60 protein-coding genes (2 of these 60 only partly in view) are annotated in these 54215 nt (G+C 68.2%); 28 read left to right on the top strand and 32 right to left on the bottom strand.

Annotated elements, in window-relative coordinates; genetic code table 11:
* The 5 genes from B5X82_RS01875 to thiD form a co-directional block, all read left to right on the top strand.
* A protein-coding gene (locus B5X82_RS01875; protein ID WP_079646330.1) for a peptide MFS transporter crosses the window boundary here: on the top strand, positions 1-244 show its 3' portion. The gene continues 1538 nt to the left of window position 1, outside the view; only the last 244 of its 1782 coding nucleotides appear in the window; the start codon falls outside the window, past its left edge; it ends in the stop codon at positions 242-244.
* The gene (locus B5X82_RS01880; RefSeq protein WP_079646331.1) at positions 231-1652 is read left to right on the top strand and encodes an amidohydrolase; all 1422 of its coding nucleotides are present in this window, start codon (positions 231-233) and stop codon (positions 1650-1652) included. Before B5X82_RS01875 ends, B5X82_RS01880 begins: the two co-directional genes overlap by 14 nt.
* Positions 1649-2935 carry an amidohydrolase family protein gene (locus B5X82_RS01885; RefSeq protein ID WP_079646332.1) on the top strand — a complete coding sequence of 429 codons (1287 nt, stop codon included), beginning with the start codon at positions 1649-1651 and terminating at the stop codon, positions 2933-2935. Before B5X82_RS01880 ends, B5X82_RS01885 begins: the two co-directional genes overlap by 4 nt.
* Before the next feature lie 96 nt (positions 2936-3031).
* Positions 3032-4369, top strand: a complete 1338-nt coding sequence (gene glmM, locus B5X82_RS01890; protein WP_079646333.1) for a phosphoglucosamine mutase — start codon at positions 3032-3034, stop codon at positions 4367-4369.
* 10 nt (positions 4370-4379) lie between these two features.
* Positions 4380-5180 (top strand): bifunctional hydroxymethylpyrimidine kinase/phosphomethylpyrimidine kinase, encoded by an 801-nt coding sequence (thiD, locus tag B5X82_RS01895; protein WP_079646334.1) that lies wholly within the window; start codon positions 4380-4382, stop codon positions 5178-5180.
* 240 nt (positions 5181-5420) lie between these two features.
* On the opposite strand, the gene rplI is transcribed toward thiD, so the two are convergent.
* Genes rplI through rpsF form a run of 3 tightly spaced genes read right to left on the bottom strand, consistent with a single transcriptional unit; the run spans position 5421 to position 6709 of the window.
* The gene (gene rplI / locus B5X82_RS01900; RefSeq protein ID WP_047169781.1) at positions 5421-6029 is read right to left on the bottom strand and encodes a 50S ribosomal protein L9; all 609 of its coding nucleotides are present in this window, start codon (positions 6027-6029) and stop codon (positions 5421-5423) included.
* An 18-nt stretch (positions 6030-6047) separates the two neighbouring features.
* Positions 6048-6272: a 30S ribosomal protein S18 gene (rpsR, locus tag B5X82_RS01905; RefSeq protein ID WP_047169782.1), complete on the bottom strand. Its 225-nt coding sequence runs from the start codon at positions 6270-6272 to the stop codon at positions 6048-6050.
* Between the two features lie 17 nt (positions 6273-6289).
* Entirely contained in the window at positions 6290-6709 is a 420-nt protein-coding gene (rpsF, locus tag B5X82_RS01910; protein WP_079646335.1) for a 30S ribosomal protein S6, read from the bottom strand.
* A gap of 224 nt (positions 6710-6933) precedes the next feature.
* On the opposite strand from rpsF, the gene fabD reads away from it, so the two are divergent.
* The 5 genes from fabD (at position 6934) to mltG (ending at position 11553) form a co-directional block, all read left to right on the top strand.
* Positions 6934-7869, top strand: coding sequence for an ACP S-malonyltransferase (gene fabD, locus B5X82_RS01915; protein WP_079646336.1), 936 nt, complete (start codon positions 6934-6936; stop codon positions 7867-7869).
* 105 nt (positions 7870-7974) lie between these two features.
* On the top strand, positions 7975-8715 hold the full coding sequence (fabG, locus tag B5X82_RS01920; protein ID WP_079646337.1) for a 3-oxoacyl-[acyl-carrier-protein] reductase: 741 nt from the start codon (positions 7975-7977) through the stop codon (positions 8713-8715).
* Between the two features lie 206 nt (positions 8716-8921).
* Entirely contained in the window at positions 8922-9158 is a 237-nt protein-coding gene (locus tag B5X82_RS01925) for an acyl carrier protein (RefSeq protein WP_011950940.1), read from the top strand.
* Positions 9159-9292: 134 nt separating this feature from the next.
* Positions 9293-10558, top strand: coding sequence for a beta-ketoacyl-ACP synthase II (gene fabF, locus B5X82_RS01930; protein WP_079646338.1), 1266 nt, complete (start codon positions 9293-9295; stop codon positions 10556-10558).
* A gap of 23 nt (positions 10559-10581) precedes the next feature.
* Positions 10582-11553, top strand: a complete 972-nt coding sequence (mltG, locus tag B5X82_RS01935) for an endolytic transglycosylase MltG (RefSeq protein WP_079646339.1) — start codon at positions 10582-10584, stop codon at positions 11551-11553.
* 44 nt (positions 11554-11597) lie between these two features.
* Here the strand turns inward: mltG and B5X82_RS01940 are convergent, their stop codons facing one another.
* The 3 genes from B5X82_RS01940 to B5X82_RS01950 all read right to left on the bottom strand — a co-directional run bounded on the left by B5X82_RS01940 (position 11598) and on the right by B5X82_RS01950 (position 13082).
* A complete protein-coding gene (locus tag B5X82_RS01940) occupies positions 11598-12044 on the bottom strand; it encodes a hypothetical protein (protein ID WP_079646340.1) in 447 nt (148 codons plus the stop codon).
* 76 nt (positions 12045-12120) lie between these two features.
* A complete protein-coding gene (locus B5X82_RS01945; RefSeq protein WP_079646341.1) occupies positions 12121-12537 on the bottom strand; it encodes a hypothetical protein in 417 nt (138 codons plus the stop codon).
* A 20-nt stretch (positions 12538-12557) separates the two neighbouring features.
* Positions 12558-13082: an Lrp/AsnC family transcriptional regulator gene (locus B5X82_RS01950; protein WP_235862571.1), complete on the bottom strand. Its 525-nt coding sequence runs from the start codon at positions 13080-13082 to the stop codon at positions 12558-12560.
* An 83-nt stretch (positions 13083-13165) separates the two neighbouring features.
* Here B5X82_RS01950 and B5X82_RS01955 point away from each other — a divergent pair, with 83 nt between their 5' ends.
* Positions 13166-14065: an EamA family transporter gene (locus tag B5X82_RS01955; RefSeq protein WP_079646343.1), complete on the top strand. Its 900-nt coding sequence runs from the start codon at positions 13166-13168 to the stop codon at positions 14063-14065.
* Here the strand turns inward: B5X82_RS01955 and argC are convergent.
* The 7 genes from argC to B5X82_RS01990 form a co-directional block, all read right to left on the bottom strand.
* Complete coding sequence (gene argC / locus B5X82_RS01960) at positions 14062-15003, bottom strand: N-acetyl-gamma-glutamyl-phosphate reductase (protein ID WP_079646344.1); 942 nt, start codon at positions 15001-15003, stop codon at positions 14062-14064. The two genes, B5X82_RS01955 and argC, sit on opposite strands and share 4 nt — an antisense overlap.
* Positions 15000-15938: a C40 family peptidase gene (locus tag B5X82_RS01965; protein ID WP_079646345.1), complete on the bottom strand. Its 939-nt coding sequence runs from the start codon at positions 15936-15938 to the stop codon at positions 15000-15002. The genes argC and B5X82_RS01965 overlap by 4 nt, the downstream gene beginning before the upstream one ends.
* On the bottom strand, positions 15895-16224 hold the full coding sequence (locus B5X82_RS01970) for a MarR family transcriptional regulator (protein WP_079646346.1): 330 nt from the start codon (positions 16222-16224) through the stop codon (positions 15895-15897). Before B5X82_RS01970 ends, B5X82_RS01965 begins: the two co-directional genes overlap by 44 nt.
* A gap of 140 nt (positions 16225-16364) precedes the next feature.
* Entirely contained in the window at positions 16365-17762 is a 1398-nt protein-coding gene (locus B5X82_RS01975) for a leucyl aminopeptidase family protein (protein WP_079646347.1), read from the bottom strand.
* Positions 17763-17764: 2 nt separating this feature from the next.
* Positions 17765-18151, bottom strand: coding sequence for a PaaI family thioesterase (locus tag B5X82_RS01980; RefSeq protein WP_079646348.1), 387 nt, complete (start codon positions 18149-18151; stop codon positions 17765-17767).
* Positions 18151-18570 (bottom strand): PaaI family thioesterase, encoded by a 420-nt coding sequence (locus B5X82_RS01985; protein WP_079646349.1) that lies wholly within the window; start codon positions 18568-18570, stop codon positions 18151-18153. The genes B5X82_RS01980 and B5X82_RS01985 overlap by 1 nt, the downstream gene beginning before the upstream one ends.
* A 192-nt stretch (positions 18571-18762) precedes the next feature.
* On the bottom strand, positions 18763-20709 hold the full coding sequence (locus B5X82_RS01990) for a potassium transporter Kup (RefSeq protein ID WP_079646350.1): 1947 nt from the start codon (positions 20707-20709) through the stop codon (positions 18763-18765).
* A 204-nt stretch (positions 20710-20913) separates the two neighbouring features.
* Between B5X82_RS01990 and purC the strand changes: the two genes are divergently transcribed.
* The 3 genes from purC (at position 20914) to B5X82_RS02005 (ending at position 23569) form a co-directional block, all read left to right on the top strand.
* The gene (purC, locus tag B5X82_RS01995) at positions 20914-21690 is read left to right on the top strand and encodes a phosphoribosylaminoimidazolesuccinocarboxamide synthase (RefSeq protein ID WP_079646351.1); all 777 of its coding nucleotides are present in this window, start codon (positions 20914-20916) and stop codon (positions 21688-21690) included.
* A 167-nt stretch (positions 21691-21857) separates the two neighbouring features.
* On the top strand, positions 21858-22535 hold the full coding sequence (locus B5X82_RS02000; RefSeq protein WP_079646352.1) for an RBBP9/YdeN family alpha/beta hydrolase: 678 nt from the start codon (positions 21858-21860) through the stop codon (positions 22533-22535).
* A gap of 224 nt (positions 22536-22759) precedes the next feature.
* Positions 22760-23569 (top strand): ferredoxin--NADP reductase, encoded by an 810-nt coding sequence (locus B5X82_RS02005; protein WP_079646353.1) that lies wholly within the window; start codon positions 22760-22762, stop codon positions 23567-23569.
* Positions 23570-23784: 215 nt separating this feature from the next.
* Here B5X82_RS02005 and B5X82_RS02010 read toward each other — a convergent pair whose 3' ends face one another.
* Positions 23785-25719: a M61 family metallopeptidase gene (locus B5X82_RS02010; RefSeq protein ID WP_079646354.1), complete on the bottom strand. Its 1935-nt coding sequence runs from the start codon at positions 25717-25719 to the stop codon at positions 23785-23787.
* 57 nt (positions 25720-25776) lie between these two features.
* Positions 25777-25950, bottom strand: a complete 174-nt coding sequence (locus B5X82_RS26640) for a hypothetical protein (protein ID WP_176152441.1) — start codon at positions 25948-25950, stop codon at positions 25777-25779.
* 94 nt (positions 25951-26044) lie between these two features.
* Between B5X82_RS26640 and B5X82_RS02015 the strand changes: the two genes are divergently transcribed.
* From B5X82_RS02015 to B5X82_RS02025, 3 genes are all read left to right on the top strand, one after another.
* Entirely contained in the window at positions 26045-26929 is an 885-nt protein-coding gene (locus B5X82_RS02015; RefSeq protein ID WP_079646355.1) for a LysR substrate-binding domain-containing protein, read from the top strand.
* A 73-nt stretch (positions 26930-27002) separates the two neighbouring features.
* The gene (gene parC, locus B5X82_RS02020) at positions 27003-29255 is read left to right on the top strand and encodes a DNA topoisomerase IV subunit A (protein WP_079646356.1); all 2253 of its coding nucleotides are present in this window, start codon (positions 27003-27005) and stop codon (positions 29253-29255) included.
* 99 nt (positions 29256-29354) lie between these two features.
* Positions 29355-31115 carry a putative bifunctional diguanylate cyclase/phosphodiesterase gene (locus B5X82_RS02025; RefSeq protein ID WP_223811352.1) on the top strand — a complete coding sequence of 587 codons (1761 nt, stop codon included), beginning with the start codon at positions 29355-29357 and terminating at the stop codon, positions 31113-31115.
* Here the strand turns inward: B5X82_RS02025 and B5X82_RS02030 are convergent.
* From B5X82_RS02030 to B5X82_RS02045, 4 genes are read right to left on the bottom strand one after another with little or no spacing between them, the layout of a single operon-like run.
* Positions 31091-32296 (bottom strand): CCA tRNA nucleotidyltransferase, encoded by a 1206-nt coding sequence (locus B5X82_RS02030; RefSeq protein ID WP_079646358.1) that lies wholly within the window; start codon positions 32294-32296, stop codon positions 31091-31093. The genes B5X82_RS02025 and B5X82_RS02030 overlap by 25 nt on opposite strands.
* Positions 32293-32898 carry a CoA pyrophosphatase gene (locus B5X82_RS02035; protein ID WP_079646359.1) on the bottom strand — a complete coding sequence of 202 codons (606 nt, stop codon included), beginning with the start codon at positions 32896-32898 and terminating at the stop codon, positions 32293-32295. Before B5X82_RS02035 ends, B5X82_RS02030 begins: the two co-directional genes overlap by 4 nt.
* Positions 32895-33461, bottom strand: a complete 567-nt coding sequence (locus B5X82_RS02040) for a DUF1285 domain-containing protein (protein WP_079646360.1) — start codon at positions 33459-33461, stop codon at positions 32895-32897. Before B5X82_RS02040 ends, B5X82_RS02035 begins: the two co-directional genes overlap by 4 nt.
* Before the next feature lie 15 nt (positions 33462-33476).
* On the bottom strand, positions 33477-34004 hold the full coding sequence (locus B5X82_RS02045; protein ID WP_079646361.1) for a GNAT family N-acetyltransferase: 528 nt from the start codon (positions 34002-34004) through the stop codon (positions 33477-33479).
* Positions 34005-34111: 107 nt separating this feature from the next.
* On the opposite strand from B5X82_RS02045, the gene B5X82_RS02050 reads away from it, so the two are divergent.
* The 3 genes from B5X82_RS02050 (at position 34112) to B5X82_RS02060 (ending at position 36050) form a co-directional block, all read left to right on the top strand.
* Positions 34112-34747 (top strand): glutathione S-transferase family protein, encoded by a 636-nt coding sequence (locus B5X82_RS02050; protein ID WP_079646362.1) that lies wholly within the window; start codon positions 34112-34114, stop codon positions 34745-34747.
* Positions 34748-34869: 122 nt separating this feature from the next.
* Entirely contained in the window at positions 34870-35631 is a 762-nt protein-coding gene (locus B5X82_RS02055; RefSeq protein ID WP_079646363.1) for an SDR family oxidoreductase, read from the top strand.
* A 20-nt stretch (positions 35632-35651) separates the two neighbouring features.
* Positions 35652-36050 carry a dihydroneopterin aldolase gene (locus B5X82_RS02060; RefSeq protein WP_079646364.1) on the top strand — a complete coding sequence of 133 codons (399 nt, stop codon included), beginning with the start codon at positions 35652-35654 and terminating at the stop codon, positions 36048-36050.
* Positions 36051-36080: 30 nt separating this feature from the next.
* Here B5X82_RS02060 and B5X82_RS02065 read toward each other — a convergent pair whose 3' ends face one another.
* Positions 36081-36965: a hypothetical protein gene (locus B5X82_RS02065; protein WP_079646365.1), complete on the bottom strand. Its 885-nt coding sequence runs from the start codon at positions 36963-36965 to the stop codon at positions 36081-36083.
* 249 nt (positions 36966-37214) lie between these two features.
* Here B5X82_RS02065 and B5X82_RS02070 point away from each other — a divergent pair, with 249 nt between their 5' ends.
* From B5X82_RS02070 to B5X82_RS02085, 4 genes are all read left to right on the top strand, one after another.
* On the top strand, positions 37215-37862 hold the full coding sequence (locus B5X82_RS02070) for an energy transducer TonB (protein WP_079646366.1): 648 nt from the start codon (positions 37215-37217) through the stop codon (positions 37860-37862).
* Between the two features lie 85 nt (positions 37863-37947).
* A complete protein-coding gene (locus tag B5X82_RS02075; RefSeq protein ID WP_079646367.1) occupies positions 37948-38673 on the top strand; it encodes a MotA/TolQ/ExbB proton channel family protein in 726 nt (241 codons plus the stop codon).
* Positions 38674-38795: 122 nt separating this feature from the next.
* Positions 38796-39278: an ExbD/TolR family protein gene (locus B5X82_RS02080; protein ID WP_079646368.1), complete on the top strand. Its 483-nt coding sequence runs from the start codon at positions 38796-38798 to the stop codon at positions 39276-39278.
* A gap of 24 nt (positions 39279-39302) precedes the next feature.
* Positions 39303-39731 (top strand): ExbD/TolR family protein, encoded by a 429-nt coding sequence (locus tag B5X82_RS02085; RefSeq protein ID WP_011950972.1) that lies wholly within the window; start codon positions 39303-39305, stop codon positions 39729-39731.
* 186 nt (positions 39732-39917) lie between these two features.
* Here the strand turns inward: B5X82_RS02085 and B5X82_RS02090 are convergent, their stop codons facing one another.
* The gene (locus B5X82_RS02090) at positions 39918-40904 is read right to left on the bottom strand and encodes an adenosine kinase (protein ID WP_079646369.1); all 987 of its coding nucleotides are present in this window, start codon (positions 40902-40904) and stop codon (positions 39918-39920) included.
* A gap of 113 nt (positions 40905-41017) precedes the next feature.
* Between B5X82_RS02090 and B5X82_RS02095 the strand changes: the two genes are divergently transcribed.
* Entirely contained in the window at positions 41018-41959 is a 942-nt protein-coding gene (locus B5X82_RS02095; protein WP_079646370.1) for an XdhC family protein, read from the top strand.
* The gene (locus B5X82_RS02100; protein ID WP_235862572.1) at positions 41956-42528 is read left to right on the top strand and encodes a nucleotidyltransferase family protein; all 573 of its coding nucleotides are present in this window, start codon (positions 41956-41958) and stop codon (positions 42526-42528) included. Before B5X82_RS02095 ends, B5X82_RS02100 begins: the two co-directional genes overlap by 4 nt.
* 6 nt (positions 42529-42534) lie before the next feature.
* Here the strand turns inward: B5X82_RS02100 and B5X82_RS02105 are convergent, their stop codons facing one another.
* The 4 genes from B5X82_RS02105 to B5X82_RS02120 all read right to left on the bottom strand — a co-directional run bounded on the left by B5X82_RS02105 (position 42535) and on the right by B5X82_RS02120 (position 48617).
* Positions 42535-45030 carry an ABC transporter permease gene (locus tag B5X82_RS02105; protein ID WP_079646371.1) on the bottom strand — a complete coding sequence of 832 codons (2496 nt, stop codon included), beginning with the start codon at positions 45028-45030 and terminating at the stop codon, positions 42535-42537.
* Positions 45027-45713: an ABC transporter ATP-binding protein gene (locus B5X82_RS02110; protein ID WP_079646372.1), complete on the bottom strand. Its 687-nt coding sequence runs from the start codon at positions 45711-45713 to the stop codon at positions 45027-45029. Before B5X82_RS02110 ends, B5X82_RS02105 begins: the two co-directional genes overlap by 4 nt.
* A 237-nt stretch (positions 45714-45950) precedes the next feature.
* On the bottom strand, positions 45951-48266 hold the full coding sequence (gene clpA / locus B5X82_RS02115) for an ATP-dependent Clp protease ATP-binding subunit ClpA (protein ID WP_079646373.1): 2316 nt from the start codon (positions 48264-48266) through the stop codon (positions 45951-45953).
* A 123-nt stretch (positions 48267-48389) separates the two neighbouring features.
* Positions 48390-48617 (bottom strand): DUF1192 domain-containing protein, encoded by a 228-nt coding sequence (locus B5X82_RS02120; RefSeq protein WP_079646374.1) that lies wholly within the window; start codon positions 48615-48617, stop codon positions 48390-48392.
* A 52-nt stretch (positions 48618-48669) separates the two neighbouring features.
* Here B5X82_RS02120 and B5X82_RS02125 point away from each other — a divergent pair, with 52 nt between their 5' ends.
* Positions 48670-49665 (top strand): NAD(P)H-quinone oxidoreductase, encoded by a 996-nt coding sequence (locus B5X82_RS02125; protein WP_079646375.1) that lies wholly within the window; start codon positions 48670-48672, stop codon positions 49663-49665.
* 18 nt (positions 49666-49683) lie between these two features.
* Here B5X82_RS02125 and B5X82_RS02130 read toward each other — a convergent pair whose 3' ends face one another.
* The 6 genes from B5X82_RS02130 to B5X82_RS02155 form a co-directional block, all read right to left on the bottom strand.
* A complete protein-coding gene (locus B5X82_RS02130; protein WP_079646376.1) occupies positions 49684-50289 on the bottom strand; it encodes a DUF4142 domain-containing protein in 606 nt (201 codons plus the stop codon).
* A 25-nt stretch (positions 50290-50314) separates the two neighbouring features.
* A complete protein-coding gene (locus tag B5X82_RS02135) occupies positions 50315-51052 on the bottom strand; it encodes a DUF72 domain-containing protein (RefSeq protein ID WP_079646377.1) in 738 nt (245 codons plus the stop codon).
* Positions 51052-51246, bottom strand: a complete 195-nt coding sequence (locus B5X82_RS02140; protein ID WP_047169818.1) for a KTSC domain-containing protein — start codon at positions 51244-51246, stop codon at positions 51052-51054. The genes B5X82_RS02135 and B5X82_RS02140 overlap by 1 nt, the downstream gene beginning before the upstream one ends.
* Positions 51247-51281: 35 nt before the next feature.
* On the bottom strand, positions 51282-51713 hold the full coding sequence (locus B5X82_RS02145) for a DUF488 domain-containing protein (protein WP_079646378.1): 432 nt from the start codon (positions 51711-51713) through the stop codon (positions 51282-51284).
* Between the two features lie 11 nt (positions 51714-51724).
* A complete protein-coding gene (locus B5X82_RS02150; protein ID WP_079646379.1) occupies positions 51725-51919 on the bottom strand; it encodes a hypothetical protein in 195 nt (64 codons plus the stop codon).
* Positions 51920-52075: 156 nt separating this feature from the next.
* A complete protein-coding gene (locus B5X82_RS02155) occupies positions 52076-52831 on the bottom strand; it encodes a TSUP family transporter (protein WP_079646380.1) in 756 nt (251 codons plus the stop codon).
* A 75-nt stretch (positions 52832-52906) separates the two neighbouring features.
* On the opposite strand from B5X82_RS02155, the gene tgt reads away from it, so the two are divergent.
* Positions 52907-54049, top strand: a complete 1143-nt coding sequence (gene tgt, locus B5X82_RS02160) for a tRNA guanosine(34) transglycosylase Tgt (protein WP_079646381.1) — start codon at positions 52907-52909, stop codon at positions 54047-54049.
* A 6-nt stretch (positions 54050-54055) separates the two neighbouring features.
* Here the strand turns inward: tgt and B5X82_RS02165 are convergent, their stop codons facing one another.
* Positions 54056-54215, bottom strand: partial view of a sugar phosphate isomerase/epimerase family protein gene (locus tag B5X82_RS02165; protein WP_079646382.1) — the 3' portion only. The gene runs 680 nt beyond the window's last position; 160 of the gene's 840 nt are visible here — the last part of the coding sequence; the start codon falls outside the window, past its right edge; it ends in the stop codon at positions 54056-54058.

Raw genomic sequence — 54215 nt, forward strand, 5'->3', positions numbered from 1 at the left:
GCGCGTGGTCGGACTGATGATGGGGCTGTGGTTCCTGTCGATCAGCTGCGCCCAATATGTGGCCGGCATCGTCGCCCAGGTCGCCAGCGTCGAGACGGTCGGCGGCCAGGTCACCAACCTGAAGGTCAGCCTGGAGACCTATGCCGGCGTGTTCCAGACGATCGGCCTGGCGTCGGTCGCGATCGGCGCGATCCTCCTGGTCCTTTCGCCTGTCATCAAGAAGTGGATGCATGGTGTTCAGTAACAAGTTGAGATTTTCGATGGCGGTGGCGCTCGCGCTGACCGCCTGCACCGGTGGCGCCGCGCCCAAGTCGGCCTCGTCCGATGCACCCGCGCCCGGCAAGGGCAAGGGGTTCGACCATGATCCCTTCCCGTCGACCTACCGCGCCTATCCCGGCGTGCCGACCGCGATCGTCCACGCCACCGTCTATGACGGGGAGGGCGGCCGGATCGAGGACGGCACCGTCCTGCTCGCCGACGGCAGGGTGACGGCGGTCGGCGGTCCGGACCTCGCCGTGCCCGCCGGCGCGACCGTCGTCGACGGCACCGGCAAATGGGTGACGCCAGGCGTCATCGACGTCCACAGCCATCTCGGCGACTATCCGTCGCCGGCCGTCAAGGCGCTGTCCGACGGCAACGAGGCGACCGCGCCGGTCACCGCACAGGTTTGGGCCGAGCACAGCGTCTGGCCGCAGGATCCGGGCTTCAGCCGCGCGCTCGCCAATGGCGGGGTGACGACGCTGCAGATACTGCCCGGCTCGGCCAACCTGTTCGGCGGCCGGTCGGTGACGCTCAAGAACGTCTATGCGCGCACCGTGCAGGGGATGAAGTTCCCCGGCGCGCCCTATGGCCTGAAGATGGCGTGCGGCGAGAATCCCAAGCGCGTCTATGGCGGCAAGAACCGCGAGCCTTCGACCCGCATGGGCAATGTCGCGGTCGACCGGCAGACCTGGATGAAGGCGGCCGAGTATAAGCGCAAGTGGGACAAATATGAGGAGAAGGGCGGCGAGATCCCTGCCCGCGACGTCGCGATGGACACGCTGATGGGCGTGCTCAACGGCGAAATCCTCGTCCACAACCATTGCTACCGCGCCGACGAGATGGCCATCGTCCTCGATATGGCGAAGGAGTTCGGCTACAAGGTCACCGCCTTCCATCACGCGGTCGAGGCCTACAAGATCGCCGACCTTCTCAAGGCGAACGGCACCTGCGCCGCCGTCTGGGCCGACTGGTACGGCTTCAAGATGGAAAGCTATGACGGCATCCGGGAGAATCTGGCGATCCTCCACAATGCCGGCGCCTGCGTGATGATCCATTCGGACGACCAGAACGGCATCCAGCGCCTGAACCAGGAGGTCGCCAAGGCGCTCGCCGCCGGCCGCCGCGCGGGCTTCACGATCAGCGACGAGCAGGCCTGGACCTGGCTCGCCATCGCCCCCGCCCGCGCGCTCGGCATCGCCGACCGGACGGGCAGCCTCAAGCCCGGCAAGATGGGCGACGTCGTGCTGTGGAACGGCAATCCGCTGAGCGTCTACACCCGGCCCGAGAAGGTCTGGGTCGACGGCGCGATGCTCTACGACGCGAACAACCCGAAGCTGCGCCCGGTGAGCGACTTCGAGCTGGGCCAGCCCGGCGAGGGAGATGTGAAATGAAGCGCCTCCTCCTCGCCGCCACGGCGCTGATCGCAGCTCCCCTGTCCGCCGAGACGGTCGCCATCACCGGCGGCACCGTCGCGATCGGCGACGGATCGCAGCCGATCAAGGGCGGTACCGTCGTCATCGCCAATGGCCGGGTCGTCGCGGCCGGAGCCGGAGTCGCGGTGCCCGCCGGTGCGCGCGTCGTCGATGCGACCGGCAAGTGGGTCTCGCCCGGCATCGTCGCCGGGGTCAGCACGCTCGGCCTGATGGAAGGCTATGGCATGTCGGAGACCAACGACCTCAGTGCCGACAAGTCGCCCTTCTCGGCGGCGCTCGACATGTCGACCGCGATCAACCCGACCGGCCAGCGGATCGGGGTCGAGCGGGCGGCCGGCATCACCCGCGCCTTCGTGATCCCGTCCGCCGGCAACACGATGTTCGGCGGGCAGGGGGCGGTGATCGACCTCGGCGCCGACATGGACCCGGTGACGCGCCCGCGCGCCTTCCAATATGTCGAACTGGGGGAGGACGGAATGGGCCCGGCGGGCGGCAGCCGTCCGGCGGCCTATGCGCTGCTCAAGGTCGCTCTCGGCGCGGCGGCCAACCCCGCCTCGGCCGACTTCGCCAGCAAGGACGCGCTGATCACCCGCCAGGATGCCGAGGCGCTCGCCCCTGTGGTGCGCGGCACCCAGCCGCTGCTCGTCCATGTCGAGCGGGCGGCCGACATCCGCTCGGTCCTCGCGCTCAAGAAGCAGTATCCGGCCATCAAGCTGGTGCTGGTCGGCGCGACCGAGGGCTGGATGGTGGCCGGAGAGATCGCCGCGGCCGGCGTTCCCGTGATCGCGGCGGCGCTGCTCGACCTGCCGGAGAAGTTCGAGTCGATCGCGGCGACCCAATCCAATGTCGGCCGGCTGGCGAAGGCTGGCGTCACCGTCGCCATCTCCAATGCCGACATCTCCGAAGGGCCCTATGAGTCCTATCTCGCCCAATATGCCGGGAACCTGGTCGCGCTGACGAAGATCCCCGGCGCGCAGGGGCTCGACTGGGGCGCGGCCTTTGCGACGATCACCTCGAAGCCGGCGGCGGCGATCGGGATGGACGGGGAGATCGGGTCGCTCCGCCCCGGCCGCCGCGCCGACGTCGTGGTGTGGGACGGCGATCCGCTCGAGCTCTCCTCGGCGCCGACCGCGATCTTCATCGATGGCGTCGCCCAGCCGACGACCAGCCGCCAGACCCGGCTGCGCGACCGCTATCTCGACCCGGTCGAGAAGGGCCTGCCCAAGGCCTACGAGCGATAACTCCCTCTCCCAACCCTCTCCCCGGCGGGGAGAGGGCTTGAGGCATACGGCAAATCGGCGCATTGAGCGGTCGAATTCCGATGGGGGACCGCGTGTATGGGGCGTAGATATTTCGGGACCGACGGTATCCGGGGCCGGACCAACGAAAGCCCCATGACCGCCGAGATCGCGATGAAGGTCGGCCAGGCGGCGGGCGCGCATTTCGTGCGAGGCGAGCATCGCCACCGGGTGGTGATCGGCAAGGACACCCGCCTGTCGGGCTATATGATGGAATCGGCGCTGGTCGCGGGCTTCACCAGCGTCGGCATGGACTGCGTCCTGCTCGGGCCGATGCCGACCCCGGCGGTGGCGATGCTGACCCGTTCGATGCGTGCCGACCTCGGCGTGATGATCTCCGCCAGCCACAACATGTTCGCCGACAACGGCATCAAGCTGTTCGGTCCCGACGGCTACAAGCTGTCCGACGATGACGAGACCGCGATCGAGGCGCGCCTCGAAAAGCCGGTCAAGCTCGCCGCCTCGGCCGATATCGGCCGTGCCCACCGGGTCGAGTCCGCGCGCGGGCGCTATGTCCACGCGGTCAAGTCGAGCTTTCCCGAGCATCTCCGCCTCGACGGACTGCGCGTCGTGATCGATTGCGCGCACGGCGCCGCCTATGAGGTCGCGCCGCTGGCCTTGTGGGAGCTGGGTGCGGAACTGATCTCGATCGGGGTCAATCCCAACGGCGTCAACATCAATGACCAGTGCGGATCGACCGACACCCGCGCGCTGCAGGACAAAGTGCGCGAGACCCGCGCCGACATCGGCATCGCGCTCGACGGCGACGCCGACCGGCTGATCATCGTCGACAATGAGGGGCGGGTCGTCGACGGCGACCAGCTGATGGCGCTGGTCGCGGCCGGGGCTCATCGCCGCGGCGAACTGCGAGGCGGCGGCATCGTCGCGACGGTGATGTCGAACCTCGGCCTCGAACGCTTCCTGGCGGGGCAGGGGCTGTCGCTCCACCGCACCAAGGTCGGCGACCGCTATGTCGTGGAGGCGATGCGCGCCGAGGGTTTCAACATCGGCGGCGAGCAATCGGGTCATATCGTCATGACCGACCATGCGACGACCGGCGACGGGCTGGTCGCGGCGCTGCAGGTGCTGGCCCAGCTGGTCGAGCATGGCAGGCCCGCAAGCGAACTGCTTCACCAGTTCGATCCGCTGCCGCAGCTCCTCAAGAATGTCCGCTTCGCCGGAGGCGAGCCGCTCAAGGATGAGAAGGTGATCGCCGCGATTGCCGATGCGGAGGAGAAACTGACCGGCACCGGCCGGCTGGTTATCCGCAAGTCGGGCACCGAGCCGCTGATCCGTGTCATGGCTGAGGGCGAGGACAGCCGCCTCGTCGAGGCTATGGTCGACCAGATCTGCGACGCCGTCCGGAAGGCGGCCTGATCGGGCCATCGTGACCACTGCCCGCATCCTCATCATCGCCGGCTCGGATTCGGGCGGCGGCGCCGGCATCCAGGCCGATATCAAGACGGTGACGCTGCTCGGCGGCCACGCGATGACCGCGATCACCGCGCTGACCGCGCAGAACACGCTCGGCGTCGCGGCGGTCCATCCGGTCCCTGCCGAGATGGTGATCGCCCAGATCGACGCGGTGGCGGACGACATCGGCGTCGACGCGGTCAAGATCGGCATGATCGGCAATGCCGCGATCGCCGAGCAGGTCGCTGACCGGCTCGACCGGCCCGACCTCGCGGACGTGCCGCTGGTGTTCGATCCGGTGATGATCGCGACGAGCGGCAGCAGGCTCGCGGACAGCGCGACGATCGCGGCGTTCGGCCGGCTGATGCGCCGCGCGGCGGTCTCCACCCCCAATCTCGACGAACTCGGTGCGCTGAGCGGCCGTGCCCTCGGCGATGAGCTGGCGGTCGCCGTCGCGGCGGCCGGGCTGATCGCCGAGGGCAGTGGCCCGATCCTGGCGACCGGTGGCGGCTTCGTTGCCGGCCAGCTGACCGATCTGCTCTTCACGGCCGCAAGCGAGGCGGAGGAGCGACGCTGGACCGCCGGCTGGATCGATACGATCCACGATCACGGCACCGGCTGCACCCTGGCGAGCGCGATCGCGACCGGGCTGGGCCAGGGGCTAGCCCTTGCCGATGCGATCACCCGCGCCCGTGCCTTCGTCCGCGCCGCGCTGCTGGCGGCGCCGGGACTCGGCCGGGGGCATGGGCCGATGGGGCATCGGTCGATCGATTGAGACTCCCACCAGGTCGCTCCTGCGAAGGCAGGAGCCCATGTCTCTCCTCTCCCCGATGAGCATCGCGGGTGATGAGAGACATGGATGCCAGCCTTCAGCCCTTGGCTGAAGTTTATCCCGAGCGTCTGCCTTGCAGGCAATCGAGGGGCTGGCATGACAAAAAGGGAGGGCGCTCATCCCAACGAAAAAGGCCGCCCGGATCGCTCCGGACGGCCTTTTCCTGATACGATGGCGAAGCGATCAGGCTTCGTCGGTCGCTTCCGCGGCGGGAGCTTCGTCCTGCAGCTCGGTCGGGATTTCGCCCGGTTCGGCGTTGGGATCATAGTCCTCGGTGAAGCCGGCCTCGTCGCGCTCGAAGAGCTGCGCCATGACGTCGACGCCCTGCGACTGCAGCTCGGCCTCTTCGGGCGAACGGGCGACGTTGACCTTGACGGTGCGGCTGACCTCGGCGTGCAGCGAGATCTTCACCTCGTGCAGGCCGATCGTCTTGATCGGGCGGCCGAGCACGACGCCCGACTTGGCGACCTTGATGCCATCCTCGGCGAGCGCCTCGACGATGTCGCGGGCCGAAACCGATCCGTAGAGCTGGCCGGTGTTCGACGCCTGGCGGATCAGCGTCACCGACTTGTCGTCGAGCGCCTTCGCCTCGGTTTCGGCATTGTCGCGGCGCTTGGCGTTGTCGGCTTCGATCTGGGCGCGGTTCGCCTCGAAGACCTTCTTGTTGGCCTCGTTGGCGCGCAGCGCCTTCTTGCGCGGCAGCAGGTAGTTGCGGGCAAAGCCGGCCTTGACGGTGACGACGTCGCCGATCTGGCCCAGCTTCTCAACGCGTTCGAGCAGGATCACGTCCATGGTGGCGGTCCTCCCTTCTTACTTGACGATGTAGGGAAGCAGCCCGATGTGACGGGCGCGCTTGATCGCCTGGGCGAGTTCACGCTGCTTCTTGGCGGACACCGCGGTGATGCGGCTCGGGACGATCTTGCCACGCTCGGACACGAAGCCCTGGAGCAGACGGACGTCCTTGTAATCGATCTTGGGAGCATCCTTCGCGGAGAAGGGGCAGCTCTTGCGGCGGCGGAAAAAGGCGCGTGCCATGATGTTCTATCCCTTCCTTACGACGCGGCGAATTCGCGGTCTTCACGACGGGGACGATCGCCCCGGTCGCCACGATCACCGCGGTCGCCACGACCGTCGCGGCGGCCGTCGCGCTCGCCACGGCGCATCATCGCGGACGGGCCCTGCTCGTGCTCGTCGACGCGGATCGTCATGTAGCGGATGACGTCTTCGTTGATGGCGGTCTGGCGCTCCAGCTCGGCCACGACGCCGGCGGGGGCGTCGATGTGGAGCATGACATAATGCGCCTTGCGGTTCTTCGCGATGCGATAGGCCAGGCTGCGCAGGCCCCAGGTCTCGGTCTTGGTGACCTTGCCCTGATTCTCCTCGACGATCTTGGTGGCGGCTTCCGCCAGCGCGTCGACCTGGGCCTGGGCCAGATCCTGGCGCGCGAGAAACACATGCTCGTAAAGAGCCATGTTCGCGTCTTCCTTCTCTTGCCGATCGCTGACGCCGTGCCCATCACGACGCCCCTCCGGCTGTCTTCCAAAAGCAAGCAGGGGCGGAGAGACAGGCTCCCGCCCCGGCTGGCGCGGCCTATGACCGAATCGGCCCGCGAAAGCAACCCCCGCCGCCATCGGGCTTGCCTAAGCCGCCTCATTTTCCTAGGGCCGCTCGCCGGAGACCGAGGGGAAGCTTCATCATGCGCGCATTCATCTTTCCGGGGCAGGGCAGCCAGGCCGTCGGCATGGGGCAGGCGCTGGCCGACGCGAGCGCCGTCGCGCGCGAGGTGTTCCAGGAAGTGGACGACGCGCTCAGCCAGAACCTGTTCAAGCTGATGGTCGAAGGGCCGGCCGACGAGCTGACCCTGACCGAGAACGCCCAGCCCGCGATCATGGCCAATGCCATTGCGACGCTGCGCGTGCTGCAGAAGGAGGGCGGCATCAGCCTGGCCGACAAGGCGGCGTTCGTCGCCGGTCACAGCCTGGGCGAATATACCGCCCTGTGCGCAGCCGAGGCGATCGACCTCGCCACCACCGCCCGGCTGCTCAAGCTGCGCGGTCGCTCGATGCAGGCGGCGGTGCCGGTCGGCGTCGGCGCGATGGCGGTGTTCCTGGGCCTCGACTTCGAAGGCGCGAAGGCGGTCGCCGAGGAAGCCGCGCAGGGCGAGGTCTGCCAGGCCGCGAACGACAACAGCAACCGCCAGGTCGTCGTGTCGGGCCACAAGGGTGCGGTCGAGCGCGCGATCGAGATCGCCAAGGCGAAGGGCGCGCGCCGCGCGATGCTGTTGCCCGTCTCGGCGCCGTTCCACTGCTCGCTGATGCAGCCCGCCGCCGACGCGATGGCCGAGGCGCTGGGCAAGACCGCGGTGCAGGCGCCGCTGGTGCCGGTCTACGCCAATGTGCTGGCCGCGCCGGTCGCCGATCCGGCCGAGATCGTTCGCCTGCTGGTCGAGCAGGTGACCGGCACGGTCCGCTGGCGCGAGAGCGTCGCCGCGATGGCCGAGGCCGGCGTCGAGCAGTTCGTCGAGCTGGGCGGCAAGGTCGTCGGCCCGATGGTCAAGGACATCACCGACAAGGCCACCGCGACCAGCGTCGTGACCATGGCCGATATCGAGGCGCTGGCCGCTTCGTTGTAATTCGCCGTCATCCCGGCGAAAGCTGGGATCTCATTTTTCCTTGCCGACGGAAGGCAGGGAGATTCCGGCTTTCGCTGGAATGACGAAACAGGGAAGGTGAAAGCCATGTTCGATCTTTCAGGCATGACCGCGCTGGTGACGGGCGCTTCGGGCGGCATCGGCTCGGCGATCGCCAGGGCGCTGGTGCAGCAGGGGGCGACGGTCGCGCTGTCGGGCACGCGCGAGGACGCGCTGAAGGCGGTAGCGGCGGAGATCGGCGGCAAGACCGTGATCCTGCCTTGCAACCTGGGTGACGCGGAAGCGGTCGACGGCCTGATCCCGCGCGCGGTCGAGGCGTTGGGCGGCAAGCTCGACATCCTCGTGAACAATGCCGGCGTCACCCGTGACAACCTGATCATGCGCATGAAGGACGAGGAGTGGGATCAGGTGATCTCCGTCAACCTCGAGGCGGCCTTCCGCCTGATCCGCGCCGCCGCCAAGCCGATGATGAAGGCCCGCTTCGGCCGGGTCATCACCATCACCTCGATCGTCGGCACCACCGGCAATCCGGGCCAGGCCAACTATGCCGCGTCGAAGGCCGGCCTGGTCGGCATGTCGAAGGCGCTGGCGCAGGAACTGGCCAGCCGCAACATCACCGTCAACTGCGTCGCCCCCGGCTTCATCGCATCGGCGATGACCGACGTGCTGGCGGACGCGCAGAAGGAAGCCCTGTTGGGCAAGATCCCGGCCGGCAAGCTGGGCGAGGGCGGCGATATCGCCGCGGCCGTCGTCTATCTGGCCAGCCAGGAGGCATCCTATGTCACCGGCCAGACGCTGCACGTGAATGGCGGCATGGCGATGATCTGAGGTTCGGCACCGGCCCGCACCCCCTCCCGACCTCCCGCCAGGGTACACTGCCTGGGAGGTCGGGAGGGGGTGCGGGCCGGTGCCGCCCATGCTTTGGCGCGGTTGCGCCAAAGCCAATGACGCTTCCCACGTCATCAAAGCATGCTTGCAAGCAATCCCCGCCCTCGTTAGGGCAGGCGACAGAAACCCTAAGGAAGGTTTAGAACATGAGCGAGACCGCCGAGCGCGTTAAGAAGATCGTTGTCGAGCATCTGGGTGTCGAGGCCGAGAAGGTCACCGAGGAAGCCAGCTTCATCGACGATCTGGGCGCGGACAGCCTCGACATCGTCGAGCTGGTGATGGCCTTCGAAGAAGAATTCGGCGTCGAGATTCCCGACGATGCGGCCGAGAAGATCGCGACCGTCAAGGACGCCATCAGCTATATCGAGAGCCACAAGGGCTGATCGCTCCACCCGCCGGCCGTTGATCGACCGGGGCAGGTGACCGAGCCGAGGCTTATCAGCGGCTCCCCGACCCCGGGCAATCCGATGGGACGGGGGGCCGTTTTGCCGTTCAAGACGAATATCAGGAGAATGCCATGCGCCGCGTGGTCGTAACCGGACTGGGCCTTGTCACGCCGCTTGGCGCCGACGTCGAGACCGCCTGGGCCAACATCATCGCCGGCAAGTCGGGCGCGGGTCGCATCACCCGCTTCGACCCTAGCGACCAGGCCTGCACGATCGCGTGCGAGGTCAAGCCCGCCGATCATCCCTATGGCTTCGATCCCGGCAAGCGCGTCGACCACAAGGTCCAGCGGCAGGTCGATCCGTTCATCATCTACGGCATCGACGCCGCCGGCCAGGCGCTCGAGGACGCCGGCCTGACCGAGATGAGCGAGGAGCAGAGCTATCGCGCCGGCCTGTCGATCGGCTCGGGCATCGGCGGCCTGCCGGGTATCGAGAGCGAATCGATCGTCCTGCACGAGAAGGGCCCCCGCCGGGTCAGCCCGCACTTCGTCCATGGCCGGCTGATCAACCTCATCTCGGGCCAGGTCTCGATCAAATATGGTCTGCGCGGACCGAACCATGCGGTCGTCACCGCCTGCTCGACCGGTGCGCACGCGATCGGCGACGCCGCGCGGATGATCGCGATGGACGATGCCGACATCATGGTAGCAGGCGGCGCCGAGGGCGCGATCTGTCCGCTCGGCATCGCCGGCTTCGCCCAGGCCCGCGCGCTGTCGACCGGCTACAACGATACGCCCGAAAAGGCGTCGCGCCCCTATGACAAGGGCCGTGACGGCTTCGTGATGGGCGAGGGCGCCGGCATCGTCGTGCTTGAGGAATATGAGCATGCCAAGGCGCGCGGCGCGAAGATCTATGCCGAGGTGATCGGCTATGGCCTGTCGGGCGACGCCTATCACGTCACCGCGCCGCATCCCGAAGGCTCCGGCGCCTATCGCTCGATGGCGATGGCGCTCAAGAAGTCCGGCCTGCAGCCGTCCGACATCGACTATATCAACGCCCATGGCACCTCGACCCCGCTTGGCGACGAGCTGGAGGCGGGCGCCGTCCGCCGCCTGTTCGGCGATGCGCTGAAGACCGTGTCGATGAGCTCGACCAAGTCGGCGATCGGGCATCTGCTCGGCGGTGCCGGCGCGGTCGAATCGATCTTCTGCATCCTCGCGATGCGGGATCAGATCGTGCCGCCGACCCTGAACCTCGAAAATCCGAGCGACGGGCTGGAGGACTTCGACCTGGTTCCGCTCAAGGCGAAGAAGCGCTCGGTTCGCGCCGTGCTCAACAACAGCTTTGGCTTCGGCGGTACCAACGCCAGCCTCATCATGCGCAAGCTCGAGGATTGAGCCGCCGCCGTAGGAGGCCGTCTATGATCCGCCGCCTGATCGCGCTGATCCTGATCGTCGCGCTGGTTGGCGGCGGGGCGGCGCTCTGGATATCGCGCGACTGGTGGAGCGAAGGCCCGCTCCAGAAGCCCGCCAGCATCCAGGTGAAGAAGGGCGATACGCTCGCCTCGGCGGCGCGCGCGCTGGAGAAGGCCGGGGCGATCCGATCGACCACCAACTTCCTGCGCTTCGCGCGCCGCTTCGGGTCGAAGGACCCGGTGCGCGCGGGCGAGTTCGAGATTCCTGCACGGGCCAGCGGCGCCGAGATCCTCGACCTGCTCCAGCACGGCAAGCCGGTCCAGCACCTCGTCACCATTCCCGAGGGTATGCCGTCGATCCTGGTCCACGAGAGGCTGATGGCCGAGCCGCAGCTCACCGGCACGATCGCCGTGCCGGCGGAGGGGTCGGTCCTGCCCGACAGCTACAGCTTCGAGGCGGGCGAGCCGCGCGCGGCGGTGCTGGCGCGGATGCAGGCGGCGATGCGCAAGGCGCTCGACGAAGCCTGGGCGGCACGCAAGCCGACCACCGTCGTCACCAGCAAGCGCGATGCGCTGATCCTCGCCTCGATCGTCGAGAAGGAGACCGCGGTCGCGTCCGAACGGCCGATGGTCGCTGCGGTCTATTCGAATCGCATCCGCGAAGGGATGAAGCTGCAGGCCGACCCGACGGTGATCTACCCGATCACCCAGGGCAAGCCGCTCGGCCGCCGTATCCGCCTGTCGGAGCTGCGCGCCGTCAACGGCTACAACACCTATGCCTCGGCCGGCCTGCCCGAGGGGCCGATCGCGAACCCAAGCAAGGCCGCGATCGAGGCGGTGCTCGATCCGGCGAAGAGCCCGGCGCTCTACTTCGTCGCCGACGGCAAGGGCGGCCACGTCTTCGCCAACACGCTGGCCGAGCACAACGCCAACGTCCAGCGCTTCTACGCCATCCGCCGCTCGCGCGGCGAGATGTGACGACTGACGTCACCCCAGCGAGGGCTGGGGTGACCGCCAGGGCTTCAGCACAGCCAGCCGCGCGTCTTCGCCCGGCCGGCGAACCAGAGCTCGAAGGCCGCGATCAGGATGATGATCGCCGGGAAGATCGCCGCGCCCCAGCCCATCACGTCCTGGATCTTCGCGACCAGGAAACTGTGCCCGAACTGGACCAATACGGCGATCAGCGAGACGAGATAGAGCGGCTGCGCCCAATTTCGCCGCGCCAGCAGCGCGACCGAACCGAGCGTGCCGCTCCACACCGCGATGCCATAGACCCACCACAGCCATCCGGGCATGCCCTTGATGCAGTCGGCGGCGAGCTTGCCCATCTCGGCGACCATCTTCTCATAGGGCGTGGTCAGCTGGCTGTAGAAGGCGAAGATTCCGGCAAAGCCCCACAGCAGCAGCACGATGCCGAGGACCCAATACCAGCTGGGAACGCGTTTCGTTTCGGCAGTGTCGTCCATCATCCTTCTCCCCTGCAATGATCGGTGCATTGTCCTGACGACGAATGGGCGGGCCGCGATCCGACAGCGCGGCGGAAAATCAGCCCAGCAGGCCCTGCGTCTTGGCCCAGCAGGCGAAAGCGATCTGGGCGACGGCGACCAGCGCTATGAACGCGGGAAAGGCGAGTGAGCTCGCGCCCAGCTTCGATGCGCCCTTGTAGACGCCGAAGAACCAGCCGAACTGGATGATGACGCCGACCAGCGAGGCGACGAACAGCGGGCCGGCGGCGGCGCAGCGGCACAGCAGCGCGATCGCACCGAGCAGTCCGGCGCCCACCGCGACGACATAGGCGGCCTTCACCGTCGCCGGCATCGCGATCCAGGCGGCGCGCTGCGCCTCGGGCAGGCTGGCGAGCTTATCGGGATTCATCCGCATCTGGCTGAGGCAGGCCAGGCAGCCGACCGCGTTCCAGGCGAGCAGGAGCGCCGAAACCACCCAATACCAGACAGGTACCATCGCGACCCTCCCCCCATCGCTCAGCGAGCGGGAGGATGCCCCTCTTTGGGAGCCATGACAATGGAAAGGGGATCGCCGGCCCGCAGCGGATCGAAGCGGACGATCTCGCGCAGGCTGACGAGCGTCTCGAAGCCGCGGATATTATCATCGGAGGCCAGCACCTCATCGGCGAAGCGCTGATAGGCCTCGATCGACGGCACGCTGACTGTCACCAGGAAATCGGTGCGTCCGGTGACGTTCCACGCCCCGATCACCTCCGGCCGGCTTTCCAGCGTCCGGGCGAAGAGCTGCTCGACCTTGAGGCCGCTCTGGGCGAGCTCGACCAGCACATGGATGGTGATCGCCGGCGCGAGCCGCGACGGATCGATCAGCGAGACGTCGGCGACGATGACGCCGCTGCTCCGCAACCGCCGGAGGCGGCGGAGCACAGCGCTTTCCGACAGCCCCACCCGATCCGCGATGTGGCGCGCGGGCTGCTGATTGTCGCGGCGGACGATCGCGATGATCCGCCGGTCGAAATCGTCGAGGTCGATGGAATCCATCATCTGCTTGTCATATTTGCCTGATTCCATCGTTAAATGCCCGAAATCGCCGAACATCGCCAGCTGGCTTGGATTAAATCGGCATCATGAGCAGCAGCCTCTCCACCCGTCCGCGCTTCGACGTTCAGCTTGCCGCCGCCTATGCCGCGCTGCTTGGGTCGATCACCGCCTTCTGCGTCGGCACGTCCTTCGCCAAGCGGCTCTTCCCGCTGGTCGGCGCTGAGGCGACGAGCGCCTATCGCGTCGGCTTCGCTGCGCTGATCCTGCTGACGGTCTGGCGGCCGTGGCGCGGGCGGATCGGGCGGGCCGACCTGTTCGCGACGATGCGTTACGGCGCGGCGATGGGGATGATGAACCTGTGCTTCTACATGGCGCTGCGCACCATTCCGCTCGGCCTCGCCATCGCGATCGAGTTCAGCGGGCCGCTCGCCGTATCGCTGCTCCATGCGCGCCGCCCGGCCCATTTCGCGATGGTCGGGCTTGCGGTCGCGGGGCTCGGCCTGCTGCTACCGATCCATGGCGGCGCTCACGGCCTCGATCCCGTCGGGATCATGTTCGCGCTGGGAGCGGGGCTGTGCTGGGCGCTCTACATCCTGTTCGGCAAGCGGCTCGGCCATCTTCCCGGCGGCCAGTCGGTGTCGATCGGCATGGCCACGGCGGCGCTGATCGTCGTGCCGATCGGTATCCATCAGGGCGGGCTGGCGCTGCTCGATCCGAGGCTGATGGCGCTGGGCCTCGGCGCGGCGATCCTGTCGAGCGCGATCCCCTATTCGCTCGAGATGGTCGCTCTCAAGCGGCTGTCGCACAACAGCTTCGGCATCTTCCTCAGCCTCGAGCCCGCCGCCGGCGCGCTGGCCGGCGTCGTGCTGCTCGGCGAGCATCTGACCGCGTTGCAATGGCTCGCGGTGCTGCTGGTCGTCACGGCCTCGATCGGGACGATGCTGTTCGCGGAGCCGGCCGAGGCCCCGCCGTCGGCGGGATCCTAGAGGCGCAGCCCCTCGATCTCGTTCAGGCCGAGCGCGATGTTGAGGTTCTGGACAGCCGCGCCCGCAGCCCCCTTGCCGAGATTGTCGAGCGCCGCGACCAGCCGCGCCTGGCCGGCCTTCTCGTCGGCATGGACGAACAGCTCGAGCCGATCGGTGCCGGCCGCCTGCTCGATCGTCAGCACCGGCCGATCGTCGGTGATGACGCGAACGACCCGGCTGCTGTCATAGGCGGCGGCCAGCAGCTCGCGAATCGCGGCACCGGTCGGCCGGCCAGGCAGCAGGTGGAGGTGCAGCGGTACCTCGACCAGCATGCCGCGATAGGTCTTCGCGACAGAGGGCAGGAAGATCGGAGGATGGGCGAGGCCGGCGCGCTTCTGCATCTCGGGCACGTGCTTGTGGCCGAGGTTGAGCGCATAGGCGCGGAACGCGGTGTCGGTCGCGTCGGGGGAGGCGGGGTCCTCGAACATCGCGATCATCGACTTGCCGCCGCCCGAATATCCCGAGACGGCGTTGACCGAGAGCGGAGTGTCGGCCGGCAGCAGCCCGGCGCGGACCAGCGGACGGACGAGCGCCAGGAAACCGGTCGGATAGCAGCCGGGGTTGGAAATGCGGGTCGCGGCTGCCAGCGTGTCGCGCTGGTCCGGGTCGAGCTCGGCGAAGCCGTAGGCCCAGTCGGCGGCGGTGCGGTGTGCGGTCGACGCGTCGATCACGCGGACCGCCGGGTTGGCGATCAGTGCCACCGCCTCGCGTGCCGCGTCGTCGGGCAGGCACAGCACCACCGCGTCGGCGGCGTTGAGCGCTTCGGCGCGTGCGGCCGGGTCCTTGCGCCGTTCCTCGGCGACGGCGATCAGTTCGATGTCGGCCCGGCCGGCGAGCCGATCGCGGATTTCGAGGCCGGTGGTGCCGGCGGCACCGTCGATGAAGACCTTGGCGGTCATGGGTTCAGTCTCCGCCGGCCCAGGATCGGCCGGTCATGATGGGGTTGCAGGCGGGCGACGACGTCGGCGAGCGGTTCGATCACCACGCTCATCCAGTGCGCGTTGGCATGGATCAGCCGGTCCTCGTCCACCATCAGGCCGACATGGCCGGGAAAGCTGACGATGTCGCCACGTCGGAGGCGGGCCTCCTCGGGCAGCGGCGTGCCCAGCGCTTCGCGTTGCATGTCGGTGTCGCGCGGGGCGGCGATGCCGCAGGCGGCGAGCGCCGCCTGAACCAGCCCCGAACAGTCGATGCCGTCGGCGCCGCGCCCGCCCCACAGATAGGGCGCCCCGAGCAGTCCTTCGGCGACCGTCACCGGGTCGTCCGACAGCGTGTCTGCCGCGACGACGTGGCGCGCATGGACGAAGCCGTCCTCCGTCGCGAGGAAGCCGTCGTCGCGCATCTCACCGGCCAGCCGCGCACCGAAGGGTAGGGTGCCCAGCATCGGCGCCTTGATCGAAGGGCTGGCGAAGCGCAGCGCTTCACGGACGTGGATGCGGTGGGTCACCGGGGCCGCGGGTGCCAGCAGCCGCGCATCCACATAACCGACATAATGGTCGTGGACCGAAAAGCCCCAGGCCCAGCCGCCGGTCAGGTCGAGGATGGCGAAGCCCTCGCCGGGCAGGAGCTGGGAGACAGCCTCGGCGTCGGCGCTCGCGGCCTTGCGCATCATAGCCGCCGCGCCGCCCGCCATCGCCGGCATCGGCGCGGCATAATGAGGAGCGAACAGGGTACCGGCGAGCGCTACGTCGGCGATGTCGGGACGATAGGCGTTGATCCGCGGATCGAGCTTCCGGGTCGGTCCGTCGAGGTGGAAGGCGGCGGCGGGCAGGCCGCCGCCGGTCATGTCGTCAGCCGCGAGCCTTTTCGAGATCGATGGATTTTCCGAAGGCATCGAGGAAGGCGGCCCCTTTTTCGGTCTTGGCGACGAAGATGTTGCGCCGATCGTTGTCGTCGCGTTCGCGGCGCAGATAGCCGAGCGAGCCCAGGGTATTCAAGGCGCGCGTTATCACCGGCTTGGAGACGCCCAATTGCTGGGCCAGGCCGCGCACCGTATGGGGCCCGGGGGTGATGTAGCTGATCAGCAGCAGGGCCATCTGCCGGTTCGTCAGATCAGGTTGCCCGGAGCGGACGTAGGAGACCAAGGCTCGCATCCACTGGGAAAGCTGGTTTTCGGACATGGTACGCGCCCTTCGCATAGGATCCTGTCGAGGAGCAGGTGCAGACCTTAATCCTCGGCCGGACAACGCGGGTCGCCCGATTTCGTTTCACCGGGCGACGGCAATGGTCGCGATTTGTCGCTGAAAACCGGCGTCCAGTCTCAGGGCGTAACGAATCTGGCCCTGAGCATCGCGAAAGCGGCACGCAGGCCGAGCGCCTCGCCTCCCTTGGGACGGCCCGGCTTCGCCGACGGCCGCCAGGCGAAGGTGTCGAGATGCGCCCAAGGGGTGGCGTCGGGCACGAAACGCTGCAGGAACAGCGCGGCGGTGACTGCGCCGGCCATGCCGCCTTCGCCGGCATTGTTGATGTCGGCGGTGGTGGATTTGATCATCTCGGCATAGTCGGCCCAGAGCGGCATCCGCCACAGCGGGTCGGATACCGCCGTGGCGGCTGCGAGCAGGTCGGCGGCGAGTGCGTCGTCATTGGCGAACAGCGCTGGAAGGTCGGGGCCCAGCGCGACGCGGGCGGCGCCGGTCAGGGTCGCGAAGTCGAGGATCAGCACCGGCTTGTCCTCGCCCGCGCGGGCCAGCGCGTCGCCCAGCACCAGCCGGCCCTCGGCATCGGTGTTGCCGATCTCGACCGAAATCCCCTTGCGGCTGCGCAGGATGTCGCCGGGGCGGAAGGCGTCACCCGCCACCGCATTCTCGACAGCCGGGATCAGCAGGTGGAGCCGCACCGGCAGCCGCGCGCCCATCACCAGGCCGGCAAGCGCCAGCGCGTGGGCCGCACCGCCCATGTCCTTCTTCATCAGCAGCATCGCCGAGGATGGCTTGATGTCGAGCCCGCCCGAATCGAAGCACACCCCCTTGCCGACGATCGCGATGCGGGGATGGGCGGGATCGCCCCACTCGATCTCGATCAGCCGTGGCGCCCGCTCGCGCACCGCGGCGCGGCCGACCGCGGCGATCATCGGATAGCCCTGGTCGAGCGCGTCGCCGCGAGTGACGCGAAACTCTGCGCCATGCACCTTCGCAACGGCTTCGGCCGCGTCCGCGAGTTCGGCCGGGCCCATGTCCGCGGCGGGCGTGTCGATGAGGTCGCGGACCAGGGCCACCGCTTCGGCCAGCGCGACGGTGGGCGCGATCGCCGCGGCGTCTTTCGTCAGCAGCACACGGGCCGGGATCGGATCGGGCTTGGCGAGATAGCGGTCGAAGCGGTGATGTGCGAGCAGCCAGCCCAGCGCCCCCGGCAGATGATCGTCCTCTCCGTCGCCGTCGATCCGGTAGGTGCCCGCCGGCAGCTTCTGGGCGACCGCCGCTATGTCCCATGGACCGGGCACCTTGGCCTTGCCGAACGCCGCCGACCATTCGCCGTCCTTGCGACCGGGCAGGATCAGCAGATCGCCGGGCTTGGCCTTGAAGCGGCCGGCATCGGCGAGCGCACGGACCTGGGCGGGCTGGTCCTTCAGCCAGGCTTCCAGGCTGTCCGCCGCGACCGGCGTCAGGCGGTGGGCGGGCTCGCCGCGATCGGGAAGGAGGAGGCTCGCGAAATCGGTCATGATCACCCCTGGCGGTCGATCAGTATGTGCATCCGGGCGGTGGCGATCGGCTTCGATCGGTCGTCCTGCCAGCATAGCGCGCTGGCGTTGGCGACGCGCTTGCCGATGCGGACGATCTGGGCGAGCGCATGGGTCTCGGTCATCAATCCGCCGCGCAGATAGTCGACCGCGATATTGATCGGCTTGACCTTGGGCAGGCCGGTCCCGCGGAATTCGTGGGCGAGCGCCTCGTAGCAGGACATTTCGAGCAGGCCGGCGATCACGCCGCCATGGATGAAGCCCGGCCGCCCCTCGATCGCGGGGCGCCAGCTCACGCTCAATATCGGCTCGCCGGTCGCCCGGTTGGGATGCGCGCCGATCACCTCGGCATAGGGCGAATCGAAGTCCATCAGTCCCCCGTGAAGAAGAAGGTGGCGAGCGAATGGGCGATCGGATCGGCCGGATCGCCGTCATGGGCGACGCAGCGGACGAAGGCGACGCTGCGCGTCACCTTGTAGCAGGTCGCCCTTGCGGTGATCGCGCGGCCTGGCGGAGCCGCGCGGACATAGTCGATCCTCAGGTCGAGCGTCGCCATCGGCCGGACCGTCTTGATCTTCGCGGCGATCGCGAGGCCCGACGCGCTGTCGATCAGCGAGATGATCGGTCCGGAGGCGAGCACCCCGTTCGCCGCGTTCATCGCCAGCCGCGGATCATAGTCGAAGGCGAGTTCCGCCCAGTCATCGCCATGATCGACGCGGCGCAGCCCGATCTCTCCGGCATGTCCCGCCATCAACCGCTTCAGGGAGGAGGAATCGAGCAGTTCGGTCATCGTCGTTCCGGCATAGGCGCTTGAAGCGTCGGCGCAAGCCCCGGGGCGGGGTGCTCCTACTACAGCATTGGGCTTTTCATATCCGAGCCGCTCATCCTGAGGAGAGGCTGAGCTTGGCGAAGCCTCGTCTCGAAGGATCCTTCGAGACGCCATTTCGCCTTCGCTCAATGGCTCCTCAGGATGAGCGGAGGCCTAGATCGTGGTCTGCGATCCCAGCTCCACCACCCGGTTGGGCGGGATGCGGAAGAAGTCGGTCGGGTCGGACGCGTTGCGGTAGAGGAAGATGAACAGCAGGTCCTGCCAGAAGGGCATGCCGCTGTGCTTCGACGGGCGCAGCGTCGACCGGCCGATGAAGTAGCTGGTCTGCATCGGCTCCAGCTTGTTGTCGCCATGGCGCAGCGCGAAGGCCAGGTCGCGCGGGATGTCGGGGCTTTCCATGAAGCCGTAGTTGAGCACCGCGCGGGTGAAATTCTCATCGATATTGGTCATGTCGAGCCGCTTGGCGGCGGGCACGACCGGCTGGTTCACCGTGTTGATGGTCAGCGCGAGGTTGCGCTCGTGCAGGATCTTGTTGTGCTTGAGGTTGTGGAGCAGCGCGCTCGGCGCCGCTTCCATCCCCGACGACAGGAAGATCGCCATGCCGGGCACCCGCTCCGGCGGGCGGGCGCGGAGCATGCGGGCCAGCTCCTCGAGCTCGATCGCCTGGCTCTGGTCGATCGCCAGCAGCAGCTTGCGACCGCGCACCCAGGTCACGATGAGCAGGCCGACCCCGCCCGCGACGATCAACGGCACCCAGCCACCTTCGTAGATGCGCAGGATGTTGGCGCCGAAGAAGAACAGATCGAGCAGCAGCAGCGGCAGGATGACGGCGATCGTCAGCGGCCAGCTCCAGCCCCAGCTCCGCCGCACGACGAGGAAGGCGAGGCAGGTCGTCACCACCATCGTCCCCGACACCGACACGCCATAGGCCGCCGCCATCGCCGAGGAGGAGCCGAAGCCGAGCACCAGCACCATCACCCCGACGAACAGCAGCATGGTGATCGTCGGCAGGTAGATCTGCCCTGCGGCATGTTCGGAGGTCTGGCGGATCTTGAGGCGCGGCAGCAGGCCGAGCTGGATCGCCTGGCGGGTCAGTGAATAGGCGCCGGTGATCACCGCCTGGCTGGCGATCACGGTCGCGCAGGTCGCGAGGATCACCAGCGGGATACGGGCCAGGCCGGGCGCCATCAGGAAGAACCAGTCCTGGTTGACGAACTCGATGCCCCGCGCTGCGGCCACCTCGAGCCGGTGGAGCGCGAATGCACCCTGGCCCAGATAGTTGAGCGCCAGCGCCGGAAAGACGATCGCCAGCCAGCCGGTGCGGATCGGCTTCGCGCCGAAATGGCCCATGTCGGCGGTCAGCGCTTCGGCGCCGGTCACGGTCAGGAACACCGCGCCCATCACGAACATGCCGGCGACGCCGTGATTGGCCATGAACAGCACGCCGTTGTGCGGCAGCAGCGCGGCGAGGATGGCGGGCTGGTCGGCGATGTGGATCAGGCCGATGCCGCCGATCGTCACGAACCAGAGCAGGCAGACCGGGCCGAACAGCCGCCCGACGACCCGCGTGCCGCGCGCCTGCATCAGGAACAGGCCGATCAGGATCGCCGAGGTGATCAGCAATATCTCGCCGCGCGACACCGCATGTTCCAGGCCGGGAATGGTCTTGAGGCCCTCGACCGCCGACAGCACCGACAGGGCAGGGGTGATCACCCCGTCGCCGTAGAACAGCGCCGCGCCGATCGCGCCGAGCGCCATCACCAGCGTCCGGCGGCGCCGGGTCGATCGCTGCGCCAGCGTCATCAGCGCGAGCACGCCGCCTTCGCCATTATTGTCGGCGCGCATCAGGAACAGAACATATTTGCAGGTGACGACCAGGATCAGCGCCCACAGCGCGAGGCTGAGCACGCCCAAAATCTCGCCGGCGACGATCCCATCCTCGGCCGCCTGGCCGAGCGCTTCGCGAAAGGCGTAGATCGGGCTGGTGCCGATGTCGCCGAACACGACGCCGAGCGCGCCCAGCGTCAGCGCCGCCATGCCTTCCTCGCGGAGGCGACCCTTCCGCGGCGGCCCTTCGGGGTCGGCCATGTCGTTTCGCATCAAATACGCCCTCAAGCGGCGAAGCCGGCGCGCCGCTTAGGCCTCTCTACGGAGGAATGCACGCAGAATCTCGCGGCGATGCGGCATTGTTTGCGTGGGAGGGGCAATCGCGGTAAAGGCGGGCTCGAACTGCCTCGGCGGCACGTCCGAATCGACGTTGCCGCCGGGGCTTCTCTGTTTCCCGCGCCCCCGGAGGCCCGATAGATGACCCGCCGCCGCCAGATCTACGAAGGCAAGGCCAAGATCCTGTACGAGGGCCCCGAGCCCGGCACGTTGATCCAGTATTTCAAGGACGACGCCACCGCGTTCAATGCCCAGAAGAAGGGCACGATCAACGGCAAGGGCGTGCTGAACAACCGCATCTCCGAGCATATCTTCACGATGCTCGGCACGATCGGCGTCCCCACCCATTTCATCCGCCGCCTCAACATGCGCGAGCAGCTCATCCGCCAGGTCGAGATCGTGCCGATCGAGGTGGTCGTCCGCAACGTCGCGGCCGGCTCGCTGACCAAGCGGCTGGGGATCGAGGAGGGGACCCAGCTCCCCCGCACGATCATCGAATATTATTACAAGGACGATGCGTTGGGCGATCCGCTGGTCGCCGACGAGCATATCGCCTGCTTCGGCTGGGCGAGCCAGGAGGAGATGCACGACATCGCTGACATGGCGATCCGCGTGAACGACTTCATGTGCGGCCTGTTCGCCGGCATCGGCATCCGCCTGGTCGATTTCAAGCTCGAATTCGGCCGCTTCTGGGACAATGACTATAGCCGCATCATCCTGGCCGACGAGATCAGCCCGGACGGCTGCCGGCTGTGGGACATGGCGACCGGCGAGAAGCTCGACAAGGACCGCTTCCGGCAGGACCTGGGCGGCGAGGTAGAGGCCTATCAGGAGATCGCCCGCCGGCTCGGCCTGATGCCCGACGGCGAGAATATGATCCTCGACCTCGAAAGCCACCGAAAGAATCGCGGCAAGTGATTTCAAGGGCTTAGGCCGGGTCGTTTCAGGGGCGCCGCAAGGGCGCCCCGGCCTGCCGCATTCTCGCCGCATTTGGTCGCAGCGGCTATTTACAACCGTAAGACTAGACATAATCTGACGCCACGATCACGCGGCTCCCGGGCCGCCGAGTCGAGGAGAGTCGGATCATGGCGACTACCCGTTTCGAACATCCTTCCGCGGCGCCTCTGACGCTGCTGCTTCCCGACCTCGATGGCGGAGAGCGGGGCTATTGGCTGCGGCATTGGGTCGACACCCGGATCGACTGCCGCCTGGTCGACCTCGGCCAGGCGCGCGTCCCCGACCGTAACAGCCTCGTCACCCGTCTCGACCATGCCCTGCGCGGCCTCGACGCGCCCGTCATCCTCGTCGGCCATGGGGTAGGGGCGCTGACCATCGCCGCCTGGGCCGGACTGATCAGCAGCGAGAGCGAGGCGGCGGTCGCCGGGGCGCTGTTGATCGCGCCCGGCGATCCCGCCGCCGACGCGGATCCGCGCCTGAGCGATTTCGCGCCCTTGCCGTCGGCGATCTTCTCCTTCCCCGCGCTGGTCGTTGCCAGCGACGACGACCCATCGCTGTCGCCCGATCGCGCCTTCAGTCTGGCGCGCCAGTGGGGCGCCGGCTTCGCCCGTTTCGGCGCCTGCGGCCATTTCGCGCCGGCCGACGGCCTCGGCTGGTGGCCGGAGGGCGAGGAACTTCTCGATCGTTTCATCGACCTGGTCGAGCCGGGTCATGCCCAGGTCCAGGCGCGGGGCGGGCTCGACCAGCTCGGCCAAGGCCTGCCGCCGCACGGCCGCGGTTCTTCGTCATCGCTGTTCCGTCCGTAGGACGGCCCAGTTCCGCCCCCAGGGCGGCTTGAGCGCCCCGTCCGTCCCAACTCCGGGGGGCGGGCGGGGTTGCTTCCTCTGGTCGGCCTCCCACCTCCCATCGCGATCGGCGCGATGAAGCTGAACTGTCGCGCCGCCAAACTATTCCGATGTGGCATAGCGGCCGCCTGCGCTCTATGGGGTCCCCGACGTGGCCGAGAGACGGTTTTGAAAGGAAGTTTTTCATGAGCAGCCGTACGGAAGCGGTGAAGATCGCCCCGAACGACGCCTTCAACATCCAGACGGTCCTCTGGGTGAAGCATTGGAACGAGCATCTGTTCAGCTTCGCGGTGGACCGCCCGGCGTCGCTGCGGTTCCGCTCGGGCGAATTCGTGATGATCGGCCTGCCGACCGAGGCGCGGCCGCTGCTGCGTGCCTATTCGATCGCCAGCCCCTCCTATTCGGACGAGCTGGAGTTCCTGTCGATCGCGGTGCCCGACGGCCCACTGACCTCGCGTCTGCGTCACATCATCCCGGGCGACGAGATCTATCTCGCCCGCAAGACCACCGGCACGCTGGTCGCCGACGCGCTGACCCCGGGAAAACGGCTGTTCCTGCTGGCCACCGGTACCGGCCTCGCGCCCTTCCTGTCGGTGATGCGCGATCCCGACATCTATGAACGCTATGAACAGGTGATCATCGTCCATAGCGTCCGCCACCTCAGCGACCTCGCCTTCCGCGACGTGCTGGAGAGCCGCCTGGCCGGCGACCCGCTGGTCGAGGAGGAGGCCGCCGCCAAGTTCCGCTACCTGCCGATCGTGACGCGCGAGCCCTTCCCACGGCAGCAGCGCATCACCACGCTGATGGAGAATGGCGGCCTGTTCGAGGGTATCGACGGCGAGCCGAAGCTCGACCCGGCCACCGACCGCGTCATGATGTGCGGCAGCATGGACATGATCCGCGATTGCTCGGCGATCCTCGAACGGCTCGGTTTCGAGGAAGGCTCGAACGCCAAGCCTGCCGACTTCGTCATCGAGAAGGCGTTCGTGGGCTAGAGCGGTTCACGATCCGATTGCATCGGATCGGTCGCCCTAGACCATTGTTTTACCGCGATTTCCGAGCCGGCAGATGTTTCCATCTGCCTAGAAATCGCTCTAGGCAAGCTGCGTCATCCTGGCGAAAGCCAGGATCTCACTTTTCTTCGTCCTTCGATACGGTTGCGAGGAAAGGCAGGGAGATCCCGGCTTTCGCCGGGATGACGAGCGTGTGATCAGCCCCTCGGCTTCAACAACATGTCCAGCCATGCCGAGCCGCTCCCCGTCCGCTCCAGCCGCGGATAGCGGTTGCCGCCATAATAGGGGATCGCGACCGTCCGGTACTGGTCGCCGCGCCGGACCAGCAGCTCGATCGGCTTGCGGGTCGAGGTCGCGTCGTCGATCCGTTCGGCCAGCTTGCCGCTGTCGAAGCTTTCGCCGTCGAGCGCGACGATGCTGTCGTTGTTGGTGAGGCCGGCGGCGAAGGCCGGGCTGTCCCAGATCACCTGCTCGATCCGGCGGTCGCCGCTGTCGATCACCAGGCCCAGCGAATAGCTGAAGTCGGCGACCTTGCGCCGGCGTTCCTCGATCCGCCAGAAATTGGTCGGCTTGTTCGAATAGACCAGCCGGTATCCGCCCTGGGCGATCCAGTCGAGCGGCGCATGCGGCCGGGCCTGCTCGACCCGGTCGCGCAGGAACCCCGCCCAGTCATGGGCGGCGATGCCGTTGAGCGTCGCGACGACATCGTCGAGCGTGTAGGTCAGCGTTCCCCAGTCGCCGTCGCGCATGCCGAAGAAGGCGCGCGCGAAATCGTCGAGCGAGCGCCGCCCGCCGGTCAGCGCGCGAAGCTGCATGTCGACGTCGAGCCAGACGAGCATGCCTTCGTTGTAATAATCCTCCGATCGCTGCAGGCTCGTCCAGGGCTGGGGGCGGCGCGCGGCGATGATCGGATCGTTGGTGGTGTCGATCAGCGGGCGCCATTGCCGGCCGGGACGCCCGTCGAGCTGCGCCGCCGCCATCGCCAGATAGGCGAGCGTGTCGTCGGGCGAGACCAGGCCCGATCGCGCCTGCAGAACATAACCCCAATATTGGGTCTGTCCCTCATAGACCCAAAGCAGCGAGTTGCGCATCGGCACGCTGTAGTCGGGGGTGTAGAGATCGGCCCCGCGCCGGTACTTGCCGTTCCAGCTATGGACATATTCGTGCGGCAGCAGGTTGTGGCGCGCGGTCTGCTCCTCCCAGCGGGTGAAATAGCCGGTCGCGACGCCGTTCTCGCTCGACCGCTGATGCTCGAGGCCGATCCCGCCGAGCCGGTCGCTGATCGACAGCAGGAAATCATAATGATCGTAATGCTCGGCGCCGAACAGTTTCACCGCCTGTTCGACCAGACGGCGATGCGCGTCGATCTGCGCGGTGCTGGCCTGCAATTCGTCGGGATGGTCGGCGGCGACGTTCAGCCGGACCTTGGGGCTGAGCTGGACCTGGCGGAAATGGCGGCCAGCCAGCAGCGGGCTGTCGACCAGCGTCTCGAAATTGACGGGCTGGAAGGCGACCGTCGCCGATGTCCTGAGCGAGGCGGGCTCCAGCGCCGTCCCATAGCCCCAGCCGGCGGGCAGCACCACACTGGGGGCGACCGTGATCCGCCGGGTGAAATAGCCGGCCGGATAGAAGGCGGTCAGGTTCCATTGCAGGCTCAGCATGTCGCCGGTCATCACCACCCGGCCCTGCGAGCTGCTGGTGGGCGAGACATAGTCGAACGACAGGGCGATCGACCGCGCCCCCGCGGGCACGTCGACCTGGATCGCATAGACGTCGACCGGATCGCGCTTCCACGCGAGCGGCCGGCCGTTGGCGGTGATCGCGATGTTGGCGATGTCGTCGATCGGCCCGCGCGGGGCGTGGTTGCCCGGCAGCCATTGCGGGTAGAGCAGATAGAGCTTGCCCGCGCCCGCGACCGGAATCTGCTCGCGTATGCGGAAGACGCCGCGCGCCACGTCGGTCGCATCGACGGTCAGCTCGATCGTGCCGGGATAGGCGATGTCGCGGGCGGCGGGGACCTGTCGCTCGATCGGCAGCGGCTGGGGCAGGCTGAGCTCGACGGCGGTGGCGGGAACGGGGGCGGCCAGGGTGAAGGCCAGGACGGAAAGCGGAAGCGAAGGGAAACGGTGCATCGGCAGGCGGCATCCATTCTGGTTATCGATCCAGCATGCCGCCTTGCCGCGCGTTCGTCACCCCTTCCTCTGCGTCGGCCCGTTGCAGACCGGCCGGCGCCATTCGATGCGGACGTCCTCGGTCGCCGGCCAGGCCTGGTGTTCCGCCCACCAGCGGATCGCGCCGCCGATCCGTTCGCGCAATCCCATGGGACGGGAGGTTGCCTGCTTCTTCCTTATCTGGGCCATCACGATGTCCTCCTTGGTGACGGCCTTTCAAATATGCCTGTTCCTTGTCCGGCGCCAATCGGTTATCGATCTCCCTAGATAAGGAGGGTTTATCATCATGGCCCGACAGATCCCACCGCTCAGCGCGGTGCGCGTGTTCGAGGCGGCGGCCCGGCACCTCAACTTCACCCGCGCCGCCGAGGAACTGGCGATGACCCAGGCGGCGGTCAGCTATCAGATAAGGATGATCGAGGATCGGCTGGGCACGCCGTTGTTCGTTCGCAGCGGCCGGCGGGTCTCGCTGAGCCCTGCGGGGGAGCGGCTGGCGCCGGCCGTCACCGCCGCGTTCGACCGGCTCGACGAAGCCTTCGCCAAGGTCCGCCTTGTCGAAAGCGGGGTGCTGACGATCAGCGCCGCGCCCGGCATCGCCGCGGGCTGGCTCGGTCCGCGCCTCGCCCGTTTCCAACTCGCCAAGCCAGATATCGCGGTGCGGCTGCTGGCCAGCCATGAGCTGGTCGACTTCGCCCGCGACGAGGTCGACGTCGGCATCCGTATCGGCCAGGGCGCATGGCCGGGGCTGCGCGCGATCGAGATGTTCGGGGCCGAATTCACGCCGATGTGCAGCCAGGCCTATATCGATCGGATGGGGCCGTTCACCGACCCCGTCCAGCTTCTCGACACATTGCGCATGAACTCGGACGACGTCTGGTGGCGGGCATGGTTCTCGCAGGTCGGTGTCGCCGTCCCCGACGATCTCGACCGCAGGTCGATCCATGTCGACTCGCAGGTGATCGAGGGTATGGCCGCGCTGGCCGGGGAGGGGGTGGCGATGCTGACGCCGCGCTTCTGGCCGTTCGAGCTCGCCACCGGACGCCTCGTCCAGATATTCCCCCATGTCGGGGACGGCGGCAGCTTCTGGCTGGTCTACCCCGAGCACAAGCACGCCTCGCCCAAGGTGAAGGCCTTCCGCGAATGGCTGATGGCCGAAGTGCGGGCGGGGTAGGCATTCAATTCCTCCCCATGCATCGCATGGGGAGGAACTTGGAAGCGGCGACTTTCCTCGCTAGAGCTTGTCCATGACCGATATCGCCGAGCTGCCCGAAGACAGCGTCCGCAACACCCCCTTCGACAGCGCCCTGTCCGATCGCTATCTCGTCTACGCGCTGTCGACGATCACGGCGCGCTCGCTGCCCGATGTGCGGGACGGGCTGAAGCCCGTGCATCGGCGCCTGCTCTGGGCGATGCGACTGCTGCGGCTCGATCCGGCGTCGGGCTACAAGAAGTGCGCCCGCGTCGTCGGCGATGTGATCGGCAAATATCACCCGCATGGCGACCAGTCGGTCTATGATGCGATGGTCCGCCTCGCCCAGACCTTCTCGCTGCGCTACCCGCTGGTCGACGGTCAGGGCAATTTCGGCAACATCGACGGCGATAACGCCGCGGCGATGCGCTATACGGAGGCGCGGCTGACCGCCGCGGCCGGCGAACTGATGGCCGGCCTCGACGAAGGCACGGTCGATTTCCGCCCCACCTACAATGGCGAGGAGGAAGAGCCGGAGATCTTCCCCGGTCTCTTCCCGAACCTGCTCGCCAACGGTGCCACCGGCATCGCCGTCGGCATGGCGACCTCGATCCCGCCGCACAACGTGGCCGAGCTGATCGACGCCGCGGTGCTGCTGATCGACAAGCCCGAGGCCGAGACGGTCGAGCTGCTAGACCATGTGAAGGGCCCCGATTTCCCGACCGGCGGCGTGCTGGTCGACAGCCCGGCGGTGATCGCCGAGGCCTATGCCAGCGGACGCGGCGCCTTCCGCGTGCGTGCGAAGATCGACAAGGTCGACGAGAAGGGGGGCGGCTGGCACCTCGTCGTCGGCGAGATTCCCTATCAGGTCCAGAAGTCGAAGCTGATCGAGCAGATCGCCGAGCTGATCAACGACAAGAAGCTGCCGATCCTCGCCGACGTCCGTGACGAGAGCGACGAAGAGGTCCGCATCGTCCTTGAGCCGCGCAGCCGCACGGTCGATGCCGAGATGCTGATGGAAAGCCTGTTCCGGCTGACCGACCTCGAGGTTCGCGTTTCGCTCAACCTCAACGTGCTCGACGACACGCGCACGCCGATGGTGATGAGCCTCAAGCAGGCGCTCGCCGCCTGGCTCAAGCACCAGTTCGAGGTGCTGGTCCGTCGCTCGCAGCACCGGCTTGCCAAGATCGCCGACCGGATCGAGCTGCTTGACGGCTATCTGATCGTCTATCTCAACCTCGACCGGGTCATCCAGATCATCCGGGAGGAGGACGAGCCCAAGCCGGTGATGATGGCCGAGTTCGGCCTGACCGACCGCCAGGCCGAGGCGATCCTCAACATGCGCCTGCGCAGCCTGCGCCGGCTCGAGGAGATGGAGATCAAGAAGGAGCGCGCGACGCTCGATGCCGAGGGCAAGGAACTGGAGGCGCTGATCGCCAGCCCGGCGCGGCAGCGCACCCGGATGAAGCGCGACCTCGCCGCACTGCGCGAGCGCTACGGCCCCGAGACCGCGCTCGGCGCGCGCCGCACCCTCCTGTCCGAAGCTGCGCCGGCGCGCGAGATTCCGCTGGAGGCGATGGTCGAGCGCGAGCCGGTGACGGTGATCCTGTCGCAGCGCGGATGGATCCGCGCGATGAAAGGGCATCTCGACGAAGCGGCGCAGGCGGCGGTCAAGTTCAAGGAGGGCGACGGCCCGGCCCACGCGATCCGCGCCCAGACCACCGACCGCATCCTGCTGGCGACCGACCAGGGCCGCTTCTACACCCTGCCGGCGGACAAGCTGCCGGGCGGCCGCGGCTTTGGCGAGCCGGTCCGCCTGTTCGCCGACATCGACGCCGACGCGCGGGTGGCGGCGCTGCTGGTGGCGAAGCCGGGCGCCGAACTGCTGCTCGCTTCGGGCGATGGCAAGGGCTTCGTCGTCGACATGGCCGATGTCGCCGCCGAGACGCGCAAGGGCAAGCAGGTCGTCAACCTGCGCGAGGGCGGACGGCTCAAGGTCGTCCATCCGGTGGCGCAGGGCGACGACTATGTCGCTGCGATCGGCGACAATCGGAAGATGGTGATCTTCCCGCTCGGCGAGCTGCCGCGCATGGCGCGCGGGCAGGGGGTTACCATCCAGCGCTACAAGGACGGCGGGCTGTCCGACGCGATCAGCTTCAAGCTCGACGAGGGGCTGAGCTGGACGATGGGCGGCGAGACCGGTCGGACCCGGACCGAGACCGACTTGACCCCATGGCGCGCGGCGCGCGGCGCGGCCGGACGGATGCCGCCGGTCGGCTTTCCGCGTGACAACCGTTTCCGGGGATGAGGCGCGGGGCATCGGTCCGCGCGGTCTTGCCGTAGAAACAGAGCATTAACCCTGTGCTGCTAATCCCGCTCGACCATGCGGGCGGCAAAAACCCATATCATGTCCACATCCGACAAGGTCGGCGGCGATCCCGCATTGCCCATGCACAAGCTGCCCGCCGCGCTCCAGGAACTGCTCGATACGCCGCGCTCCGCCGCCCAGCAGGAGTTCATCGACACCCTGCCGATCGCGATCGCACTGGTCTGCCTGGTCGACAGGAAACCGACGATTCTGGCGAGAAACCGCGCTTTCCTGCAGCTCGTCAACCGTCATAGCCGCCGCCGCGAGATCGAGCCGGGACGCGACCTGTGCGTCGGCATCGCCCTGCCGCTGCTGCCCGAGATCGAGGATTTCCTGAACGGCGACGAGCGCGACCGATCGTTCGACATGCAGGAGGGCGACGGCATCAGCGGACGCCATTTCGCCGTCCGACTGTCGCGCCTGTCGGGCGGCGAATCACCCGTGCCACGCTGCATCCTGTCGTTGATCGACCGGACCCAGCAGGTCGAGGGGGAGCGGTCGCTGCGCACCCAGATGCTGCGCGACAGCCTGACCGGCCTGCCGAACCGCGCCGCCTTCGCCGAGCAGGTCGAGCAGGCGATGCTCAACTTCACGGCCGAGGGGCGCCAGTTCGCGGTGCTGCTGATCGACCTCACCCGGTTCAGCCGGGTCAACGAGGGTGTCGGCTCGCTCGCCGGCGACGAGCTGATCATCACCGTCGCGCGCCGGCTGGTCTCGGCGCTGCGCGCCGGCGACGTGCTCGCGCGGTTGGCCGGTGACGAATTCGCCGTGTTGCTCGGCGTTGCCGACGATCCGTCGGAGGCGATGTCGGCCGCGCGCCGCATGCAGGCCTGCCTCGCCACGCCGATCCGGCTTGGCGACCTCGAGATCAAGATCGATTGCGCGGTCGGGGTGGCGATGATGGCGTCGACCATCGATGACGCAGAGGACCTGATCCGCAACGCCCAGTTCGCAATGAAGCGGGCCAAGCAGTCGGGTCATGCCGAGCTCTATCAGGCCGGTGACGGCGTCAGCGCGCGCCAGCGCTTCAGCCTGGAAACCGAACTGCGCCGCGCGATCGAGCGCGACCAGCTCCATCTCGCCTTCCAGCCACTGATCGAGCTGTCGACCGGCCGGGTGATCGGCTTCGAGGCGCTGGCCCGCTGGGACCACCCCGAAAAGGGCGCAATCTCCCCGGTCGACTTCATTCCGGTCGCCGAGGAGTCGGGGTTGATCGTCGCGCTCGGCCGCTGGGCGCTGCGCGCCGCCACTCGCACCCTCGCCGAATGGGACCGCAAGGCCGGCGCGCCGCTGCCCGTGCACATGGCGGTCAACGTCTCGGCGGTGCAGTTCCAGCGCGACGACGTCGTGTCGGCGGTCAAGGCCGCGCTGACCGAGAGCGGCATCGCCGGCAACCGGCTCAAGATCGAGCTGACCGAAAGCTGCATCGTCAGCGATCCGGACGGTATCGCCCGGGTGCTCCGTGCGATCCACGATCTCGACGTCACTATCGCGATGGACGATTTCGGCACCGGCTATTCGAGCCTCGCCTATCTGCAGCGGCTGCCGATCGACGTGCTGAAGATCGACCGCAGCTTCGTCGCGCCGATGCTTCACGACCGCGATTCGGTCGCGATTGTCCGCGCCATTCTCGGCCTGGCCTCGGCACTGGGCATGGCGACGACCGCAGAGGGCGTCGAATCGGAAGCGCTGATCGAGACGCTGATCGGCCTCGGTTGCGACATCGCCCAGGGTTATTATTTCGCGCGGCCGCTGCCGTCGGACGAAGCCTTCGCCTATTTGCGGTCGCGCCCGGCCTGAGCGGTTTCTTCGGCGGCGAGCCGCGCGACGCGCGCGTCGTCCGGAAAACCCTCCGCGATCCAGCGCCTCTCGATCGCCTGCAGCGTCGCCGCAACCACCGGCCCCGGCTTCAACCCCATCGCGATCAGGTCGCCGCCGCCGATCGGCAGGCGCGGCCGCTCCCACCCGTCGAGTGCGTCGAGGTCAAGCGTCTCGGCCGGACGATCGCCGCGCAACAGCAGGTCCGACGCGACCTCCACGCCGAAGCGGTAGGCGAGCGCACGCGGCGCATCGTCGATCCCCGAGGCCGCCTGCTCCAGCCGCCGGGTCGCCGCCTTGGACAGCTTGAGCCGCTGCGCGATCGCGACCACGATCGACGGATCGGGCGGGAGCAGCGCGCCCAGCCGCCGCAGCGGATCGGGGTTCGTCCCGGCGGCCGTCTCGCGCACGATCAGCCGGTCGAGCCGGGCGACGCCCTCGTCGGCGATTTCGGGAAGGATCGGCCGGAAGATGCCGCTGTCATGCATCAGCCTGACGGTCGGCGCGGGATCGACGACGCCAAGCAGCTTGAGCAGCTCGTCGGCGATCCGCTCGCGCGACAGCGCCATCAGGTCGTTGGCCCGGGCGATGCAGGCGTCGAGCGCGGCCGGGTCGGGCGTGCCCCTCCCGAAGCGGGCGTGGAAGCGGAACAGGCGCAGGATACGCAGATGATCTTCGGCGATCCGGCGCAACGGATCGCCGATGAAGCGGACCAGCCCGGCGTCCAGGTCGGCGCGGCCGCCGAAATAGTCGTGGATGGCGCCGGTCGACGGGTCGGCCGACAGCGCGTTGATCGTGAAGTCGCGGCGGGCGGCATCCTCGCGCCATTCGTCGGTGAAGGCGACGACGGCGCGACGGCCGTCGGTGGCGACGTCGCGGCGCAGCGTCGTCACCTCGACGGGGCCCGACGGCAGCAGCGCGGTGACGGTGCCATGGGCGATGCCGGTCGGGATCGCCTTGAAGCCGGCGGCGGCTATCCGGCGGCTGCTCTCCTCGGGCAGCAGCCGGGTCGCGCAGTCGATGTCCTTGACCGGCAGGCCGAGCAGCGTGTCACGCACCGCGCCGCCGACGAAGCGGACATCGCCTTCCGCTGCGCCGAGCGCCTCGATCAGCCGGTCGAGCCCAGGCCGGTGCCGCCAGGGAGCGTCGGGCAGCAGCGTCATGCCGTCCCCTCCAGCGCACCGCGCAGCCGCGGCGCGAGCTCGACGATCAGGCCGGCGGTGACGCCCCAGATGCGCTGGTCGGGCCAGTCGATCTCATAATATTGCCGGGGGCTGCCTTCGAAGATCACCGAGCGGCGCAGATGGTTGGCCTCCGCCAGCAGGACGTCGAGCGGCACCTCGAACAGCCCGGAGACCTCGCTCTCCTGCGGGTGGAGCTCGATTCCCTCGGGGATGACGCCGACGACCGGGGTGATCAGATAGCCCGAACGGGTCGCATAGGGGCGCGACGTGCCCACCACGTCGACCCGCTCGCTCGGCAGGCGGACCTCTTCCCACGCCTCGCGCAACGCCGCGTCGACCGGTCCGCCGTCATCGGGATCGAGCCGGCCTCCGGGAAAGGCGACCTGGCCGGCATGCGCGCGCAGCGCCTCGTGCCGCACGGTCAGCAGGACGCGGGGGCGGGGAGCCTCGATGATCGGCACGAGCACGGCGGCGCGGGTCAACGTCGCGATGTCGCCGACCATGCCGATCTCGTCGATCAGCGGCGCGGCGTCGCTCGCGTCGGCGAAGCTGCCGCGCAGCCGGTCGGCCAGCGCGGTCATTGCGCGTCGAGCGCGAAGAAGCTGCCTTCGCTCCACAGTCCCGGCGGGTCGGCGCCCTCGTCGAGCGCGAGGTTGACCATCTCATAATAGACCGGCCGCGCGATCAGCGCGTCGAGGCCGCTGCGCACCGTCACGTAGGGATGGGGGCCGTCGTCGCGCTCGACGATCCGCAGCGGATGCGCCGCGTCGGCGACGACCAGATCGCCGGTGTTGAGCCGGAAGGCGATCCGCCGTGCCCGACCTTCGCCCTCCACCTTCATCTCGACCGCGACGAAGGGGGCGTCGTCGACGGCGATCGACAGCTTCTCGGCGGGGGTGACGAGGACATAGCCGCCGTCGGGCTCGCGCCGCAGGATCGTCGAGAACAGCCGTACCATCGCCAGGCGTCCGATCGGCGACCCCTCATGGAACCAGGTGCCGTCGCTGGCGATCCGCATGAAGCTGTCGCCGCAATGCGCCGGATTCCATTTCTCGACGGGCGGCAGGCGGTTGTCGGCCGCGAAGGCGGCGATGTCGCTCAGCGACAGTCCGGCGAAATCGGGAGGCGGCGTGCTTTCGGGCATGACGGCGATGTGCCGTCAATCGTCGCCGGGGACAAGGGCCGCTACGCGCGGGCCGAGCCGGCCGTGGCCGGGAACCGCCTGACCGGGGCGCAGTCGCGCCAGCAGCCGGTCGCGCTCGACCGGGCCGGGCACCGCCCAGCCGCCGGTGTGCCGCGACGAGAAGTCGAAGAAGCGCTCATAATAGCTCGCGTCGCCGATCAGCATCATCGGCTCGCGGCCGGCCGCGTCGGCCTTGGCGAGCGCCGCCTCCATCAGCATGCGGCCGACGCCGGCGCGCTGCCGGCCGGGGGCCACCGCGACCGGGCCGACCAGGATCAGCGGCGTGCTTTCCCCGTCGTCCCCGGTGAGCTGGATGGGCCAGCACTGGATCGACCCGATCAGCTTGCCGTCCTCCAGCGCCGCGAGGCTCAGCTCCGGCAGCGCTTCCACCCCTTCGCGCAGCCGGTAGGCGGTTCGCTGGTGCCGGTCGGTGCCGAAGGCGAGATCGAGCAGATGTTCGACGTGCGATGCGGCGACGGCGGCGATGGGGGTGAGCGTGATCAATTCTGTGTCGGGTCCTGTCCTTGCCGGGTGGGGAGGTCCTTGCCGGAATGGATGCGCGCCTTTAGCGTCTTGAAGATGAATGTGAAGCAAATTCGGATGGCGGTTCGATGAAGCTCTACGACGCCGCCTGGGCTCCCAGCCCCCGGCGGGTCCGCATCTTCCTGGCCGAGAAGGGACTCGCGGTCGAGCGGGTGACGGTCGACCTCAGGACGGGCGAGCATCTGCGCCCCGATTTCGTCCGCACCAACCCGCAGCGGCAATTGCCGGTGCTGGTGCTCGACGACGATACGGTGATCGACGACTCGTTAGGGATATGCCGCTATTTCGAGGCGCTCCATCCCGATCCGCCGCTCTTCGGCACGACGGCGAAGGAGATCGGCCTGATCGAATCCTGGCTCCGCCGGATCGAGCATGACTGGTTCCAGGCGGTAGCGCTGCATTTCCGCAACCGATCCCCGGCCTTCGCCGATCGCGCGGTCAGCGGCGAATGGCCGCCGATTCCGCAAATCCCGGCGCTGATCGAGCGGGGACAATGCATGTGGAATGCCTTTGCCGACGTCCTCGATCGGCATCTGGCGGACGAGCCCTATGTCGCGGGCGATGCCTTCACCATGGCCGATATCGCCGCCTTCGTCGCGGCCGACTTCGGCATCGCGACGCGTCTGCCCGATCCGCGCGAGGGCCGCGCGGCGCTGGCCCGTTGGCATGGGGAGATCGCGGCCCGGCCGTCGGCCGCGGCCTGAGATTTCCCCAGCCGCTGGGGACAGGCTGTGGATAAGATGGGGATAAGGCCGTTGGGGCCCCGTACCGGCCGGATGCTCGCCCGGCTTGCCTGATTTTCGGGCATTGCCTATCGCAGGCGGCGATGACACCTGAATTCGGACCGAGCAGAACCGCCATCGTCACCGGCGGCGCCAAGCGCATCGGCGCGGAGATCGCAGCCGCGCTGGCTGCCGATGGCTGGGACGTGCTGATCCATTATCGCTCGTCGGAAGCGGAGGCGCAGGCGCTGGCGGCGCGCCTGCCCCGCGCGCGGACCGTCGCGGCCGATCTGGCTGAACCAGACGGCGCCGATCGCGTGATCGCGGCGCTTGACGGCATGCCGCCGCCGGCGCTGCTGGTGAACAGCGCCTCGTCCTTCGTCTATGATTCGCTCGACGATTTCACGATCGAGGCGTGGGACATGCACATGGCCGCCAATGCGCGTGGGCCGGCGCTGCTCGCCCGTGCCTTCGCCGCGGCGGTGCCGGAGGGGGCAGGGGGGCTGGTCGTCAACATGCTCGACGCCAAGCTGGTCCAGCTCAATCCCGACTTCTTCACCTATACCGTCTCGAAGATCGCCTTCGCCGGAGTCAACGAGCTGCTCGCCCGCTGCCTGGCCGACCGCGGCATCCGGGTCAACGCGATCGCACCGTCCGTCACCCTCGTCTCGGGTCCGCAGAGCCGCGAGAATTTTGACAAGGTCCACGGTCTCAACCCGCTTCGGCGCGGGGTCGAGGTCGCGGAGATCGTCGCCGCGCTGCGCTTCCTGATCGCGGTGCCGACCATCACCGGGCAGACGATCACCCTCGACGGCGGGCAACGCTTCCTGGGCCTGCCGCGCGACGTTCAGTTTCTGGAATCCTGATGACAGTGCATGGAGCTTTGATGGACCCCGCCCGGCTCGACGGCCTCGTTCCCGATCATCTCGGCCCGCGCACCCGGCGGATCGTGCTGCGCGACCTCGCGGTGCCGGTCGACATCGGCTTCCACGATTTCGAGGTGGGCAATCCCCAGCGCGTGTTCGTGACCGTCGAGGTCTGGCTCGACGAGGCGAGTTTCGCCGCGGTCGATGAGGTCGCCGCCGCCTGGGACTATGATTTCCTGCGCAGCGAGATACTGCTTCTGGTCGAGGGGCGGCGCTACAACCTGCAGGAGACTCTCGCGCGCGAGATCTATACGCTGGTCGCCGCGCGCGCCGGGGTGAAGGGCCTGCGCGTCGCGACGAGCAAGCCCGACGTCTATCCCGACTGCGCCGAGGTCGGCGTGGAGCTCAGCTCCTTCTGAGCGCTGCCCGGCTGCGAGTCGGCCGCCGGATCAGCGTGGGATCGTCCGTCCGCACGGGCCCAGCTGATCCAGGATATGGCGATAGTCCGCGCGGACCGCGTCCGCATTGCCGGCCGACAGCGCCGCCACCGCCTTTTCCGGCAGGCGCTGGGGCAGGAAGCAGGCGAGTCGGTACCAGAGCAGCGTGTCCCTGGCGGGTGCCCGCGCGCTGTCGTCGACCATCTCGCCGAGGGCGACCGCCCATTGCGGCTGCTCGCCGGGCCGACGGAGAATCGACAGCGAGATCGGCCGGTTGTCGGCGGTGGTCAGGAAGATCTGGGATTCGCTTTCACCGGGGATCGCGCCGGGCACGTGAAAGGCGTTGCCGATTCCCGTCACGAGCGGTGGCGCGGACGGCGCGGTGGCCTCGGTGAGAATCGCCCGGAGGGCCGATTCGGTCGTTTGCGTCCAGTCGAGCTGAGAATAAGGCGAAGTGAGGCGAATCTCCTGCGGGCGGTTCGGGACCCGGTTCGCGAACAGGATGAACCGCGCTTTCTTGAGCTTCGGCGCTCTGCCTCGGGCATCGAGCGATACGTCGACGATATAGGATATGGTCCCTGCCAGTCCGTCGGCTCCCCGCAGCAGCATCCCTGTCTGCGCCTCGATCAGAAAACGGGCTTTTCCTGCCGCCAAATTAGGCGCCAGCTCACCTTTGAGGCGCTCCGCCTTGACCACTGTGACCCCCGCGACGACCTGTGCGGTGAGCGCCAGATCGGCGAGATCGGAATAGGAAAAGCCCCGGATTTCCTGGGCCGGCGCGGCGGCGGCGGGTGCAGGCTGGGCGATCGACGGCGCGGGCGCAGTCAGTGCGACAAGGTTTATAGCAAGAAATGTGCCAAAACGAAGCATCTGACGGTTTTTGGCCGGTGCGGGCATGGGCTTCATCCTTGTCTACGCTACTTTTACCCGTTCCTTAGCGTCGAACCGTCGTCGGTGTCATGCCGGAAAGCCTCCACCAAACTGGCTTTTCGGTTATTGCGTCGATCGAACTGTCGCGATAAGGACACATTTCCGCTAAATATTAGAACATGTCTGGCGGGGTAGGGCCGGGCGCCAATGGCAGAGCCGTTGACGCATGCCGGACTTTTTTGCTGGCTTCTGGATTGGAGGGAGTGTCGTTCCTTAATGGCTTATGGTGATCAAACGCTGAGCACCCGCAAGGTGGTGTCGATTGCGTTGGTGATCGTGCTTCACGCCGTCATCGGTTACGCCTTCGTCACCGGCCTTGCGTACAACGTCGTGAAGAAGGTCGCACGCGATCTGAAGACGTTCGACGTTGCTGAAGAGGCTCCTCCGCCCCCGGATCAGCCGCCGCCGCCGCCGCCCGAGACGCGGATCGAGCCGCCGCCCGTCGTGGCGCCCCCGCCGATCGTCCAGGTTGCGCCGACCGTGGCTCCTCCGATCGTCTCGGTGCCCGTCGCGCCGCCGGTGGTCATTACGCCCGCCGCGCCGCCCGCGCCCCCTCCGCCCGCGGTCTCGCGCCGTGGCGAGCCGCGCGGTACTCCGGGTGAGTGGGTCACGCCCGAGGATTATCCCTCGGCCGACCTTCGTGCCGAGAACCAGGGCACGACCAGCTTCGAACTGGCCGTCGGTACCGACGGCAAGGCAACCGACTGCAAGGTGACCAATTCGAGCGGTTTCCCGTCGCTCGACAGCAAGGCTTGCCAGATGCTTATCCGCCGGGCGCGTTTCAAGCCCCAGCTGGATGGCAATGGACAGCCGATGCCGTTCACCTATCGCAATCGCGTCCGCTGGCAGATCCCGAAGGATTGAGCTTTGGCCGGGTCGGCACCCCTTGCCCGCCCGGCTTTTCACCGACCGAAGAACATAGACAGTTTCAGAGAAGGATAAGAAGTTTATGGCTAGTCCCGCAGCCGCCGGTTCCAACCCCTATGGCCTGATGGCCGCCCTTGAGCAGGGCGGCACGATCGCCTGGGCCGTGTTCCTCATCCTCGTCGTGATGTCGGCCGCTTCCTGGTACATCATGTTCACCAAGCTGATCGAGCAGCAGAAGATCCTGAACCAGGGCAAGCGCGCCCGCGCCAGCTTCTGGCAGGCTCCGAGCCTGAAGGACGGCCAGGCCAAGCTCGAGAAGAACTCGGCCTATCGCCAGATCGTCGACGACGGCCTGCTCGCCCAGGACCAGCACACCAAGCTGACCGACCCGGTCGATCAGCATGAGTGGCTGACCGGTTCGCTCCTGCGCAGCCAGGCGCTGATCAACTCGAAGCTCGGCAACGGCCTCGCGGTGCTCGCCACCGTCGGTTCGACCTCGCCGTTCATCGGCCTGTTCGGCACCGTCATCGGCATCTACCGCGCGCTGATCAAGATCGGCGCCGCCGGTCAGGCCTCGATCGACGCCGTCGCCGGCCCGGTCGGTGAAGCGCTGATCATGACCGCGCTGGGTCTGGCCGTGGCCGTTCCCGCCGTGCTCGGCTACAACTGGCTGATCCGTCGCAACAAGGTCGTCGCCGAGCAGCTCTCGGCCTTCGCGACCGACCTGCACGGCTACATGGTCTCGGCCGGCGCGGTGAAGCCCGCGACCCTGGCCAAGGCTGCTCCGGCTCCGGCCGTCAAGAAGTAAGCGGCTGACGAACAGGGGCGGGTGCGTCCGCGCATCCGCCCCTTTCGCCAGAAACAGAAAGGCCAGGAACCGGCCCAGAGCCGGTCATCCGTAGAGCCGACAAGTAGATAGGATTTCTGCCGATGGCCATGAGTGCCGGCCCCGCCGAAGACGGTAGCCCTATGTCGGACATCAACACGACGCCGCTCGTGGACGTCATGCTGGTGCTTCTGATCATCTTCCTCATCACCGTGCCGGTCGTGATCCAGACCGTTCCGGTCAAGCTTCCGAACGTCGTGTTCGAACCGACGACGACCAAGCCGGAGAATGTCGCGCTCACCGTGCGCGCATCCCCCACCGGCGTCTGCGAAGTCTATTGGGGCCAGACCCCGGTGACCGCGCAGGAGCTGATCGATCGCGCCGTCGTCAAGCTGCGCAAGGAAATCGATCGCCAGGGTGGCCCGAATGCCCCCGGCCTCGAGCTTCCGGAAGTCCACATCCGTGGTGACGTCAACACGCCGTATCGTTGCATCGGCGGTGCCGTCTACACGATGCAGCGTGCAGGCTTCACCCGCGTCGGCTTCATTTCGGAACCGCCCGCTGGCTTCACCAGCGCGCGTCTCTGATTTCGCTTTCGAGGAGTTTTAGTCATGGCAATGGCCGCAAGCACGACCGAAGGCGAGCCCATGATGGACATCAACACCACGCCGTTGATCGACGTGATGCTGGTGCTCCTGATCATGTTTATCATCACCATTCCGATCCAGACCCACGCGGTGAAGCTCGACCTGCCGGTCGACACGGGCCAGAACACCCCGCCGCCGGTCGACCCGGTGAAGAACAAGGTGGTGATCACGCCCGACAACCAGGTCCTGTGGAATGGGTCGCCGATCGATCTGGTGCGTCTGCGCCAGTATCTCGACATCACCCAGACGATGAACCCGATCCCCGAGCTCCACCTGGAGCCGGATGGCCAGGCTCGCTACGACCTCGTCGACCGCGTCCTCGCGGTGACGAAGCGCGCCCAGGTCGAGAAGATGGGCTTCGTCGGCAACGAGAAGTATGCCGGCGCCTTCTGAGGCGACGGACAGCTCGACACGAAAAGGGCGGCCCTCGGGCCGCCCTTTTTTGTTTGGAAACCTATCTCCCGTCATCCCGGCGAAAGCCGGGATCTCTCTGCCTTTTCATGCCTGCCGGACGGGGGACGAAGAGAAGTGAGATTCCCACTTTCGCGGGGATGAGGGGAGAGGGGTGCCTCGATCGACTCAGTCGAGCCCGGCGAACTCGCGCAGCGGCACTTCGGGCCGCGCGCCGAAGTGGGAGATGATCTCGGCCGCGGCGAGCCCGGCGATGCGCGCGCATTCGGCCAGCGGCAGGCCCCGGGTCAGGCCATAGAGGAAGCCGGCTGCGTAGAGGTCGCCCGCGCCGGTGGTGTCGACCACGCGCTCGATATGGGCGGCGGGGCTCCGTACCCGCTCGGTGCCGCGCACGACCACCGATCCTTCGGCGCTCAGCGTCACCGCCGCCAGCTCGACCATGCCGGCGACGCGATCGAGCGCCGCGTCGAGGTCCTCGGTCTCGAACAGCGCGAGCAGCTCGGCCTTGTTGGCGAACAATATGTCGATCCGGTCGCGGATCAGGTCGAGGAAGTCGGCGCGGTGGCGCAGCACGCAGAAGGCGTCGGACAGGGTCAGCGCGACCTTGCGGCCCGCGCCGTGGGCGATGTCGGCGGCGCGGTGGAACGCAGCCTTGGCGTGCGGCTCGTCGTAGAGATAGCCTTCGAGATAGGTGATCTTCGCCGACCCGACGAGCGCCTCGTCGATGTCGTCGGGCGTCAGGTTCACGCAGGCGCCGAGATAGGTGTTCATCGTCCGTTCGGCGTCCGAGGTGACGAAGATGATGCAGCGCGCGGTCGACGGGCCATCGCTCGCCATCGGCGTGGTGAAGCGCACGCCCGAGGCGAGCAGGTCGTGGCGATAGGCGGCGCCGAGCTCATCGTCGCGTAGCTTGCCGATATAGCCGCACGAGGCGCCGAGCGATCCGAGCCCGGCGATGGTGTTGCCCGCCGATCCGCCCGAGGCGCGGGTCGCCGGCCCCATCGCGGCATAGAGCCGCTCGGCGGTCGGCTCGTCGATCAGCGTCATCGCGCCCTTGTTCAGCTGATGCTCGGTCAGGAACGAGTCTTCGGCGTGGGCGAGCAGGTCGATGATCGCATTGCCGATCCCGACGACGTCGATGGTCGCTTCGGTCATTGATGGTCCTTGCGCTGGGCGGTCCGCCCGTGAAATGGAAGGGCAACCCATGCCTCGCGCATCGGACGCGGGCAAGCCCCGTGCGATTGGGAACCGGAGTCACGACCGCCATCATGCTCGACGAACTCGACGATCTTCTCGGCAAGGCCTGCACCTGGCTCGCGCAGGGCCATGGCGTCGCGCTGGCGACGGTGATGCAGACCTGGGGCTCGGCGCCGCGCCGGCGCGGGTCGCACGCGATCGTCCGCGACGACGGACTGTTCGAGGGATCGGTCAGCGGCGGCTGCGTCGAGGGCGACGTGCTGGTCGCGGCGCAGGCGTTGCTCGCGGCCGGAGGCGGCTTCGACCGGCGCGACTATGGCGTCCAGGACGACGATGCCTGGAGCTTCGGCCTGGCCTGCGGCGGCAGCATCGCCATCCTGATCCAGACGATCGACGATACCCATTTTCCGTCCGCGCTGCTCGATCGCATTGTCGCGGAGCGCCGGGCCGGCCGTGCCATCGCCGTCGCCAGCGACCTCGCGACCGGTGCCGCCGCCGAAGTCGCGCGCGACACCGGGGAGGAGGAGGGGCGTTTCGTGAACCTCTATCCGCCGCCGCTCCGGATGATGATCATCGGCGCGGTCCATGTCAGCCAGCATCTCGTCCCGCTCGCCCGCCAGCTCGGCTATCGGGTCCAGCTCGTCGATCCGCGTGACAGCTTCGCCGCCGCCGATCGGTTCGCCGATATCGAGGTCGACACCCGCTGGCCCGACGAAGCGATGGCCGAGTGGCGCCCCGACGGCGGCACCGCGGTGGTCACGCTGACCCACGATCCCAAGATCGACGATCCGGCGCTGATCGCGGCGCTCGGCAGCGACGCCTTCTACATCGCTGCGTTGGGATCGCGCCGCACCCATGCGAAGCGGATCGAACGGCTCAGCGCCGCCGGTTGCACGGCCGAGGCGATCGCCCGGATCGACGGCCCGGCCGGCCTGCCGATCGCCGCCGCCACCCCGGCGGAGATCGCACTGTCGATCCTCGCCGGCGCGACGGCGGCGCTGCGCGGGGCGTGAACGTCGGCGCGATCCTGCTGGCGGCGGGCAGTGCGCGCCGGATGGGCGCGGACAAGCTGATGGCCGATCTGGGCGGGCGGCCGCTCGCCCTCCACGCGTTCGAAGCGCTCCTCGCCGCCGGGTTCGACCGGCCGATCGTCGCCGTCGCGCCGGGCGGCGCGGTGGGCGCGCTGCTCGCCGATCGCGCCCGCCTCGTCCCGGTCGCGGATCATGCGCTCGGCATGGGCCATTCGCTCGCGGCGGCGGTGGCGGCGGTGCCCGGCGACTGGACGGCGGCGCTTATCGGCCTCGCCGACATGCCCTTCGTTCGTCCGGCGACGCTGCGCGCGCTCGCCGCCGCGTCTGCCTCCCACGCGATCGTTCGTCCGGTTTTCGATGGGACGCCCGGCCATCCGGTGGCGTGGGGCCGCGACCATTTCCCGGCGCTGGCCGGGCTGCGCGGCGACAAGGGCGGGCGCGACATTCTCGCCCGCTCTCCGCCAGTGCCGTTCGCCTGCGACGATCCTGGGGTGACGATCGACGTCGACACGCCCGAGGCGCTCGCCGCGGCACGGGCGAGGTTCTTATAGCGGGCGCTACAAGGATCGCAGCGCCGCCGCCGGGCGCGCCGCCAGCACCAGCAGCGATCCGAGCAGGCCGATCCCGAGCGTGCCCAGCGCCCCGGCCGCCAGCGTTCCCAGCACGATCGGCCAGTCGGGCGCCCAGGCCAGCTCGAAGATCCGGGTGACGACGTACCAGCCGGCCGCCGTTCCCGCCGCCAGGGCCAGCAATGCGATGACGGCGGCGAGCAGGGCATATTCGATCGCCTGCGCCGTCAGGATCTGGCGGCGGCTCGCGCCGAGCAGCTTGAGCAGCACCGCGTCGTAGAGCCGCGCGCGGCGCGAGGCGGCGACCGCGCCGACCAGCACCGCGACCCCGGCCGCCAGCGCCACCGACGCCGCCGCGCGGATCGCGGTGGCCAGCTGGCCGAAGATCGACGAAACCTGCTCGACCACATCCTTGACCCGGATCAGCGACACCGAGGGAAAGCCTGCGATCACCGCGCGGTTGACCGCCGCCTCGCGCGCATCGGGGATGGCGATCGTCGCCATATAGCTGTGCGGCGCACCTTCGAGCGCGCCGGGCGCGAAGACGATGCCGAAGTTGAAGCCCATCGTCTCCCAATTGACCCGCCGGATCGATGCAACGGTCGTCTCGATCTCGACACCGAGCACCGACAGAGTCATCCTGTCGCCGGGCTTGAGGTCGAGCGCCTTGGCCGCCTGCTCTTCGACCGAGATCAGCGGCGGGCCGGCATAGTCGGCCGGCCACCATTTGCCGGCGACGATCTCGTTGCCCTCGGCGAGCCTGGTCGAATAGGTCAGCCCGCGATCGCCGTTGAGGATCCATGCGCCCTTGGGGACCGGCTTCATGTCGGTCACGCGGACGCCGCGCACCGCGACCACCGATCCGCGCAGGGAGGGAACGCTGTCGATCCTCGCCTCCGGCGCGCGGGCCAGTACGGTCGAGCGGAAGCGGTCGATATCCTCAGTCGGCACGTCGAGCGCGAAGAAGCTGGGGGCGACGGCCGGGACGGTCTTCTCGATCTGGTGGGTCAGGCTGGTCTGCACCACGGCGAGCACCACGAACAGGGTGAGGCCGAGGCCCAGCGCGACGATCAGCCGGTCGGTCTGGGCTGCCGGGCGGTGGAGATTGGCGATGGCGAGGCGCAGCAGCGGCCGGCGCGGACGGGGCAGGGCGCGGGCGCCGCGCCGGACCAGCCAGCCGATCGCGCCGAGCAGCGCGAAGATGCCGGCGGTCGCCGCGAGGAAGCCGGCGCTCAGCATCGGCTGCCGCGCGGTGGCGATGGCGAGCAGGGCGATCCCCAGCCCCGCGCCGAGCATCGGCAGCAGCACCCGCCAGCGCGGCCAGCCGAGCGGCTCGATCCGCGCGCGGAAGATCGCCGCCGGGCTGACCTGCCCCGCCCGCGCCAGCGGCGACAGGCTGAACAGCAGCGCGGCGAGCAGGCCGTAGACGGCGCTGATCAGCAGCGGCAACGGAAAGACCGCGAATTTCGGCGCGACCGGCAGCGCGTCGCCCGCCAGCTGGCCGACGATCGCGGGCACCGCGGTGCCGACCGCGAGGCCGGCGAGGATCGCCCCCGTCGAGACGATCGCGACCTGAATCAGATAGATGCGGAAGATGGTGGCGGAGGAGGCTCCCAATATCTTGAGAGTCGCGATGCCCGGACGCCGCTGATCGAGCCAGGAGGCGACGCCGTTGCCGACGCCGATCCCGGCGACGACCAGCGCGGTCAGCCCGACCAGGGTCAGGAACTGGCCGAGTTGGTCGACCAGCCGGCGCAGCCCGCGCGCGGCGTTGGTACGGTCGGTCACCTCCCAATTGGCGTCGTGGAAGCGCTCGCCGAGCTGCTCGGCGATCGCATGGGCGTCGCGGTCGGCCGGCAGCCGAATGCGGTAGCGCGCGGTGAAGAGGCTGCCGGGCTGGACGAGCCTGGTCGCCGCCAGCCCCTCGCGCGAGACCAGGATGCTCGGTCCCAGGGTGAAGCCTTCGCCGACCCGGTCGGGCTCCTCGGCGATCAGCCCCGCGACCCGGAAGCTGGTTTCGCCGACGCGCACCCTGTCTCCGATCCTGAGCGACAGCCGCTCGGCCAGTGCGGGGGCGATCATCGCGTCGAGGCCGGCGGGGCGGGACGTGAGCGCCCCCGGTTCCAGCCGCAGCGCGCCGTAGAGCGGCCAGCGATCGTCGACGCTCTTGAGCTCGGCGAGCACCGCGGCGGCCGCGTCGGCGCGCGACGCCATGGCGCGCAACCGGATCGTTTCCGACACCGCACCTTGCCGGACGAAGGCGGCGCGCTCGTCGGGCGCGGCCTCACGCTGGGCGACCCGCATCTCGATGTCGCCGCCCAATATCTCGCGACCGCGGCTGTCCAGCTCGGCGGTGATCGCGCGCGACAGGCTGCCGACTCCCGCGAGCCCCGCGACACCGAGGAACAGGCAGATGATCAGCAGGCGAAGCCCCTTCAGCCCGCCGCGCATGTCGCGCAGCGCGAGCGCCCAGGCGGCCTTCACGCGGCCGCCCGGTCGGAAAGGATCGCCCCGTCGCGCATCTCGACGATCCGGGCGCAGCGCGCCGCCAGCGCCGGATCATGGGTGATGACGAGCAGGGTCGCGCCGGTCTCGCGCTGGCGGTCGAACAGCAGGTCCATGATCGTGGCACCGGTCGCGCCGTCGAGATTGCCGGTCGGCTCGTCGGCGAACAGGATGGCGGGGCGCGGCGCGGTGGCGCGGGCGATCGCCACCCGCTGCTGCTCGCCACCCGAAAGCTGTGACGGATAATGGTCGAGCCGATGACCGAGGCCGACCGCCTCCAACTCGGCGGCGGCGCGCGCGAAGGCGTCGGCCTCGCCCGCCAGCTCGAGCGGCACCGCGACATTCTCCAGGGCGGTCATCGTCGGCAGCAGGTGGAAGGCCTGCAGGATGATCCCGATCCGCCCGCGCCGCGCGGCGGCGAGCGCGTCCTCGTCGAGCCGGCCGAAGTCGAGCCCGGCGATGTCGATACGGCCGTCGTCGGCGCGTTCGAGGCCCGACAGCACCGCCATCAGCGACGACTTGCCCGACCCCGACGGCCCGAGCAGCGCCACCGTCTCGCCCGCCTGGATCGCGAGATCGATGCCCTTGAGGATATCGACCCGCGCCGATCCCTTGCCCAGCGCGAGACGAACGGCGCGGGCGTCGATGATGGATGCTGTCATGCGGGGGGTGAAGTCCTCGGTTGTTGCCGGGGTGGAACATGAGGATTGGACGCGCGCCGATCAATGGGGGCGGAGGAAAAAGCCTTCCGTCATCCCGGCGGAGGCCGGGATCTCGGGAGAGGGGAGATGAGGTCGAGGCAGAGCCGCCGAGATGCCGGCCTCCGCCGGCATGACGCGCACAGGCAAAAGAAAAAGGCCCGCCTCCTGGGGGAGACGGGCCTTTCTCGTTTCGAAGGTTCAGGCCTTGATCTTGGGCTTGGCGCCGCCCCCCTTCTTGGGGCGCTTCGGCGCGGCCGGGACGATCTCGAAGGAGAGCGCGTCGTCCTTGAGCTTGACCTTCACCTCGCCGCCATGGACGAGCTTGCCGAACAGCAGCTCCTCGGCCAGCGGCTGCTTGATCTTCTCCTGGATCAGGCGGCCCATGGGGCGGGCGCCGTAGAGCTTGTCATAGCCCTTGGCGGTCAACCAGTTGCGGGCCTCCTCGTCGAGGCTGATGTGCACGTCGCGGTCGGCGAGCTGCAGCTCGAGCTGGAGGATGAACTTCTCGACGACGCGCGCGACGACCTCGGTCGGCAGGTAGCCGAAGGGGACGATCGCATCGAGGCGGTTGCGGAACTCCGGCGTGAACATCTTCTTGACCGCTTCCTCGTCCTCGCCCTCGCGGGTGAGGTTGCCGAAGCCCAGCGTCTCGCGCGCCATGTCGGACGCGCCGGCGTTGGTGGTCATGATCAGGATGGTGTTGCGGAAGTCGACCGTCTTGCCGTGGTGGTCGGTCAGCTTGCCGTTGTCCATCACCTGGAGAAGGATGTTGAACAGGTCCGGATGCGCCTTCTCGATCTCGTCGAGCAGCAGCACGCTGTGCGGATGCTGGTCGACGGCGTCGGTCAGCAGGCCGCCCTGGTCGTAGCCGACATAGCCCGGAGGGGCGCCGATAAGCCGGCTGACCGAATGGCGCTCCATATATTCGGACATGTCGAAGCGCTGGAGCGGGATGCCCAGGATCGAGGCGAGCTGGCGCGCGACCTCGGTCTTGCCGACGCCGGTCGGGCCCGAGAACAGATAGTTGCCGATCGGCTTGTCGGGATCGCGCAGGCCCGCGCGGCTCAGCTTGATCGCGGAGCTCAGCACCTCGATCGCCTTGTCCTGGCCGAACACGACGCGCTTCAGGTCGGTCTCGAGCGTGCCGAGCACCTTCTTGTCGTCGGTCGACACCGACTTCGGCGGGATGCGCGCCATCGTCGCGATCACGGCCTCGATCTCCTTGGGCGTGATCACCTTCTTGCGCTTGCTCGGCGGCACCAGCATCTGCGAGGCGCCGACCTCGTCGATCACGTCGATCGCCTTGTCCGGCTGCTTGCGGTCACTGATGTAGCGCGACGACAGCTCCACAGCGGCCTTGATCGCGTCGGGCGTGTACTTGACGTTGTGATGCTCCTCGAACGCCGAGCGCAGGCCGGTGATGATCTTGATCGTGTCCTCGATCGTCGGCTCGTTGACGTCGATCTTCTGGAACCGGCGCAGCAGGGCGCGGTCCTTCTCGAAATGGTTGCGGAACTCCTTGTAGGTGGTCGATCCGATGCAGCGGATCGTGCCGCCCGAAAGCGCCGGCTTGAGCAGGTTCGACGCGTCCATCGCGCCACCCGAAGTGGCGCCCGCGCCGATCACGGTGTGGATCTCGTCGATGAACAGCACCGCGTGGGGCAGCTTCTCCAGCTCGGTCACGACCTGCTTCAGCCGCTCCTCGAAATCGCCGCGATAGCGGGTGCCGGCGAGCAGCGCGCCCATGTCGAGCGAGTAGATCACCGCCGGCAGCAGCACCTCGGGAACGTCGCCCTCGACGATCTTGCGCGCCAGCCCTTCCGCGATCGCGGTCTTGCCGACGCCAGGATCGCCCACATAGAGCGGGTTGTTCTTCGACCGGCGGCACAGGATCTGGACGGTGCGGTCGACCTCGGGCCCGCGGCCGATCAGCGGATCGACCTTGCCGTTCTTGGCCTTCTCGTTGAGGTTGACGCAGAACTGCTTGAGCGCGCTCTCGCCCTTCTTGCCGTCGGCCTTGGCCTGCGCCTTCTCCTCCTCGGCGCCCTTGACCTCGCGCTGCTCGGTGGGCTGGCCGGCCTTGCCGACGCCGTGGCTGATGTAGCTGACCGCGTCGAGGCGGCTCATGTCCTGCTGCTGCAGGAAGAAGACGGCATAGCTCTCGCGCTCGCTGAACAGCGCGACGAGGACGTTGGCGCCGGTCACTTCCTCGCGGCCCGACGACTGGACGTGCAGGATCGCGCGCTGCACGACCCGCTGGAAGCCGCTGGTGGGGGAAGGATCGGTCTCGCCCTCGACCTTGAGCGCGTCGAGCTCCGTATCGAGATAGTTGGTGACCGCGTTGCGCAGCTCGCTCAGGTCGACGCCGCAGGCGGTCATCACCTTCGACGCATGCTCGTCCGCGATCAGCGCGAGGAGCAGGTGCTCCAGCGTCGCATATTCGTGGCGGCGGCTGCTGGCGGCGCTCAGCGCGTTGTGCAGCGTCTGTTCGAGTTCGCGGGCGAAGGATGGCATGGTCGTTTTACTCCGTTCGGCATGGGCCGAGCCATGCCGCTGCACCATATGTCGGATGCCTCAGGCCGTTCATCAAGACCTCCCGCCGGAGCAAGCGGACACCGCTTCCCGGCAGACGCGTCCTCATCGCTTGAATAGGCTTTCGGCCGTTGCGCGATGGTTAAGGGCGTTCTTGATCTTGGTCCTGCACCGCTCGATCTCGCCCTGCAGCGCGGAGATGCGGGCCTCCAGCTCGTCGACCGACAGATGGTCGATGTCCTGCCGGATGAGTTGCGTCACCGGGTCGTCGGGGCGCTTCGCGAAAAGATCGTCGGGCTCCATGCGCATAACGTTGACCGTGGCGGGCCGCATGTCAATAAACCCTGCGAGAAGCACGCCTCGGCAAAGCCGAAAAGGGAGACCAATGGTCGAGATTCCCGACTGGATGACCGCGATCGACCCCGAGGGCAAGGGCGGACCCGAGATATTGCAGCCGGTGCGCCGCCCGGTTCCCCGGCCGGGACCCGGCCAGGTGCTGATCCGAGTCGCGGCGGCCGGGGTCAACCGTCCCGACGTCGCCCAGCGCAACGGCGCCTATCCGCCGCCTCCCGGCGCGCCGTCGATCCTCGGCCTCGAGGTTTCCGGCGAGGTCGTGGCCCTGGGGGAGGGGGCATTGCCCGAACTGCTCGGCCAGCCGGTCTGTGCGCTCGTCGCGGGCGGCGGCTATGCCGATTATGTCGCGGCCGAGGCGGGGCTCTGCCTGCCGGTTCCGAACACCCTGTCGATGGTCGAGGCGGCGGCGATCCCCGAAACCCTGTTCACCGTGTGGAGCAACGTCTACGAGCGTGCCTATGCGGCCGAAGGCGACCGGCTGCTCGTCCATGGAGGGACCAGCGGGATCGGCACGATGGCGATCCTGCTCGGCCGCATCTTCCAGGTCGAGACGATCGTCACCGCCGGGTCGGACGAGAAATGTGCGGCCGCAATCGGGCTGGGCGCCGCCCACGCGATCAACTACCGCAGCCAGGACTATGTCTCGGAGATCGATCGGATCACCGGCGGAAAGGGCGTGAACATCGTCCTCGACATGGTCGGCGGCGCCTATGTTCCGCGCAACATCGACTGCCTGGCCGATGACGGCCGCCATGTCTCGATCGCGGTGCTCGGCGGCGCCAAGGCCGAGATCCCGATCTGGAAGATCATGCAGAAGCGCCTGACCCTGACCGGATCGACCCTGCGGCCCCGCAGCGCGGCCTTCAAGACGGCAGTGGCAGAGGAGATATCCTCGGTGGTCTGGCCGCATGTCGAGGAGGGGCGGCTGAAGCCGGTGATCGACGCGACCTTCCCGCTCGCCCAGGCGGCCGACGCACACCGCCGCTTGGACGAGGATCATGTCGGGAAGGTCGTGCTCGTCGTCTGACGGAGACGCTTCAGGCGATCACTTGTCCAGGCTCTTGGCGTGGTCGAGATGCTTCTGGACCACCGGCGCGATCCCGCCAGCCGCGGTCTTGAGCGACGCGGTGTCGCCATGCTCGGCATAGTCGCGCATCAGCACCAGCGCGTCCTCATGGGCGTCGACCTGGTTGTCGATGTAGGCTTCGTCGAACGCGGCGCCCTTCTTGGCGCGAAGTTCGGCAAGATCCTCGTTCTGGTCCTCGGTCAGCGTGGCGTTGGGCGTGATCGCGGGGGTAGCGGTCGCCGCCGCGGCCTTGATCTTCGCGGTCGACTCGGTGTGCGCCTTGATCATCTCGGCGGCGAAGTCCTTGACGGCCTGCGACGATGCGTTGGTCTGCGCGATCTTGGCCGCGGCGATCTCGAACGCATCGGACTTGGCCGCCTTGTCGACGAAATCCTGTCCGGTGGGCGTCGGCGTCATCGCCTGCTGGACGTCGACCATCGCGTTCGACGCCATCGCGCCCGCCGTGTCGGCGGTTCCGGCGGCGCCATTGGCGACGCTGTCGGCCGTCTGCTCGGCCTTCTTGCCGCATCCGGCGAGGCTCAGCGCGAGCGCGGCCGTCGATGCGATCAGAAAATGTCTATACATTATCCGTCCTCCTACGTGGCGGGCTCTAAACGACTGGGCCTGCGCGGCGTTCCGGAGAGGCGAGTCTCGCCTGCAGGTCGAGGGCATCGCCGGTCGCGGCCATGGCGGCGGTATTGTCGAAGATGCACCAGCCGCCATGGCATCGCAGCAGCGCGGCATGGCGGTCCAGTTCGGCTTCGCCATAGGCCGAGCGATACATGACCGGCGATCCGTGCAACCGGAGATAGACCAACCCCGGCCAGCCGCCGGGTTCCCCCGCGCCCTTGGCGGGCGCGGGATCGGCGGCGACGCGGGCGACACGACGATCGGCCAGCAGCCGGTCGGCGGCGCCGGTGAACCAGCTCGGATGGCGCGGCTCGCAGGCGATCGGCACCTGGGTCGTCGTGCGGCATAGGGCCAGGAAGGCGGACAGCACTTTGGCGTCGAAGGCCAGCGACGGCGGCAATTGCAGCAGCAGGACGCCCAGCTTGTCGCCAAGCCCGCTCGCCTCCGCCACGAAACGGTCGAGAGTGTCGCCGCAGTCGACCAGACGCAGCTCGTGGCTGATCCGCCTGGGGATCTTCACCGCGAACCGGAAATCGTCGCGGACGCTCGCGGCCCAGCGCCGGTAGGTGGTGACGCGATGCGGGCGATAGAAGCTGCTGTTGATCTCGACCGCATCGAAGCGGGCCGCATAGCGTTCGAGATGCGTTCCCTCAGCGGGGAAGGCGGCGGCATGGATCGAGGGGATCGACCAGCCGGCGGTACCGATCCTTACGCGCATCAGCGGCGGGTGAAGGCGAAATGGTCGCGGATGCGGGCGTTGAAGAAGCGCCCCTTCGAGCGTGCGGCCCGCATCGCCGCGACGATCCGCGCCGGCACGTCGTGATAGCTGTAACGCCGGCCGGTCACGAACTCGATGTCGAGCCGCCGCGCCGCCGCGTCATAGTCGAAGCTGCGGATGACCGAGGAAGGCATGCTCCGGAAACGCGCGAGCGGGCTGCGCGCTCCCGTCAGGCGAACAGGTCGACCACCTCGGCATCGGGAAACACCGCTTCGACGAGCAGCGAACGGTGGCAGCAGCCGGGCTCGCGCTCGAAGCAGAGCAGCGCGGTCGGCCGTTCGCGCGCCATGTCGGCCAGCATCGCGGCCTGCGCCATCGCTTCGGGCAGGGCGAGCTGACCGTCATAGACCCGGCGCAGCGTCGTCATGTCGTGGCGCCGCGCGGCGGTGCGGCCTTCGGGCGGCGTGCCGAGCGCCTTCAGCCCGACATAGTCGATCCCGGCCTCGCGCAGTCCGGCTGCCAGGATATTCTTGGAAAAGCCCGGCCGCCGAGATAGCGGCACCGCGCGGACGTCGGCGAGCAGCGTCACGCCGGCGGTGCGGAGCCGATCGATCAGCTCCGCCTGGGTCGCGCCCTCATAGCCGATCGTGAAGATCCGCATGGGGCCCGGTGTCAGCTCTTGCCGCCGCCGTTGTTGCGGTTGGTGTAGAGCAGCGCGGCGACGATCGCCGCCGATCCGATGCCGATCGCGGCGCCGACGACGGCGGTCTTTTTGGTGATCTTGGGGGTGGGGACGCCCTTCTTCTTCTTTGCGGCGGGTTTCTCCGCGGCTGGCGGGCTGTCCGGCGTGCTGTTCTCGTCGCTCAACGTCACTCTCTCCTGCCTGTACGGGCCCCTGCTGGGCGCCGACGGCTCGGGAAGGCAAGCGGTTCCTCGGTGAGTCGTTCGGGCGCCGTGGCGAATAGCCCGTGCGGTTTCCCCTCATAGGCCATCGGGGCGGCGAGGGGGAACCCCGAAACCGGTTCAGCTCAGTGCGTCCCAGAGCAGCTTGGCGGTGAGCGCGAGGCAGATCGTCACCAGCACCGGACGGATCACCTTCGCCCCGAAGCGGATCGCGGTGTGCGAACCGGTCCACGCGCCCGAGGCGGCGCCGACCGCCATGCACAGGCCAAGCAGGATCATTGCATGTCCGGTCGAAAGAAAAACAATCAAGCTACCGAAATTACTAGAGAAATTGAATGCCTTGGTGTGTGCGGTAGCGCGGATCAGGCCCATGCCGCGCAGCGATACCAGGCTGGTCGCGAAGAAGCTGCCGGTGCCCGGTCCGAAGAAGCCGTCATAGAAGCCGATCGCGCCTCCGACCGGCAGATAGCCGCGCGTGCCAAGCCGATGATGAACGTCCTCGTCCGACATGCGCGGGCTGAGCAGCACATAGGCGGCGACTGCGACGAGCAGCACCGGCACGATCAGCTTGAGCACATCGGTCTTGATCGACTGGACGATCCAGGCGCCGAGCCCCGAAAGGATCAGGATCACCACCACCTGTGGCCAGTAGGTCCGCCAGTCGATCAGGCCCTTGCGGCTGAAGTTGAAGGTCGCGGTGGCGGAGCTGAAACTTGACTGCAGCTTATTGGTCGCCAGCGTCGCGATTGGCGGGACGCCGGCCGACAGCATCGCCGGAACGGTCAGCAGCCCGCCGCCGCCGGCGATCGCGTCGATGAAGCCGGCGATGAAGGCGACGACCGTCAGCAGCGCATAGGTTTCGATGGCCAGATGCATGGATCGCCCGTGCCGCAGGGGGCGACGGAGCGCAAGCCTTGGCAGTACGGGGCCGCGCCTCTATGGCCTGCGGCCATGACGGCACCCCGCTTCCACTTCTCGATCGCCGCGACCGACGGCAAGGCCCGCACCGGCACGATCCGCATGCAGCGCGGCGACATCCGCACTCCGGCCTTCATGCCGGTCGGGACCGCCGCGACCGTCAAGGCGATGAAGCCGGCAGACGTCCGCGCGACCGGCGCGGACATCATCCTCGGCAACACCTATCACCTGATGCTGCGCCCCGGCGCGGAGCGCGTCGCCCGGCTCGGCGGGCTGCATCGTTTCATGCGCTGGGATCGACCGATCCTGACCGATAGCGGCGGCTATCAGGTGATGAGCCTGTCGGCGCTGACCCGGCGGAGCGAAGAGGGCGTGTCGTTCAAGAGTCATCTCGACGGCTCCGCGCACATGCTGAGTCCCGAGCGGTCGATCGAGATCCAGCGGCTGCTCGGTTCCGACATCGTCATGGCGTTCGACGAGCTGGTGCCGACCACGACCACGGTGCAGCAGCAGGCCGAGGCGATGGAGCGCTCGATGCGCTGGGCCAAGCGTTCGCGCGACGCGTTCGACGCGGGCGGCGAGCATGCCGGGCGGGCGGCCTTGTTCGGCATCCAGCAGGGCGCGCTCGACGAGAAGCTGCGCAAGGCCTCGGCCGACGCGCTGCTGGCGATCGGTTTCGACGGCTATGCGGTCGGCGGGCTCGCGGTGGGCGAGGGGCAGGAGGCGATGTTCGCCACGCTCGACTTCGCGCCGGGCCAACTCGACCCCGACAAGCCTCGTTACCTGATGGGCGTCGGCAAGCCCGACGACATCGTCGGCGCGGTCGAGCGGGGTATCGACATGTTCGACTGCGTGCTGCCGACGCGATCGGGGCGCAACGGCCAGGCCTTCACCCGCCGGGGTCCGATCAACCTGCGCAACGCCCGGTTCGGCGAGGACGAGCGGCCGCTCGACGAAAGCTGCGCCTGCGCGGTGTGCGGCCAGTTCAGCCGCGCCTATCTCCACCACCTGATCCGCGCCGGCGAGATCCTCGGCGCGATGCTGATGACCGAGCATAATCTCAGCTTCTACCAGGGGCTGATGGAGGACCTGCGCGCGGCGATCGCGACTGGCACGTTGTCGAGCTTCGCCGCCGATTTCCGCGCCGCCTATCATGGCGGCGGCACGGGCGACTAGCGGAACTCAGGCTGCCAGGCGCGCCGCCGCGACGCGATCGATCAGCGCGCGGGCAGGGGCCAGCGCCCGTTCGGCGCGCTCGCGCGGACCGATGCCCGCTTCGGCCACCGCGCGCATCGGCACCTCGACGCCGATCGCCGGATCGTCGCGGAGCGCCATCAGGATG

It is taken from the genome of Rhizorhabdus histidinilytica, assembly GCF_900167915.1.
Lineage (GTDB): Bacteria > Pseudomonadota > Alphaproteobacteria > Sphingomonadales > Sphingomonadaceae > Rhizorhabdus > Rhizorhabdus histidinilytica.

Bases quoted from the DNA above. Each gene is read 5' to 3' on its own strand.
- B5X82_RS02085 (WP_011950972.1), top strand. From the start codon at position 39,303: ATGGCAATGGCCGCAAGCACGACCGAAGGCGAGCCCATGATGGACATC.
- B5X82_RS02065 (WP_079646365.1), bottom strand. From the start codon at position 36,965: ATGCCCGCACCGGCCAAAAACCGTCAGATGCTTCGTTTTGGCACATTT.
- B5X82_RS01965 (WP_079646345.1), bottom strand. From the start codon at position 15,938: ATGCCTTCGGAAAATCCATCGATCTCGAAAAGGCTCGCGGCTGACGAC.
- B5X82_RS02090 (WP_079646369.1), bottom strand. From the start codon at position 40,904: ATGACCGAAGCGACCATCGACGTCGTCGGGATCGGCAATGCGATCATC.
- B5X82_RS02035 (WP_079646359.1), bottom strand. From the start codon at position 32,898: ATGACCGCGCTGGCCGACCGGCTGCGCGGCAGCTTCGCCGACGCGAGC.
- B5X82_RS01955 (WP_079646343.1), top strand. From the start codon at position 13,166: ATGAGCAGCAGCCTCTCCACCCGTCCGCGCTTCGACGTTCAGCTTGCC.
- parC (WP_079646356.1), top strand. From the start codon at position 27,003: ATGACCGATATCGCCGAGCTGCCCGAAGACAGCGTCCGCAACACCCCC.
- B5X82_RS01945 (WP_079646341.1), bottom strand. From the start codon at position 12,537: ATGGTACCTGTCTGGTATTGGGTGGTTTCGGCGCTCCTGCTCGCCTGG.
- rpsF (WP_079646335.1), bottom strand. From the start codon at position 6,709: ATGGCTCTTTACGAGCATGTGTTTCTCGCGCGCCAGGATCTGGCCCAG.
- tgt (WP_079646381.1), top strand. From the start codon at position 52,907: ATGACGGCACCCCGCTTCCACTTCTCGATCGCCGCGACCGACGGCAAG.
- B5X82_RS02040 (WP_079646360.1), bottom strand. From the start codon at position 33,461: ATGCCCGAAAGCACGCCGCCTCCCGATTTCGCCGGACTGTCGCTGAGC.
- B5X82_RS01940 (WP_079646340.1), bottom strand. From the start codon at position 12,044: ATGATGGACGACACTGCCGAAACGAAACGCGTTCCCAGCTGGTATTGG.
- B5X82_RS02120 (WP_079646374.1), bottom strand. From the start codon at position 48,617: ATGCGGCCCGCCACGGTCAACGTTATGCGCATGGAGCCCGACGATCTT.
- B5X82_RS01985 (WP_079646349.1), bottom strand. From the start codon at position 18,570: ATGACCGAACTGCTCGATTCCTCCTCCCTGAAGCGGTTGATGGCGGGA.
- B5X82_RS01880 (WP_079646331.1), top strand. From the start codon at position 231: ATGGTGTTCAGTAACAAGTTGAGATTTTCGATGGCGGTGGCGCTCGCG.
- B5X82_RS02000 (WP_079646352.1), top strand. From the start codon at position 21,858: ATGGCGACTACCCGTTTCGAACATCCTTCCGCGGCGCCTCTGACGCTG.
- B5X82_RS02025 (WP_223811352.1), top strand. From the start codon at position 29,355: ATGTCCACATCCGACAAGGTCGGCGGCGATCCCGCATTGCCCATGCAC.
- B5X82_RS02145 (WP_079646378.1), bottom strand. From the start codon at position 51,713: ATGCGGATCTTCACGATCGGCTATGAGGGCGCGACCCAGGCGGAGCTG.
- purC (WP_079646351.1), top strand. From the start codon at position 20,914: ATGACCCGCCGCCGCCAGATCTACGAAGGCAAGGCCAAGATCCTGTAC.
- fabF (WP_079646338.1), top strand. From the start codon at position 9,293: ATGCGCCGCGTGGTCGTAACCGGACTGGGCCTTGTCACGCCGCTTGGC.
- B5X82_RS02080 (WP_079646368.1), top strand. From the start codon at position 38,796: ATGGCCATGAGTGCCGGCCCCGCCGAAGACGGTAGCCCTATGTCGGAC.
- B5X82_RS01990 (WP_079646350.1), bottom strand. From the start codon at position 20,709: ATGCGAAACGACATGGCCGACCCCGAAGGGCCGCCGCGGAAGGGTCGC.
- B5X82_RS02155 (WP_079646380.1), bottom strand. From the start codon at position 52,831: ATGCATCTGGCCATCGAAACCTATGCGCTGCTGACGGTCGTCGCCTTC.
- B5X82_RS01970 (WP_079646346.1), bottom strand. From the start codon at position 16,224: ATGTCCGAAAACCAGCTTTCCCAGTGGATGCGAGCCTTGGTCTCCTAC.
- B5X82_RS01975 (WP_079646347.1), bottom strand. From the start codon at position 17,762: ATGACCGATTTCGCGAGCCTCCTCCTTCCCGATCGCGGCGAGCCCGCC.
- rpsR (WP_047169782.1), bottom strand. From the start codon at position 6,272: ATGGCACGCGCCTTTTTCCGCCGCCGCAAGAGCTGCCCCTTCTCCGCG.
- fabG (WP_079646337.1), top strand. From the start codon at position 7,975: ATGTTCGATCTTTCAGGCATGACCGCGCTGGTGACGGGCGCTTCGGGC.
- B5X82_RS02055 (WP_079646363.1), top strand. From the start codon at position 34,870: ATGACACCTGAATTCGGACCGAGCAGAACCGCCATCGTCACCGGCGGC.
- B5X82_RS02135 (WP_079646377.1), bottom strand. From the start codon at position 51,052: ATGCGCGTAAGGATCGGTACCGCCGGCTGGTCGATCCCCTCGATCCAT.
- B5X82_RS02095 (WP_079646370.1), top strand. From the start codon at position 41,018: ATGCTCGACGAACTCGACGATCTTCTCGGCAAGGCCTGCACCTGGCTC.
- rplI (WP_047169781.1), bottom strand. From the start codon at position 6,029: ATGGACGTGATCCTGCTCGAACGCGTTGAGAAGCTGGGCCAGATCGGC.
- B5X82_RS02010 (WP_079646354.1), bottom strand. From the start codon at position 25,719: ATGCACCGTTTCCCTTCGCTTCCGCTTTCCGTCCTGGCCTTCACCCTG.
- clpA (WP_079646373.1), bottom strand. From the start codon at position 48,266: ATGCCATCCTTCGCCCGCGAACTCGAACAGACGCTGCACAACGCGCTG.
- B5X82_RS02015 (WP_079646355.1), top strand. From the start codon at position 26,045: ATGGCCCGACAGATCCCACCGCTCAGCGCGGTGCGCGTGTTCGAGGCG.
- B5X82_RS01925 (WP_011950940.1), top strand. From the start codon at position 8,922: ATGAGCGAGACCGCCGAGCGCGTTAAGAAGATCGTTGTCGAGCATCTG.
- B5X82_RS02140 (WP_047169818.1), bottom strand. From the start codon at position 51,246: ATGCCTTCCTCGGTCATCCGCAGCTTCGACTATGACGCGGCGGCGCGG.
- B5X82_RS01950 (WP_235862571.1), bottom strand. From the start codon at position 13,082: ATGATGGATTCCATCGACCTCGACGATTTCGACCGGCGGATCATCGCG.
- mltG (WP_079646339.1), top strand. From the start codon at position 10,582: ATGATCCGCCGCCTGATCGCGCTGATCCTGATCGTCGCGCTGGTTGGC.
- glmM (WP_079646333.1), top strand. From the start codon at position 3,032: ATGGGGCGTAGATATTTCGGGACCGACGGTATCCGGGGCCGGACCAAC.
- B5X82_RS02060 (WP_079646364.1), top strand. From the start codon at position 35,652: ATGGACCCCGCCCGGCTCGACGGCCTCGTTCCCGATCATCTCGGCCCG.
- fabD (WP_079646336.1), top strand. From the start codon at position 6,934: ATGCGCGCATTCATCTTTCCGGGGCAGGGCAGCCAGGCCGTCGGCATG.
- B5X82_RS01885 (WP_079646332.1), top strand. From the start codon at position 1,649: ATGAAGCGCCTCCTCCTCGCCGCCACGGCGCTGATCGCAGCTCCCCTG.
- B5X82_RS02030 (WP_079646358.1), bottom strand. From the start codon at position 32,296: ATGACGCTGCTGCCCGACGCTCCCTGGCGGCACCGGCCTGGGCTCGAC.
- B5X82_RS02125 (WP_079646375.1), top strand. From the start codon at position 48,670: ATGGTCGAGATTCCCGACTGGATGACCGCGATCGACCCCGAGGGCAAG.
- B5X82_RS02075 (WP_079646367.1), top strand. From the start codon at position 37,948: ATGGCTAGTCCCGCAGCCGCCGGTTCCAACCCCTATGGCCTGATGGCC.
- B5X82_RS02110 (WP_079646372.1), bottom strand. From the start codon at position 45,713: ATGACAGCATCCATCATCGACGCCCGCGCCGTTCGTCTCGCGCTGGGC.
- B5X82_RS02130 (WP_079646376.1), bottom strand. From the start codon at position 50,289: ATGTATAGACATTTTCTGATCGCATCGACGGCCGCGCTCGCGCTGAGC.
- B5X82_RS02070 (WP_079646366.1), top strand. From the start codon at position 37,215: ATGGCTTATGGTGATCAAACGCTGAGCACCCGCAAGGTGGTGTCGATT.
- B5X82_RS02005 (WP_079646353.1), top strand. From the start codon at position 22,760: ATGAGCAGCCGTACGGAAGCGGTGAAGATCGCCCCGAACGACGCCTTC.
- B5X82_RS01980 (WP_079646348.1), bottom strand. From the start codon at position 18,151: ATGGACTTCGATTCGCCCTATGCCGAGGTGATCGGCGCGCATCCCAAC.
- argC (WP_079646344.1), bottom strand. From the start codon at position 15,003: ATGACCGCCAAGGTCTTCATCGACGGTGCCGCCGGCACCACCGGCCTC.
- B5X82_RS02050 (WP_079646362.1), top strand. From the start codon at position 34,112: ATGAAGCTCTACGACGCCGCCTGGGCTCCCAGCCCCCGGCGGGTCCGC.